This window comes from Kitasatospora sp. NPDC058170, from assembly GCF_042883905.1.
GTDB lineage: Bacteria > Actinomycetota > Actinomycetes > Streptomycetales > Streptomycetaceae > Kitasatospora.
Genome location: NZ_JBHVUV010000038.1, coordinates 43730 through 97887 on the forward strand (window position 1 = coordinate 43730; position 54158 = coordinate 97887).

48 protein-coding genes are annotated in these 54158 nt (G+C 74.2%); 24 read left to right on the forward strand and 24 right to left on the reverse strand.

The window, feature by feature from the left end; all coding sequences use genetic code 11:
* Positions 1–306 precede the first annotated feature (306 nt).
* From ACFVVX_RS32810 to ACFVVX_RS32820, 3 genes are all read right to left on the reverse strand, one after another.
* The gene (locus tag ACFVVX_RS32810; protein WP_387951016.1) at positions 307–753 is read right to left on the reverse strand and encodes a hypothetical protein; all 447 of its coding nucleotides are present in this window, start codon (positions 751–753) and stop codon (positions 307–309) included.
* Entirely contained in the window at positions 750–1184 is a 435-nt protein-coding gene (locus ACFVVX_RS32815) for a MarR family winged helix-turn-helix transcriptional regulator (RefSeq protein ID WP_387951018.1), read from the reverse strand. Before ACFVVX_RS32815 ends, ACFVVX_RS32810 begins: the two co-directional genes overlap by 4 nt.
* Positions 1185–1431: 247 nt before the next feature.
* Positions 1432–2298: a polysaccharide deacetylase family protein gene (locus ACFVVX_RS32820; RefSeq protein WP_387951019.1), complete on the reverse strand. Its 867-nt coding sequence runs from the start codon at positions 2296–2298 to the stop codon at positions 1432–1434.
* A gap of 987 nt (positions 2299–3285) precedes the next feature.
* On the opposite strand from ACFVVX_RS32820, the gene ACFVVX_RS32825 reads away from it, so the two are divergent.
* The 4 genes from ACFVVX_RS32825 (at position 3286) to ACFVVX_RS32840 (ending at position 6186) form a co-directional block, all read left to right on the forward strand.
* Complete coding sequence (locus ACFVVX_RS32825; protein ID WP_387951021.1) at positions 3286–3558, forward strand: hypothetical protein; 273 nt, start codon at positions 3286–3288, stop codon at positions 3556–3558.
* A 298-nt stretch (positions 3559–3856) separates the two neighbouring features.
* Positions 3857–5182 (forward strand): glycosyltransferase, encoded by a 1326-nt coding sequence (locus ACFVVX_RS32830; RefSeq protein ID WP_387951023.1) that lies wholly within the window; start codon positions 3857–3859, stop codon positions 5180–5182.
* Positions 5183–5403: 221 nt separating this feature from the next.
* The gene (locus tag ACFVVX_RS32835; protein ID WP_387951024.1) at positions 5404–5688 is read left to right on the forward strand and encodes a hypothetical protein; all 285 of its coding nucleotides are present in this window, start codon (positions 5404–5406) and stop codon (positions 5686–5688) included.
* Positions 5689–5697: 9 nt separating this feature from the next.
* Positions 5698–6186 carry an NUDIX domain-containing protein gene (locus ACFVVX_RS32840; RefSeq protein WP_387951026.1) on the forward strand — a complete coding sequence of 163 codons (489 nt, stop codon included), beginning with the start codon at positions 5698–5700 and terminating at the stop codon, positions 6184–6186.
* Between the two features lie 370 nt (positions 6187–6556).
* Here the strand turns inward: ACFVVX_RS32840 and ACFVVX_RS32845 are convergent, their stop codons facing one another.
* Positions 6557–6877 (reverse strand): NAD-dependent epimerase/dehydratase family protein, encoded by a 321-nt coding sequence (locus ACFVVX_RS32845; protein ID WP_387951028.1) that lies wholly within the window; start codon positions 6875–6877, stop codon positions 6557–6559.
* Positions 6878–7108: 231 nt separating this feature from the next.
* Positions 7109–7648, reverse strand: a complete 540-nt coding sequence (locus ACFVVX_RS32850; protein ID WP_387951029.1) for a PTS-dependent dihydroxyacetone kinase phosphotransferase subunit DhaM — start codon at positions 7646–7648, stop codon at positions 7109–7111.
* Positions 7649–7916: 268 nt separating this feature from the next.
* Here ACFVVX_RS32850 and ACFVVX_RS32855 point away from each other — a divergent pair, with 268 nt between their 5' ends.
* From ACFVVX_RS32855 to ACFVVX_RS32865, 3 genes are all read left to right on the forward strand, one after another.
* Positions 7917–8156, forward strand: coding sequence for a DUF397 domain-containing protein (locus tag ACFVVX_RS32855; protein ID WP_387951096.1), 240 nt, complete (start codon positions 7917–7919; stop codon positions 8154–8156).
* Between the two features lie 946 nt (positions 8157–9102).
* Positions 9103–9597, forward strand: a complete 495-nt coding sequence (locus ACFVVX_RS32860; protein WP_387951031.1) for a hypothetical protein — start codon at positions 9103–9105, stop codon at positions 9595–9597.
* Positions 9598–9940: 343 nt separating this feature from the next.
* Entirely contained in the window at positions 9941–11161 is a 1221-nt protein-coding gene (locus ACFVVX_RS32865) for an acyl-CoA dehydrogenase family protein (protein WP_387951033.1), read from the forward strand.
* 131 nt (positions 11162–11292) lie between these two features.
* On the opposite strand, the gene ACFVVX_RS32870 is transcribed toward ACFVVX_RS32865, so the two are convergent.
* Entirely contained in the window at positions 11293–12504 is a 1212-nt protein-coding gene (locus ACFVVX_RS32870; protein WP_387951035.1) for a phosphotransferase, read from the reverse strand.
* Positions 12505–12974: 470 nt separating this feature from the next.
* Here ACFVVX_RS32870 and ACFVVX_RS32875 point away from each other — a divergent pair, with 470 nt between their 5' ends.
* Entirely contained in the window at positions 12975–14456 is a 1482-nt protein-coding gene (locus tag ACFVVX_RS32875) for a hypothetical protein (RefSeq protein WP_387951037.1), read from the forward strand.
* 199 nt (positions 14457–14655) lie between these two features.
* On the opposite strand, the gene ACFVVX_RS32880 is transcribed toward ACFVVX_RS32875, so the two are convergent.
* Positions 14656–15141 (reverse strand): hypothetical protein, encoded by a 486-nt coding sequence (locus ACFVVX_RS32880; protein ID WP_387951039.1) that lies wholly within the window; start codon positions 15139–15141, stop codon positions 14656–14658.
* Positions 15142–15412: 271 nt separating this feature from the next.
* Here ACFVVX_RS32880 and ACFVVX_RS32885 point away from each other — a divergent pair, with 271 nt between their 5' ends.
* Complete coding sequence (locus ACFVVX_RS32885; protein ID WP_387951040.1) at positions 15413–16924, forward strand: HEAT repeat domain-containing protein; 1512 nt, start codon at positions 15413–15415, stop codon at positions 16922–16924.
* A 228-nt stretch (positions 16925–17152) separates the two neighbouring features.
* Here the strand turns inward: ACFVVX_RS32885 and ACFVVX_RS32890 are convergent, their stop codons facing one another.
* A complete protein-coding gene (locus ACFVVX_RS32890; RefSeq protein ID WP_387951098.1) occupies positions 17153–17995 on the reverse strand; it encodes an undecaprenyl-diphosphate phosphatase in 843 nt (280 codons plus the stop codon).
* A 278-nt stretch (positions 17996–18273) separates the two neighbouring features.
* Positions 18274–18966, reverse strand: a complete 693-nt coding sequence (locus tag ACFVVX_RS32895; protein ID WP_387951041.1) for a class I SAM-dependent methyltransferase — start codon at positions 18964–18966, stop codon at positions 18274–18276.
* A 205-nt stretch (positions 18967–19171) separates the two neighbouring features.
* On the opposite strand from ACFVVX_RS32895, the gene ACFVVX_RS32900 reads away from it, so the two are divergent.
* Positions 19172–19756, forward strand: coding sequence for a DUF4396 domain-containing protein (locus ACFVVX_RS32900; protein ID WP_387951043.1), 585 nt, complete (start codon positions 19172–19174; stop codon positions 19754–19756).
* A 109-nt stretch (positions 19757–19865) separates the two neighbouring features.
* Here the strand turns inward: ACFVVX_RS32900 and ACFVVX_RS32905 are convergent, their stop codons facing one another.
* Positions 19866–20399 (reverse strand): PadR family transcriptional regulator, encoded by a 534-nt coding sequence (locus ACFVVX_RS32905; protein ID WP_387951045.1) that lies wholly within the window; start codon positions 20397–20399, stop codon positions 19866–19868.
* A 153-nt stretch (positions 20400–20552) separates the two neighbouring features.
* Here ACFVVX_RS32905 and ACFVVX_RS32910 point away from each other — a divergent pair, with 153 nt between their 5' ends.
* The 3 genes from ACFVVX_RS32910 (at position 20553) to ACFVVX_RS32920 (ending at position 23104) form a co-directional block, all read left to right on the forward strand.
* Positions 20553–21320, forward strand: coding sequence for an alpha/beta fold hydrolase (locus tag ACFVVX_RS32910; protein WP_387951047.1), 768 nt, complete (start codon positions 20553–20555; stop codon positions 21318–21320).
* Positions 21321–21661: 341 nt separating this feature from the next.
* A complete protein-coding gene (locus ACFVVX_RS32915; protein ID WP_387951049.1) occupies positions 21662–22615 on the forward strand; it encodes an aminoglycoside phosphotransferase family protein in 954 nt (317 codons plus the stop codon).
* A 159-nt stretch (positions 22616–22774) separates the two neighbouring features.
* Positions 22775–23104, forward strand: a complete 330-nt coding sequence (locus tag ACFVVX_RS32920) for a hypothetical protein (RefSeq protein ID WP_387951050.1) — start codon at positions 22775–22777, stop codon at positions 23102–23104.
* Between the two features lie 59 nt (positions 23105–23163).
* Here the strand turns inward: ACFVVX_RS32920 and ACFVVX_RS32925 are convergent, their stop codons facing one another.
* From ACFVVX_RS32925 to ACFVVX_RS32940, 4 genes are all read right to left on the reverse strand, one after another.
* Positions 23164–24099 carry a biotin-dependent carboxyltransferase family protein gene (locus ACFVVX_RS32925; RefSeq protein WP_387951052.1) on the reverse strand — a complete coding sequence of 312 codons (936 nt, stop codon included), beginning with the start codon at positions 24097–24099 and terminating at the stop codon, positions 23164–23166.
* A gap of 31 nt (positions 24100–24130) precedes the next feature.
* A complete protein-coding gene (locus ACFVVX_RS32930; RefSeq protein ID WP_387951100.1) occupies positions 24131–24835 on the reverse strand; it encodes an allophanate hydrolase subunit 1 in 705 nt (234 codons plus the stop codon).
* Positions 24836–24978: 143 nt separating this feature from the next.
* Positions 24979–25755, reverse strand: a complete 777-nt coding sequence (locus tag ACFVVX_RS32935; protein ID WP_387951054.1) for a LamB/YcsF family protein — start codon at positions 25753–25755, stop codon at positions 24979–24981.
* Positions 25756–26155: 400 nt separating this feature from the next.
* Positions 26156–27274 (reverse strand): IPT/TIG domain-containing protein, encoded by a 1119-nt coding sequence (locus ACFVVX_RS32940; RefSeq protein WP_387951056.1) that lies wholly within the window; start codon positions 27272–27274, stop codon positions 26156–26158.
* Between the two features lie 189 nt (positions 27275–27463).
* Here ACFVVX_RS32940 and ACFVVX_RS32945 point away from each other — a divergent pair, with 189 nt between their 5' ends.
* The 5 genes from ACFVVX_RS32945 to ACFVVX_RS32965 all read left to right on the forward strand — a co-directional run bounded on the left by ACFVVX_RS32945 (position 27464) and on the right by ACFVVX_RS32965 (position 35571).
* A complete protein-coding gene (locus ACFVVX_RS32945) occupies positions 27464–28999 on the forward strand; it encodes a hypothetical protein (protein ID WP_387951101.1) in 1536 nt (511 codons plus the stop codon).
* Positions 28996–29184, forward strand: a complete 189-nt coding sequence (locus ACFVVX_RS32950; RefSeq protein WP_387951058.1) for a hypothetical protein — start codon at positions 28996–28998, stop codon at positions 29182–29184. The genes ACFVVX_RS32945 and ACFVVX_RS32950 overlap by 4 nt, the downstream gene beginning before the upstream one ends.
* Positions 29181–30056: a hypothetical protein gene (locus ACFVVX_RS32955; protein WP_387951060.1), complete on the forward strand. Its 876-nt coding sequence runs from the start codon at positions 29181–29183 to the stop codon at positions 30054–30056. The genes ACFVVX_RS32950 and ACFVVX_RS32955 overlap by 4 nt, the downstream gene beginning before the upstream one ends.
* Before the next feature lie 115 nt (positions 30057–30171).
* Positions 30172–34737, forward strand: coding sequence for a hypothetical protein (locus ACFVVX_RS32960; RefSeq protein WP_387951062.1), 4566 nt, complete (start codon positions 30172–30174; stop codon positions 34735–34737).
* A gap of 75 nt (positions 34738–34812) precedes the next feature.
* Positions 34813–35571, forward strand: coding sequence for a metallophosphoesterase (locus tag ACFVVX_RS32965; protein WP_387951064.1), 759 nt, complete (start codon positions 34813–34815; stop codon positions 35569–35571).
* Here the strand turns inward: ACFVVX_RS32965 and ACFVVX_RS32970 are convergent.
* Positions 35568–35924, reverse strand: a complete 357-nt coding sequence (locus tag ACFVVX_RS32970; RefSeq protein WP_387951066.1) for an ArsR/SmtB family transcription factor — start codon at positions 35922–35924, stop codon at positions 35568–35570. The two genes, ACFVVX_RS32965 and ACFVVX_RS32970, sit on opposite strands and share 4 nt — an antisense overlap.
* 149 nt (positions 35925–36073) lie before the next feature.
* Here ACFVVX_RS32970 and ACFVVX_RS32975 point away from each other — a divergent pair, with 149 nt between their 5' ends.
* On the forward strand, positions 36074–37162 hold the full coding sequence (locus ACFVVX_RS32975) for an NADH:flavin oxidoreductase/NADH oxidase (protein ID WP_387951068.1): 1089 nt from the start codon (positions 36074–36076) through the stop codon (positions 37160–37162).
* On the opposite strand, the gene ACFVVX_RS32980 is transcribed toward ACFVVX_RS32975, so the two are convergent.
* Entirely contained in the window at positions 37138–37497 is a 360-nt protein-coding gene (locus tag ACFVVX_RS32980; RefSeq protein ID WP_387951069.1) for a hypothetical protein, read from the reverse strand. The two genes, ACFVVX_RS32975 and ACFVVX_RS32980, sit on opposite strands and share 25 nt — an antisense overlap.
* Before the next feature lie 193 nt (positions 37498–37690).
* Positions 37691–38386, reverse strand: a complete 696-nt coding sequence (locus tag ACFVVX_RS32985) for a FadR/GntR family transcriptional regulator (RefSeq protein ID WP_387951071.1) — start codon at positions 38384–38386, stop codon at positions 37691–37693.
* A 143-nt stretch (positions 38387–38529) separates the two neighbouring features.
* Between ACFVVX_RS32985 and ACFVVX_RS32990 the strand changes: the two genes are divergently transcribed.
* Together ACFVVX_RS32990 and ACFVVX_RS32995 are read left to right on the forward strand one after the other, a co-directional pair.
* Entirely contained in the window at positions 38530–39084 is a 555-nt protein-coding gene (locus tag ACFVVX_RS32990; RefSeq protein WP_387951073.1) for a gluconokinase, read from the forward strand.
* Positions 39081–40472 (forward strand): GntP family permease, encoded by a 1392-nt coding sequence (locus ACFVVX_RS32995; RefSeq protein ID WP_387951075.1) that lies wholly within the window; start codon positions 39081–39083, stop codon positions 40470–40472. The genes ACFVVX_RS32990 and ACFVVX_RS32995 overlap by 4 nt, the downstream gene beginning before the upstream one ends.
* Positions 40473–40962: 490 nt before the next feature.
* Here ACFVVX_RS32995 and ACFVVX_RS33000 read toward each other — a convergent pair whose 3' ends face one another.
* From ACFVVX_RS33000 to mmuM, 5 genes are all read right to left on the reverse strand, one after another.
* A complete protein-coding gene (locus tag ACFVVX_RS33000) occupies positions 40963–42558 on the reverse strand; it encodes an FAD-dependent oxidoreductase (RefSeq protein WP_387951077.1) in 1596 nt (531 codons plus the stop codon).
* A 151-nt stretch (positions 42559–42709) separates the two neighbouring features.
* On the reverse strand, positions 42710–44236 hold the full coding sequence (gene glpK / locus ACFVVX_RS33005) for a glycerol kinase GlpK (RefSeq protein WP_387951079.1): 1527 nt from the start codon (positions 44234–44236) through the stop codon (positions 42710–42712).
* Positions 44237–44330: 94 nt separating this feature from the next.
* Positions 44331–45068 (reverse strand): MIP/aquaporin family protein, encoded by a 738-nt coding sequence (locus ACFVVX_RS33010; protein ID WP_387951080.1) that lies wholly within the window; start codon positions 45066–45068, stop codon positions 44331–44333.
* A gap of 337 nt (positions 45069–45405) precedes the next feature.
* Positions 45406–46170 carry an IclR family transcriptional regulator gene (locus tag ACFVVX_RS33015; RefSeq protein WP_387951082.1) on the reverse strand — a complete coding sequence of 255 codons (765 nt, stop codon included), beginning with the start codon at positions 46168–46170 and terminating at the stop codon, positions 45406–45408.
* A 103-nt stretch (positions 46171–46273) separates the two neighbouring features.
* Positions 46274–47257 carry a homocysteine S-methyltransferase gene (mmuM, locus tag ACFVVX_RS33020; protein WP_387951083.1) on the reverse strand — a complete coding sequence of 328 codons (984 nt, stop codon included), beginning with the start codon at positions 47255–47257 and terminating at the stop codon, positions 46274–46276.
* 297 nt (positions 47258–47554) lie between these two features.
* On the opposite strand from mmuM, the gene ACFVVX_RS33025 reads away from it, so the two are divergent.
* From ACFVVX_RS33025 to ACFVVX_RS33035, 3 genes are all read left to right on the forward strand, one after another.
* Positions 47555–48454, forward strand: a complete 900-nt coding sequence (locus ACFVVX_RS33025) for an NUDIX domain-containing protein (RefSeq protein ID WP_387951085.1) — start codon at positions 47555–47557, stop codon at positions 48452–48454.
* A gap of 41 nt (positions 48455–48495) precedes the next feature.
* A complete protein-coding gene (locus tag ACFVVX_RS33030; RefSeq protein ID WP_387951087.1) occupies positions 48496–49044 on the forward strand; it encodes an NUDIX domain-containing protein in 549 nt (182 codons plus the stop codon).
* Between the two features lie 97 nt (positions 49045–49141).
* Positions 49142–51226, forward strand: a complete 2085-nt coding sequence (locus tag ACFVVX_RS33035; RefSeq protein WP_387951103.1) for an acetoacetate--CoA ligase — start codon at positions 49142–49144, stop codon at positions 51224–51226.
* Between the two features lie 118 nt (positions 51227–51344).
* Here ACFVVX_RS33035 and ptsP read toward each other — a convergent pair whose 3' ends face one another.
* Positions 51345–53015: a phosphoenolpyruvate--protein phosphotransferase gene (ptsP, locus tag ACFVVX_RS33040; RefSeq protein ID WP_387951089.1), complete on the reverse strand. Its 1671-nt coding sequence runs from the start codon at positions 53013–53015 to the stop codon at positions 51345–51347.
* A gap of 180 nt (positions 53016–53195) precedes the next feature.
* A complete protein-coding gene (locus tag ACFVVX_RS33045; RefSeq protein WP_387951091.1) occupies positions 53196–53645 on the reverse strand; it encodes a PTS glucose transporter subunit IIA in 450 nt (149 codons plus the stop codon).
* Positions 53646–54158: the final 513 nt, after the last annotated feature.

Sequence of the window (54158 nt, forward strand, 5' to 3'; positions counted from 1 at the left end):
GTCGCGGGGTCGCGGGGTCGCGGGGTCGCGGGGTCGCGGGGTCGCGGGGTCGCGGGGTCGCGGGGTCGCGGGGTCGCGGGGTCGCGGGGTCGCGGGGTCGCGGTGGTGCAGGAAGTCGGATCGGCCGACTTCCTGCGCGGCCGCATGCTTGAGGGTCAACTATGTAGACCGGTCTACTGATTCTTGCTGGGGCGAATCCCCGGGCAAAGCCGAGTATGTAGACCGGTCTACATACTCGGCCTGAGTTCAACGTCCAGGCTCACAGCCGCACGGGCACCCCGTTGGCCGGTGCGGCCGGGTGCCCGGCTACGGTCGCTCGGCCACTTCGCCAGGGGCTTGCCGCCGACCGCCGTCCTGCCAGGGGAAGGGGGCGAGGTCAGGCTCGACCCAGGCGGCCTTCGCCGTCTCGCCGGCCAGGGTCTCCGCACGGTAGAAGCGGGTCGGCAGGTCCTTGTCGAGCAGGGCGGGGTTGCGGTCGGCGAACTCGGTGAACTCCTCGCCCCCGTCCTCGGCGGCGTGGTGGCCGATCAGTTCGACCCAGGCCCGGCTGAGGGTCGCGTGGTACTTCTCGGGCTTCCCCGCATTGCGGGCGGTGCGCTGGATGCCCTCGCTGACCAGGTCGATCGCCGCCGGAACGCCGAACCGCCGCACCGCCAGCCACGTCAGCCGGACGTGTTCCCGGTGGCCGAACCTTCCCGCGGCCGCGGTCACTTCGGTGATCAGGGCATCGAAGTCGGTGGGGTGGGAGGTCATGAGGACACCTCGGTCAGGGCCTGCAGGGCGGCGCGGAGGTGGGCGAGCGCCTCGGCCGGCAGGCCGTCGAGTGCGCGGCGCTCCAGGTCGGTGACGGTCTGGTGGATCGTGGTGGCTGCCACGCGGCCGGAGGCGGTGAGTTCGATGAGTACGGCGCGACGGTCTCCGGGGCGGGTTCCGCGGGTGATGTGGCCGCGTCGTTCCAGGCGGTCCAGGACGCTGGTCAGCGTGGTGGGGCGGGTGCCGACGGCTGCGCCGAGTTCGGAGACGGTCCGGCCCCGGCCGTCGGCGAGGTTGGCGAGCGCGTTGATCTCGGAGGGGGTCAGGTCCAGGTCGACGAGTTCCGCGGCGAGTACTTGCAGGGTGGCGTGGGTGGCCCGCTGCAGTGCTAGCAGGGCCGACCACTCGGATGGCACGGATTCGGATGTCATGGTTTCGGACTATACGATTTCGTAGGGTCTCTCGCAAAACCGAACACCGACGGATCCCGACCGCCCTCGACGCCCCGGAGCTCCCGGCCCCGCCCGCGCAACCAGTAGACCGGTCTATATATTTTCGACTGGAGAGCAAGGGCGAGGCGGTACCCCCGCCAGGAGTAGGAAGCGGGAGTAGGAAGTCGGACGCGCCGACTTCCTACTCCCGCGGGTGAAGCAGCACGGAGCCGCCCCCGCGCACGGCTCAGGCGACGGCCTGGCCGCGCCAGCGGCGGTAGGCGGGTTCCAGGCCGGACAGGATGGTGTCGAAGCGGCGGGAGCTGGTCGTCGAGTCGACCTGGAGGCGGCTGATCTGGAGCGGGTGGTCGGGCAGCCGGGGGCCGAGGCGGTGGTCGGAGAGGAAGCCCAGCCGGTAGCCCAGCTCCTGCAGGACGGTTTCCGCACGCGGGTCGTGGCCGCCGTCGGGGTACGCGAACGCCATCGGCGGCTCGCCCAGCCAGCGGGTGAGGGCCTCGTGCGCGCCGGTGATCTCCGCGCGGACGGTGGCATCGTCGCACCGGCCGAGGCACGGGTGCCCCTGGGTGTGGTTGCCGATGGCGACCCCGCCCTCGCGCAGGGCGAGCAGGTCGGCGGGGGTGAGCTGGTCCTGCCGGGGCGGGCGACGGTCGGCGCTGACCCGCAGCTCCTGCAGACTGCGGCGCCGGTCGGGGTCGGGCATGGCCTTCAGCCGGGGCAGCAGCTGCGACGGGTGCCCGCAGTCCAGCGAGCGGGCCCGCCCGCCGTGCCGGGCGAGGAAGTCCGCCTCGTGCCACCAGAACGGTTTCTCCGTCCCGATCAGTTCGGAGATCACGAACGCGGCGGCCGGGATGCCCCGGTCGTTGAGTGCGGGCAGGGCGTGGGTGAGGACGCTGCGGTCGGCATCGTCGAAGGTGATCAGCACGCTGCGCGCCGGCAGCGGGCGTCGTTCCGCGACGGCCTGCTCGACGGCAGCCAGCGAGACGGGGGTGGCGAGTCTTCGAAGCCGGTCCAACTGGGCGCCGAAGGAGCTCGGGTCGGTCACACCGTGGTAGGCGAGCACGGCCAGCCGCTGCGCCGCGCGGGCCCGGAACAACGGCTGGACGGGGGCGAAGCGCAGCCAGTTGCCCCGCCCGTCGGAGCGACAGGAGGGGGGTTGCGCGGCGTGCCGCCCGGCGGCGCGCTGGTCAAAGGGGGTCGGCTGGTCGAAGGCGGTGGGCTGGTCGACCGCGCCCGGCCGGGGCGCCAGGGCGGACGGGCCGGATTGGGTGGATGGGGCCGTCGGGTTCGGCGGGGCGACCAGGGCCGTCGGCCCGGTCGGAGCCGTCGGGGCCTGTTGCGGCGCCGCCCGGGTCGACTGGCCTGGCCGAGTCGGCTGGGACTGGGTCGGCTGCGGCTGGGGCGAATGGGGCTGGGGCGAATGGGGCTGGGGCAAATGGGGCTGGGGCAAATGGGGCTGGGGCAAATGGGGCTGGGGCGAATGCGGCTGGGACGGATAGGACGGATACGTCGGCTGGCGCACCGCGGACAGGCCGCCTCCGGCGGCAGTGCCCACGGTGCCGCCGGGGATGGCGGGCATGGCGCTGGCGGCCGAACCCCTGGCGCTGGCCTTGCCGGCCCTGGCCGGGGTGGTGCCGGCCAGGGCGGCCGTGAAGGTCGACGTCGTGGACTGGGACTGCGGCACGGTTCCCCCTCGGTCGCCGATGCGGCGTGGCGGTACCGTCGGAGGACGGAGCCCGGCCTCCGACACCAGGGGGCGGCGGCTCCGCCCCCTGGGCTCTCCGGTCTGCGGCGGGGACTCCCAACCCGCGCCACGGACGGCTCCTGGATCGCTCAATGTAGTGGAGACCCACACGCCGCGTAGATGGTTGTACCGGACCGTCGAGGATTTTTCGCGAACCTGGAACCGACCTTAATCGGCCCGGGATTGGGCGGTATTCGGGCGCCCCGGGATGCTCCGCGTGTGCGCCCGGTGTGCGAACGAACGTCCCGGTATCCCACCGCCCCGGTTGCTCAGCGTGACCACCTGTTTCCCGTTCCGGGCGGGCTGCCTCCGGAGCTCTCCGGGGGTACCTTGGGTCTCATGGCAGACGCGGAACGTGATCATCTCCACCCGCACGGTGCGACCCGGATGGCGCGCGTGTGGAGTGGCGGCGCGCTGGTCACCCACCAGCTCCCGCTGGCAGCAGTAGGCCTGGCCTGTCTCGCGGTGGGCATCGTGGTCGCCGTGGAGGTGCCGGACAGTGACGGCCCGGCCTGGGCGATGGCGGTCGCCGGCTGCCTCGCGGCGGGCGTGCTGCTGCTCGGTCGGATCGCGTTCGCGCTGCTGCGCTACCGGCGCGGCGCCACGCTCTGACCTTCGGCGGTGCGGGACCGGCAGCCCTGCGGCTTGGGTGCAAGCCGTGCGCGGGGGAGAGCCCGCCGCGGTGGTGAAGAGCGACGCGCCACCTGAACAGTCGGTCGAGCTCAACCGGTCAGATCTGCCGGTTTTCGGTCCAGCTGTTTAATCCTTCTCGCTTCTTTCACAATTCCGGGCCATCAACCCCACAGTTCCCCTTACTGTGAATTCCGTTCGCCGCGCCAACTATTGCGGACAAATGGCCACTTGACGGCACCGGGGAGGGCGCCGCAGAGGCAGACGCAGAGGGGGATCGATGACCGGCACCGCCGTGCCCGCGTCAGCCGACACCAGCGGTGGCACCGGCAACACCGGCGTCACCCGAACCGCCGAGGCAGGCGGCGGAATCCGCGCCCAGGTCAAACGCCGGCCGCCGGCAGAACCCCGCACACCGCCGCTGCGGCTGCGCGGACCCGACGGCCGCCCGCTGCGCGTCGCCCACCTCACCACGGTCGACACGAGCCTGCACTTCCTCCTCGCGACCGAGCTCAAGGTCGACCTGGAGGCCGGCTTCGACACCTACGGCATCAGCGCACCCGGCCCCTACGTCGACCAGCTCACCGCCATCGGCGTCCGCCACGAACCGCTGCACCACCTCACCCGCGCCTGGCAGCCGCGGGCCGACGCCGCAGCCGCCCGCGAACTGCTGGCCGTACTCGACCGGCTGCGCCCCGACGTCCTGCACACCCACGACCCCAAGACCGGGGTGCTCGGCCGCGTGCTCGGCCGCCTCGCCCACGTGCCGGTCGTCGTCAACACCTGCCACGGCCTCCGGACGCAGGCTCACGACGGGTTCGCCAAGAGGGCGTTCGTCCTCGGCGCCGAGGCCTTCGCGGCCCGTTTCTCGCACGCCGAGCTGTACCAGAACGCCGAAGACCGGCGGACCCTCGCCCGCGCCGTTCCGGCCCGCCGCTCACGGGTCGTCGGCAACGGCGTCGACCTCACCCGCTTCGCCACCGACCCCGGCGACCGCGCCCGCACCCGCGCCCGGCTGCGCGCCGAGCTCGGCGTCGGCCCGGAGGAGCTGCTGGTCGGCGGCGTCGGACGGCGGGTCGCCGAGAAGGGCATCGGCGGGTACGCCGAGGCGGCCCGTTCCCTGGCCGGCAAGGCCCGGTTCGTCTGGATCGGCCCGGACGACCCCGACAAGCCCGACAAACCTGGCGCGCACGGCGCCGAGTCCGGCGTCGAATCCGGCATCGAGTTCCTCGGCGCCCGGTCCGACATGCCCGCCGTGTACGCGGCCCTCGACGTCTTCGTCCTCCCCTCCTACCGGGAGCGGTTCTCCCGCTCCGGCATGGAGGCCGCGGCCGGCGGCCTCCCGATGGTGCTCAGCGACATCCGGGGCTGCCGGGAGATCGGCACCCACGACGAGCACCTCCTCCTGACCCCGCCCGGTGACGCCCGGGCCCTCACCAGCGCGCTGGACCGGCTCCTCACCGAGCCCGGCCTGCGCGAACGGCTCGGCGCCGCAGCCCGGCACCGTGCCAGGGCGCACTTCGACCAGCGCGCCGTGGCACGGGTCTCGCTGGAGACCTACGCGGCCGTCGCCCGCGCCAAGGGACTGCCCTGGACGGTGGACTGAGCCGGCCCGCACCCACCCACCGTCTTCAGGGGGAAGGGCCGTCATGAAGCGAGGGGGGACCTCGCGGTCACCGCCCTGACCGGGATCGTCGCGATTCCGCTGGGGTTGCTGGTCGCTCTCACCGTCAAGGTGCTGCTGCGCCCCGGCGGTGCCACCGCCGCCGGCGGGGCGCAACCCCGGCTTCCCGGAACCCACCGAGTCGGCTGGACGGCCTCGGGGCGGTGCCGGCCACCCTGGTCCACCCCCGGGCGATCGTCGGGCCCGAGACGGTGCTCGGCCCCGGCTGCCTGGTGATGGGCGGCGCCTACGTGTCCGGCGGCGTGCGGCTCGGCGCGGTCCTGCTCGGCGACGGTGCCACCGCCGACAGCAACGCCGTCGTGCTCCAGGGCCGCAGGATCGGCGCGAACGCCTTCGTCGGCGCCGCCGTGGTGATCAGGGACGTGCCGCCGGGCGAGGTGGTCGTCGGATCGCCGGCCGGGCCGCTGCGCAAGGGGCCACCTGGATAGGCTCGGGGCATGGCAATCCCCCCGTTCCTCGCTGAACTCCGGTCCCTCGTCGGCACCCGACCGCTCTGGCTGAGCTCCGTCGTCGCCGCCGTCTTCGACGACGAGGGCCGGGTCCTGCTCGCCCAACGCACCGACGACGGCCGCTGGGCGCTGCCCGGGGGCATCCTCGACCCCGCGGAGCAGCCCGCCGACGGCGCGGTCCGCGAGTGCCTGGAGGAGACCGGCGTCATCGCCGTTCCGGAACTGCTCGCCTCCGTCGACGTCTCGCCCGAGGTGGTCTACCGCAACGGCGACGTGACGCAGTACCTGAACCTCACCTTCCGCTGCCGTGCGGTGGGTGGCGAGGCCAAGGTCAACGACGACGAGTCGCTCGCGGTCGGCTGGTACGCCCTGGACGCGCTGCCGCCGATGACCGAGTCCGAGCACCAGCGCCTGCGGCAGGCCCTGGAGTGCCGTGGCCCGGCCGCCTTCGAGTGGGAGGGCAAGGAACGGCCGTGACCGGCGCCCGCCGGGAGGGAGGCCGCTGAACGCGCCCCGCGGGCGGTCGGAGCGTGCCGAACCACTCCGCGGTCCGCTCCAACCCCTCGCGCAGCGGCACCGGCCTGACGTCCGGAAACAGCGCGCGCAGGCGGGAGTTGTCGGCTTGGGAGTCCCGGACGTCGCTGGGCCGGGCGCCGGCGTCGGTGTGGGCCACCTCGACCGGGTGGCCGAGCACCGACTCCAGCTCGCCGGCCGGCTCCAGGAGTGTGGTGCGGGTCCCGAAGGCCAGGTTCGCCGGGTCGGCGTGCACCACCCGGCGCAGCACCGCCTCGGCGAGGATCTGTGTGACGGCACCGACGTAGGTGAAGTCCCGGCTCCCCGTGCACGGTCAGCGGGCGGCCTCCAGCACCTCCAGTGGGCCGGTGGCGTTGGCGTGGTTACTGACCGGCGGATCGGCCACCGATCGCGGGACGGAGGGCAGTGCGGCCGGGTGGACCACCGCGTCGGCACCCCTGAACGCCTCGTCCAGCAGGGCGGGTTCGAGGCTGCCGCCCTCGTACAGCACGGCGTCGGTACCGGCCGGATCGGCCTTGCTGCCGGTCGACAGGTTGTCCACGACCCGGACCTGGGCCACCTCGGGACGGGCCGGCAGGGTCCGGACCAGGTTGGCTCCGATGAATCCGGCTCTGCCGGTGACGACCACGCGCATGGCTGAGGCTCCCCTCCGACCACCCGGCCCGCTCGACCGGCCCTGCGCTGATGGTAGCCGGACGGTCACCCCCCGTGGGGTGGAACGGTGATACCGGGACGCTCGGCCGCACAGGTCCAGGTCGGCAGTGCCAGGCCGGCAGGTCCAGGCCGGCAGCGCCGGGCCGGGAGGCGGGTGCGGGGTGGCACCGGGCCTCGGGAACAGGGTGTCGGGGCCGGGCCCGGTGCCCGGTCAGTCCTTGCGCTGCCGGTAGGCCTCCTCGGCGGCGTCCAGCACCGCCGCGAGGTCGCCGCCGGCCGTCGCGGTTGCGACCGCGGCCACCGCGCCCTCCACGAACGGGGCGTCGGCGAACCGGACCGGGAACGGCAGGCCGTGCTCGTCCGCGGCGGCGAGCAGGGCGCGCACGGTGCCCACGGCGCCGCCCAGGTCCGCCAGCACCACCACCCCGTGGCCCTGGTCGACCCGGCGGGTGGCGGCGGCGACCAGTACCGCGCTGATGCCGGGCCCGGACACCAGGTCGCCGCCGGTTCCGACGACGGGGGCGGGGGAGTCGGAGCCGGCCAGCGCGAGGGCCAGGGCCCGGACGGCGGCGGCGAGTTCCCTGCTGTGCGAGACCAGGACGATCCCGACCCGTCCGTGCGCGGGCGGCCGTCCCGGCGCGGGCCGGGGCAGCGGGGTGCGGGCGGGCGGGGTGCGGGGCGCCGGAGGGTGGGCCGAGGGGGCCTCGGAGATGGGGATGACATCGGCGCGAGTGCCGTCCCGGCGGCTCATCGGCTGCTCCTGGGGGCGATGGGTGGGGGCCTTCCACACTCTGGCAGCTGTCCGCCGCCCCACGGCGCGGGACACGACCGGCCCGGCGCTTTGGGGCCGGACAGGACCTGGCACAGCCGGACGGCCTGCGGGGGCGGGTGGCGGGGACCGGTCCCCGGTCGGAGGAGTCCTCGGCAACCCGCTGAACTCGGCGACGGGGGTGGCTAGGCTGGCCTCCGACAAGCCGTCGGGAGGAGACCGGATAGTGGCAGCCAACATCGGGACTGACGTGGAGACGGCCGGCGCGGCGCAGGAACTCGCGCCGAGCGGGAAGCCGAGGGTGGACTTCACCGGAGCGACCTGGCTGTGCAGCAGCCAGGGTATCGGGGATGTCCAGATCGCCTTCGTGGACGGCTACATCGGGATGCGGGACGGCCGCCAGGAGGACGGTCCGGTCCTGGTGTTCACGCCCGGCGAGTGGCGGGCCTTCGTGCTCGGCGCGCGGGACGGCGAGTTCGACCTCACCTGAGTCGGGATTCGAGCGGGCCCCTTCGCCGGGGCCCGCTTCCGTACGACCCGCCCCGCCCGAGCCATTTGCCCGATTCGCACAGTCTGCTTCGCACAGTCTGCCCGACCCGTGCCGGCGTTCCCGATCCGTAGGGATCCCCTCCGGGCGGGTTTGACGATGCCGGGCGGACTCGCGAAAGGGTGCTCCGGTCAGCGCCTTGGGGCAGCGCAGCGGCTTCAGTCCTGCCCATTGGTGCAGACCTGACGGGCCGCCGAACCCCCGTCAAACCCCCGGACACCACCCCGCAGGTCACGTTTCCCTACCCGCCAGGTCACAGATCATCGCTTGAGCGTGCCCCGTCATAATTTCTGTTGACTGTTAGACAAACGCAGCTCAGAGTATGAGCACAGGCAGACGCCGTGCCCACCGCCCCCACGCGGCCAGACACGGCGCCTGCTGTGTGGCCCGGCAGCGCTAGCCAGGCCTGCCTCCCAGTCATCCCCTGCGCACCGGGGTGCGTCGGCCGGTCCCGGCCCACAAGGGGCCGGCAGTCGCCGGGAGGCTGGCACCGACGCCGAGAGCGACTCGACGGCGGAACCGGGTGCTCGGGACCCGCACGCCCCCACGCGGCGGCGTCCCGAGCAGATCCGCGGGAGCGACGGGCCGGGGCCCCGCGGACCTTGCTTGTGTGACATGGAAATGTTGGCTTGTGTGCTGTGCTGTGTGCGACGACGAAGCTGGGTGCTCGGCGGATCGGCACGACAATGTGCACAGTGAGGGATACGCGTGTAGGGCCGCGTTGCGACATGCCGTCCCCCCGGAGGGTGAAACCCAGAACGGCTGTCGTGCTGAACCGAACGTAGCCCGGACGGTTGCTCAGAGTCAACATTGGTCTCTGAGCGTGGATCTCCGTCCGGCGCCCCACCCACCCCGCGAAGGCGGTGTGCCGGGCACGTACGATGTTCCCATGTCTTTTCTCCGCCGTCGCTCCGGACAGCCCGCCGGCCCGGACTTCGACGTGCTCGCGATGGACCCGGGCGACTGGCCCGGCGACTTCGGTGCGGCCATGATGACCGGCCCGGACGGCTCCTGCCAGGGTATTTTCCTGCGCTACGACCTGTTCGGGGGCAGAGGCCCGGCGATGTTCATCGGCAACCTCCCCGAGGGCTCGCCCGCCAGGGAGACCGGGGACGAGGTGCCCTTCGAGGTCCGGCAGCTGCTCGCGGCGCTGGAGAACGAAGAACCGGTCGAGTTCGTCTCGGTCGAGGACTTCCCCGTGATGCTCGGCGACGACCTGCTGATCGTGAAGAAGGTCAAGGTCAGCGAGGGTCGGGTGTTCTGCTCCCAGTTCGGGCGCAGCGACGGCGTCCAGGTCACCATCGCCTCCTGGGACCGGCCGATTTCGGACGACCTCTACCAGTTGCTCAAGCCGCTCCCGGCGGACATGTTCCAGCAGGGCTGAACCCGGCGGGACGGGTGCGTCGGCCCGGTCGGGCCGGGGCCCGCTCCCCGGGCGCTGCTTGACGGTTTCGATCACCGCTTCGTACAGTCGCGAACATGTCGTGCCGTCTCCCGCTGCTGACCCGCCGCAGCTATCTGGACCTGCGGCGCACCGCCAGCGCGGCGTGTCCGGGCCACTGAGGGGGATTCGTCCCCGAGGCGGCGGGTGGTCGGCCGAGCGGCCGGCGCCGATCCGGGGGCGGGTATTGCGCTGACCCCCGGGGCCGCCAACCGGTATTGCGCGCCCGTCCGGCGTGCCGCCCGCAGTTGCCGAGCCCACGCTGCCGCCCGGAGGCACCAGCACCATGATCAGCACCGCGACCACCAGCACCGGCGACCAGTCGCCGCTCGCCGCAGCCCTCGCCGGACTGCCCCGGGTCGTCGACCTGCTCGCCGCCCGCGCGGAGGAGCACGACCGGGACGCGACCTTCCCGTACCAGGGCATCGAGGCGGTGCACGAGGCCGGACTGCTCACCCTGACGGTCGCCCAGCGGTATGGCGGACCGGGCGGCACGCTCGCCGACGTCGTGCGGGTCCTCGCCCAACTCGGGCGCGGGGACGCCTCGGTGGCCGTGGTCACGGCGTTCACCCTGCTCCAGCACGCCGAGCAGGCCCGGACCGCCACCTGGCCGACGGCCGGCTACCGGCGGCTGCTCACCGAGTCCCGGCGCGGCCCGGCGCTGGTCAACACCCTGCGCGCGGAGCCCGGCGGCCAGGGCGGCGGCGCCCACGGCGCCGGTGGACCGCCGGCCACGGTGGCCCGGTGGGAGGGCGACGGCTGGCTGCTCAGCGGCCGCAAGACGTACTGTGCCGGCGCCGAGGCGCTGGCCTGGATGGCCGTCACCGCGCGGACCGACGAGCCGGTACCGCGGATCGGCACCTTCCTGGTGCGCGGCGAGAGTGAGGGCATCGAGGTCGACCCGACCTGGGACCAGCTCGGCCTGCGGGCCAGCGCCAGCCACGACGTGGTGCTGGACGCTGTCCGGGTACCGGCCGACCTCGCGCTCGGCCTGACCGCGCCGAAGGCCTCCGCGGCACCCGGCCCCGGCCGGGCCGCCACCGCCGAACTCACCCGCGCCTGGCACGATCTGGCGCTCTCCGCCGTCGCCCTCGGGGTCGCCCGCTCCGCCCAGGACTGGCTGGTCCGCTTCCTCAACCAGCGCACTCCGGCCAATCTGACCGAGCCGCTCGGCAGCCTGCCCCGCTACCGCGGCGCCCTGGGCGAGATCGAGGCCCAGTTGATCGGCGCCGAGGAACTGGTCAACGGCCTGGCCCCCCGGGTCGACCTGGCCGAGCCGGACGCCGTGGCCCGGACCGGCCCCGCCCACCTGCTGGCCACCCGCGCCGCGATAGCGGCCGTGCAGCAGGCGGTTTCGCTGACCGGCAACCCGGGGCTGAGCCGGCGTCACCCGCTGGAGCGCTACCTGCGCGACGTGCTCAGCAGCCGGGTGCACCTCGCCCCGGACGAGGCCGTCCTGGACGCCGCCGGGCGGGCCGCCCTGGAGCGCGGCGGCCCGCGGCCGTAGCCCCGACCCGGGCAGGGCGCCGAGCGGCCGCCCTGAGCGCCCGACTTCAGGGTCCTGTCCTCAGGTTCAGAGCCTCAGGGCCTGTCCTCAGGCCCTGAGGCTCTGAACCAACCTGACGTCAGGCCCCGACCTCAGCGGGTGCCGACCGCGGCCCGGACGGCCCGGCGGGCCAGCGCGGCGTCGTCGTACAGCCGGCGGATCATGATCCGCTGCTCCTCGCCGGCGCCCGGCACGTCGTACAGCCGGATCTCCCGCATCAGCACCAGCACCAGGTTGACCAGGAACGCGTCCCGGGCCAGCGTGCCGCCGCTCTGGGCGAGTTGGCTGATCTGGCGGCGGGCCGCGGTGTCCCCGGAGAGCACGCTCCAGAGCACCGCGAGGTCGTAGCCCGGCAGGTACCAGCCGGCCTGCTCCCAGTCCACCAGCACCGGCCCGGAGGGCGCCAGCAGCATGTTGCTGAGCAGCGCGTCGCCGTGGCAGAGCTGGAGCGGGGTGTGGGTCAGGCCGTGCAGCAGGCCGCGCAGGTCGCCGGCGTCCCGGTCGGTGAGCTGGCCCACCGAGTGGTACCGGGCCACCTCCAACTGGTAGTCCAGCCGTGGCTGGAAGACGTCGGTCGGCGGCCGCCACAGGTTGAGCGTGCGGACGGCGGTGAGCAGCGCCCTGACCTCGCCGGGGGTGGGCGAGTTGACGGGGTGGCGCTCGCGGGCGGCCGGCCGGCCGGGCACGCGCTCCATGACGAGCACGCAGCGGTCGTGGTCGGCCGCGACCAGCCGGGGCAGCCGCACCGGCGGGCGGTGCCGGACGAAGGCGCGGTAGACCGCGACCTCGTGGTGGAAGTCCGCCACCAGCTGCTCGAAGTGCTCACCGCGCACCGCCTGCGGGGAAAGGCACTTGGCGACCACCGGGGCACGTCCGATGGTGCCCGCCACCAGGATGTGGCGGCTCCCCTCGCGCAGCACCTGGCGCGGGGTGAACGCGGGGCATATCCGCGCGACGCCCGCGAGGGCGGCCCGCACCGTCGGCGTCTGCAGGGCGGCCGGGTCGATCCGCTCGGGACCGCCGGGCTGGCCCGGGCGGTGCGGCGGGCGCAGTGCCCGGCCGTCGCCGGGACGCGCGAAGGGGGGCCGGGGGGCGGTGGCCGGGGAGGCCTCGGGGGTGCGCAGTCCCAGCGCCGCACGGCCGGCCTGGCCCCGCGCGTCCGTGGACCGGCCGTCGGCACCGCGCGGGGCCGCGGGGCGGCTCGGCGGCACCTGCTTCGGGCCGGGACGGCCGGTGGCTGCGGTGGGGGGGCGCAGCGCGGTGCGGGTCGCGGTCGGCGTGGGGGTGGTCGCTGAGGAGTACATGGGGTGAGGGAGGTCCCTTCCTGTCCGTCGGCGGGTGGGCCCCGCGGTGCGGGGAGGCCGGTGCCGTGTGCTTCCTGGCGTGACGGCGGCCCTTTCCCGGTGCGATGGGTGGAGCGCGGGCGCCGGGCACGGACGCGGGGCCGAAGCCCCTGCGGCAGTGGGCCGGCCGCCCGCACCCTGGGGAATGCGGTCGACCGGTGCTGCCGTGGCCGTGCCCGGCGCCCCCGCGCCACCCGGCCGCGCCACCCCCTCGGGTGAGGACCGGGGACGCCCTGTGACACGGACGGGGGAGGACCCCGGACCCGGCGTTGGGCGCCTCCGACCCGAGGGGCGAGGTGGCGCACCTCTACATGACACCCGGACGGCACTGGTTAGTAATGTGGCGGACCCTGGCGAAGCCTGGCGAATGCTCGCCTGGCACATGACGGAGCCTCTAGCCTCGAACCAGCCGAGGAACCTGGGGGCTTCACGTGAGCAGGGGACCCAACACCCGACTCGCCGACCTGTTCGTCCTGACCGGATGGTCGAAGGGCGAGCTCGCGCGGCTGGTCAACCGCCGGGGTGCCGCGATGGGACAGCAGCAGTTGTCCACCGACACCTCGAGGGTACGGCGCTGGATCGAGCAGGGGGAGATCCCGCGCGATCCGGTGCCGAGGGTGTTGGCAGCCGTGTTCACGGAGCGGCTCGGCCGTGTCGTCACCACTGAGGACCTCGGTCTGGAACGACACCGGCCCACCAGGTCCGGAGCGGCGCAGTCCGCAGCAGTGCCATGGGAGCCGGATCGAACGGCCGCGGTCCTCACCGAGTTCACGGGAATGGACCTCATGCTCAACCGACGTGGATTGGTGGGCGCGGGCGCCGCGCTCACGGCCGGGGCGGTCATCGCCGACTCCCTGAAGGGCTGGCTGGGCGGGGACGCGGTCGCGTACGCGGCCTCGGCCCCCGGCCCCCGGCAGGTCGTCACCCAGGGCGGTGCGCGGCCGGTGGTGGATGTGTACGACGCGGGCCCGGTCGGGCTCGAGGAGGTGGAGGCGCTGGAGCGCTCGGTCCAGGTCTTCCGGGCCTGGGACGCGGCGCGCGGCGGCGGCCTGCAGCGCAAGGCGGTCGTCGGCCAGCTCAACGAGGTGGGCGGACTGCTGACGCACCGCCACAACCAGGTGGTGGAGCAGCGGCTGTGGCTGGTCGCCGCCAACCTGGCGGTGCTGGCCGGGTGGATGTCGCACGACGTGGGCCTGGAGCCGACGGCGCAGAAGTACTTCATGATCGCCGCGGAGTCGGCCAAGGAGGCCGGCGACCGGCCGCGGGCCGGCGAGGCGATCTCCCGGGCCGCCCGGCAGATGGTCCACCTCGGCCGGGCCGACGACGCGCTCGACCTGATGTCGGCGGCCAGGGCGAGCGGCGGCCAGGTGCTGCCCAGAACGCGGGCGATGCTGAACACCGTGGAGGCCTGGGCGCACGCCTCGATCGGGCACTCGCAGGACACCTGGAGGCTGCTCGGCGAGGCCGAGGAGCTGTTCGCCGAGGACATGCCCGAGCCGCCGCCGTCCTGGATGCAGGTGTTCGACGAGGCCGAGCTGCGCGGGATGCAGGCGCTGGTGCTGCGCACGCTCTCCGAGCACGACCAGTCGGCCGCCCCGCAGGCCCGTCGGCACGCCGAGCGGGTGATCAAGCTGCGCGAGGGCACCGGGCAGTTGCGCTCGGCGCTGTTCGACCGGCTCACGCTGGCCTCGGTCCACTGGATCACCGGCGAGCCGGACGCGGCCGAGTTCCAGGCCAAGATGGTGATGAACCTGATCGGCCAGAACTCCTCGCACCGGACCTGGGACCGGCTGCGGGAGATGTACCGGCTGACCGCCCGCTACCGGGGCCTGCCGGTGGTGGACGAGCTCCGGGCCGAGCTGGGCCGGGAGCTGCGGACGGCGGACGCCAAGAACCGGCCGAAGCTGGCCTGATCCCCGGCCGGGCTTCGGGCCGGGCTTCGGGCCCGGGGCGTGGGCGGAGCGTCGACCCGGGTGCGGCCGGGCAGGGCGCGACCGGGGCAGGGCGATTCCGGACGGGAGCACGCTCGGGCTTCGGGCGGGCCGGCTTCGGGTGGACGGGCGTCGGGTGGAGCGGCGTCGTGCGGGCCGGCGTCGGCCGGAGCGGGTCCGGTCAGGCCGGGCGAAGCATCATCCGCAGCGCGGTGACGGTGCCGTCCAGGCCGACCACCGGCTCGCCCGCGCACTCGACGGCGCCGTGTCCGCCGCCGGGCCGCCGGACCAGGACGGTGCCGACCGCGCAGCGTCCGTGCACCAGGGCGTCGGTCATCATCCGGCGCAGCAGCGGCCGGTCGGCCTCGTCGAGCCGGTCGGGCAGTCGGTCGAGGCTGAGCGGGGCCTGCCCGGGGTCGCACCCGAGCAGCCGGAACGCCTCCGCCGACCACCGGATGTCGTCGGTCAGCAGGTCCCACTCGGCCGAGCCGACGCCGGGACCGGGCGGCGTCTGTGCGGTGCCGTCCGTCGTGCTGCCCACGCTGCCGTCCGTCGCGTCGTCCACCGGGCCGGTCGCCGTGGCGGCCGGTTCGCCTGCCGGTTCGTCCGTCGGGCCGCCTACCGTGGCGGCGCCCGGCGGACGGGCGGCGGGGCTGGGAGGGCTCATAGCATATCCATCGGGCCGGGGGCGGGGCGGGGTGGTGGAACGACTGTCGCACAGCCGCGTCCCCCCGGTGGGGGATTCGCCGAGATCCCGGCAAAATTCCTCCGGCATATGCCAGTGCGGTACGGGGGTCCATTGCCCTGTGTGCGGCGGGGCGTCCCAGGCGGTAACCTTCGGTGATTCCGGCGCCCGGGCGCCCACCGCAGTACCGACCAGAGACCCCGGCGACGGAAATCCCGTTGCCACTACGACCGCCGCAACGGATGCTGACCTCATGTTCGAGCCAGTGATAGCACCTAGTGCCAGCCTCCTAGGCCTCCTTCAGCGAGGCCGCGGTGACGGGCAGCTCCATGCGCTGGCCGCCGACCGCACCGAAGCCATTGCCGCGCTGCAGGAGTGCGTCACCAGGGATCCGCGAGCCGACTGGCAGGTCGAGAACCGCTCCCTCTACTACGCGCGCCTCTACATGGAGTTGGAGGCGCCGCTCGGCGGCATCGAGGACCACCTGCACGACCCGGAGGACCTCCTCGACGACGACGAGGGCCGGACGGGCCTCGCGCTGTCCGTCCTGGGCCACCTCGCCGCGTACGGCCGGCGCGACGCGCTGCTGATGCTGCGCGAGTACGCCGCCACCGGTACCAACTGGGCCTGGGCCCTGGACGAGCTGGCGCTGCGCGACGACGACCGCGGCCTGCTGCTGCTCGGCACCGCGGTGCTGGACCGGTTCGCACCCGGCCCCGAGGGCGACGCCGAGCTGCGCGAGGTCATCCGCGGCGCGTACGAGCCCAGGCCCTGGCGGCTCTGGGCCGCGTACCACCCGAGGGTCGCGGCCGCGAGCGAGCAGTCCCCCTTCGACGTCTGGCAGCGCCAGCTGAACCGCAGCGGCGCCACCCCTGGCTGGTCCACCGCCGACGTGCTGGTCTGGGCCGACCAGGGCGACCTCGGCGGACTGACCGCCGGCGCCTTCACCCGGCAGCCCGACCGCCCCGAGTCGACCCGTGGGTCCGACGGTGATCCCGCCGGCCCCGATGCCGGCGACCGCCGGGCGGCCGCGGCCGCCCGCTGCCTGGCCGCCGTGGTCCGCCCCGAGGACCGTCCCGCCGTGCTGGAGGCCGCCGGCGGCGGTCTGCCCGGCGCGCGGCGGGCCGCCCTGCGCTACCTGGTCGACCAGCAGGACCCGGCTGCCGCCGCGCTGATCGAGGCCGCCGCCGCCGATGTCGACGACCGGATCGTGCGCACCGCCCTGGAACTGCTCGGCCGGATGCGCGGCCCCGAGGCCCTCGCCCACGCCCGCCGCTGGGCCGACCCGGCCACCGGCGGCGCCGACAGCGCCCTGGGGGAGGCCGCCGTCCAGTTGCTGGCCGATGCCGGCGAGGCCTGCGACGCGCCCCTGGTGGTCGACGGACTGCGCCGCTGGGTCTCGGTGCGCGGGGTCTCCGGCACCGGGCTCGGGTCGCTGGTCGACGGCGCGGGGCGGCTGGCCGCCGCCGGAGCCGTCCCCGTCCTGCGCCACATCTACGGCGAGGCCGCCTCGTCCGAGCTGCGCGGCCGTGCGGCCCGCGCGCTCGCCGCGACCGACGTGCACTTCCCCGAGGGCCCGGCCGTCGAGTGCCTCTGGGACTGCGAGGAGGCCACCCGGGAGCTCGCCGCCCGGCATGTCGCCACCACCGGCGACGCCCGCGTGCTGGAGCGCCTGCGCCGCCTCGCCGCCGACCCGGCCGAGGAGGCCGAGGTCCACGCCGCCGTCCGCGGCCGCCTGACCGCCGCCCGCGAGCGCGGACGCTAGGCGGCAGGCCGTCGGCTCGATACGACGAACGGCCCGGGCGCTTCTGCGCCCGGGCCGTTCTCCTGCCGCGCCGGATCGTGCCAGTGTCAGTGCCGCTGTCAGTGCCGTTGCCGCTGCTGCTGGGTCGGCTTCGCTGTGCCGGTCCGGTTTCGGTGTGCCGGTCCGGTTTCGGTGTCGTCGTCCTGCGGACCGGGCCCGGCGTTCTGCAATGCCGTTCCAGTTCTCGCGCTACTTGACCACGCCGGCGTCGGGGCTGAGCGTGCCGACGCTCACCAGGACGATGATCAGGATGCCGAGCAGCACGCGGTAGACCACGAACGGCATGAAGCTGTTGTTCGAGATGTACTTCAGGAACCAGGCGATCGCGGCGTAACCGACCACGAAGGCGATCAGGGTGGCCAGGACGGTCGGGCCCCAGGCGGGCGCCGGGCCCTCGCCGATCTTGAAGAGTTCCAGCAGGCCCGAGGCCAGCACCGCCGGGATGGCGAGCAGGAACGAGTAGCGGGCCGCCGCCTCGCGGCTGTAGCCGAGCAGCAGGCCCGCGCTGATGGTGCCGCCGGAGCGTGACACGCCCGGGATGAGCGCCAGCGCCTGGGCGAGGCCGTATCCGGCCGCGTGCGGCAGGGTCAGGTCGGTGATCGGCTTGGCGTGCCGGACCGCCCGGGTGCGGTCGGCCACCGCGAGGATCAGGCCGAAGACGATCAGCGTGGTGCCGATGATCCGCAGGTCGCGGAGGTTGGTCTCGATGGAGTCCTGGAACAGCTTGCCCAGGATGCCGATCGGCAGGGTGCCCATGATCACGAACCAGCCCATCCGGGCGTCCTGGTGCGAGCGCAGCGCCGGACGGAACAGCGAGAGCGTCCAGGTCTTCACGATCGAGGCGATGTCACGGCGGAAGTAGATCAGCACCGCGGACTCGGTGCCGAGCTGGGTCACGGCGGTGAACGCCGCACCAGGGTCGTCCCAGCCCAGCAGGGCCGAGAAGACCCGCAGGTGGGCGCTGGAGGAGATCGGCAGGAACTCGGTGAGACCCTGGATCAGGCCGAGGACGGCCCCGTGGAACCATTCGATCACCGGACACCCGCCCGGGGTATCCGTCGCTCGGTGCGCATCAGTGGTCCTTGCTGGTCGGTGCGGGAGCATGCCGACGGCATGCCCGGGGCACATGCCGATGGCATGCGAACCGCCGGTCCCGCCCGGCGCACAGGCCGCGCGCAGGCCCGGCGCGCGCGCCATGGTACGCGGTGAAGGTGACGACTCTCCGCGCCGCCCCCACCGCCCCGGCGTCGCCGCCCCCACGGCCCCCGCATTGCGGCGCCCGTCGCCCCCCGCGTCGCGGCCCCGGGCGGTCAGCCCGTCGCGAGCGCGCGGACCCAGGTGCGGTCCTCCGTCAGATACGCGTCCACGGCCAGCCCGGCGTCCGCAAGGGCCTGCTCGAACTGGGCCGTGTCGAGCGGCCGGGAGCGGAAGGTGTGGGTCCAGCGCGCGTCCGGGAACTCGAACTCGATCAGGACGGCGTGCACGCCCGGTTCCACCGGGGTGTCCGACACCACGCGGGACATGCCGTCCCGGCCGATCCGGCGCTCGCGGGGCACGTTGTCGTGGTAGTCCGCGCCCTCGCGCTGGATCAGCACGCAGCCGCCGTCGGCGACGTGGCGGCGGCAGGTGTCCAGGAGGCCCCGGCGGACGGCCAGGTCGCCCGCGTGCACCAGGAAGGACCCGAGCAGGACGACGTCGAAGCGCTCGCCGAGGTCCAGCTGCTCGATCGGGCTGCGGACCGTCCGGGTGCCGCGGACCCGGGCCAGCATCTCGGGTGACTCGTCCACCGCCGTGACCTGGAACCCGCGTTCCGTCAAGGGATGTGTCACCCGGCCCACCCCGCAGCCGAGTTCGAGGATGCGGGCGCCGGCGGGTGCGGCCCGGGCGATCACGTCCGGTTCGTCGCCCACCGGTAGTCGTTCCCAGAGCTCGACGGCGCAGCCGTCCGGGGTGATCGCCCCCGGTCCCGTTCCGTCGTAGCCCTTGCGTCGCTCAAGGCTCATGCCGTCCATCGGAACACGGGCGGGCGCCTTCGGGAAGGGGGCCTTCGGCGGGAGGCCGGGCGAGGGGGAGGGTGAGGGGGAAGGCGGGAGGGAGGGTGCGGCGGGATTCGGGGGGAGTCGAAGCTGGCCTGGATACCCCCAGGGGGTATATGTTGAGCATCGAAGCGCCGAGGGAACCGGCGCCGGAGAGCACGCGGAGGACGACATGGCACAGCCTGCGCACCACGAGCACCACAAGCACCACGAGCACGAGAACCGCCCGGGAGGGCAGGCCGCACACGGTGGGCACGAGGTCCAGGGCGGGCGCGACGCGCACGCCGGGCACGGCGCCCACCAGGGGGTCGCGGCCGGGTCGGGCTGGCGGACCGCCGCGCAGGCCACCCTGCACTGCCTCACCGGCTGCGCCATCGGCGAGATCCTCGGGATGGTCCTCGGTACCGCCTTCGGCCTGCACAACGGTGCGACCGTGGCGCTCTCGGTCCTGCTGGCCTTCGTCTTCGGCTACGCGCTGACCATGCGCGGCGTCCTGCGGGCCGGCCTGGACGTCCGCGCGGCGGTCAAGGTGGCGCTGGCCGCGGACACCGTCTCGATCCTGGTCATGGAGCTGATCGACAACACCGTGATGGTCACCGTCCCGGGTGCGATGGACGCCGGCCTCGGTGACGTGCTGTTCTGGTTCGCCCTGGCGGGTTCGCTGGCCCTCGCCTTCCTCCTGACCGTCCCGGTCAACCGGTGGATGATCGCCCGCGGTCGCGGCCATGCGGTCGTCCACGCCCACCACCAGCACTGAGTGCCCTGCGCCGGGTGCGCCTCGCAGTCGCGGCCCGTGCCGACCGTTCGCCAGGTCGGTACGGGCCGCGGTCGTGTGCGGGCGGGGTGGGCTGCCGGGTGGCCGCGGCCTACTGCCGCGCGTCCTCCAGGTCTGCCAGGGTCTCGCGCAGCCAGGCCAGTTCGGTGTCGGTGGTCGCTCGGGCGATCAGCAGCATGCCGCGTCGGAACGGGTCCGCGAACTCCTCCGCGCCGACCGGCCGGTCGCCGTCGTAGAAGAAGCTGGCCGGCTCGCCGAGGAACGCGAGCCGGCGCCGGAGGACGACGGCCTGCTCGGCGGGGTCGGCCAGGTGGCGCAGGAAGCTGAGCACGGTGAACCAGCGGTTCTCGTCGCTGATGTCCAGGGGCTCCGGCGCGCGCAGGCGGTCGAGGAGTGCTGCCCGGCCTGCCTCGGTGAGGTGGAGGGTGTGCCGCGGCGCCGCCGCCGTCCCCGGCTCGGTCTCGCGCACCAGCAGGCCTGCGGCCTCCAGCCGCTTGATCGCCGGGTAGAGCGTGCCGTCGCTGATCGGTCGGACGTGGCCGGTGAGTGCGGCGAGGTGTCTCCGCAGCTCGTAGCCGTGCAGCGGCCGGTCGTGGAGGAACCCGAGGATCGCGAGTTTCAGCATGGGACCACTCTCTCAGACGCGCTGAGATATATCGATACCGCTATACCTCGATGCCGAGGTATGGTCACACCGAGCGTCCCGGGGTTCGCCGTCGGGCGTTCGTCGTCGAGTGTTTCCGAACCGCGTTCCCGCGTCCGAGCAAGGAGCAATGCCATGCGAGAAGCCCCCGTCACCCCGAACGGCGACCGGATCCGCTGGGTGGAGATCCCCGGTGCCGGGCCGGTCCGGCTGTACCTGCACGGTCTCGGCGCCAGCTCGCCCGTCTACTTCGCCGCCGCCGCCGTCCACCCGCTGCTCGCCGGGCATCGCTCGCTCCTGCTCGACCTGCTGGGCTTCGGCATCAGCGACCGGCCCGCCGACTTCTCGTACACCCTGGAGGCCCACGCCGATGCGGTGGCGACCGCCCTGGACGCCGCCGGTGTGACGGATGTCGAGGTCGTCGCGCACAGCATGGGCGGCGCGGTCGCGATCGTGCTGGCCCACCGGCACCCGCACCTGGTCTCCCGGCTCGTCCTGGTGGACTCCAACCTCGACCCGATCACCCCCACCCGCAGCCCGGGCAGCAGCGGGATCGCCACCTTCACCGAGGAGGAGTTCCTGGGCGGGGGCATGCAGGAGGTGGGGCAATGGGTCGGGCCGTTCTGGTGGTCCACCATGCGGCTGGCCGGTCCCGAGGCGCTCTACCGCACCGCCGTCCACGGGACCCGCGGCACCGTCCCGACGCTGCGCGAGATGCTGATCGGCCTGGACCTCCCGCGTGCGTTCCTCTACCCCGAGGTCGACGGTGAGTTCCCGGGCGGGGACCGCCTGCGGGAGGCGGGCGTGGTCGTGACGGCGATTCCGGACGCCGGTCACAACGTGATGTTCGACAACCCGGACGCCTTTGCAAAGGCTTCCGCCGAGGCGCTGGGCAGCCGCTGACGCAATGTGCCGGGGTGGCATGTCGTGCCGGTCCGGCGCAATGTGCCACCCCGCGCGTCCGGGTGCAGTGCCGTGCCGGTCCGGCACGTCATGCCAGGGCGGCACGGCGGGCGCGGCCGGCACGTTGTGCAGGTGACTGCCGCCCGGGTGGCAGTTCGTGCCGCTCTGGCGCGTTGCGCCGTACCGGCATGGTGTGCCACATCGTCGCGGCCCGGCTGACGGCACGTCGTGCCACCCCGGCACGACGTGCCGCATCAGCGGACCGGGTCGTACCCGCACGTCGTGCCACCCCGCCCGAGGGCACCCGTCGAAGCCCGACCCGCCAGTAGGAGCCGCCGCCCATGACGAACGTCGCCTCCGCGCCGCCGCCCGAGCCGCCCCTGGTCCCGGAAGCCCTGGCGGCGTCGCTGGCCGACTCCCTCGGTGAGGTCGGCCGGGCCTGGGCGGCCGGCCTCCCGCTGCTCACCGAGGAGCTGATGGACCGCTGGGCGCTGCGTCCGGACGGTTCGCCCGCCCACGGCATGGTCGCGCTGGTGCTCCCCGTGCTGCGGGCGGACGGCACACCCGCTGTCCTCAAGCTCCAGCCGGTGGACGAGGAGACGGCGGGCGAGCCCACCGCCCTGCGCACCTGGGACGGCCGGAGCGCCGTCCGGCTGCTCGACCAGGACCAGGTGTCCGGTGCGATGCTGCTCGAACGCCTGGACCCGGACCGTTCACTGCTCGCCGTACCGGACGGCACCGCCGCGCTGCGCATCCTCGCCGAGCTGCTGGCTGACCTGACGGCCCACCCGGCGCCGCCCGGTCTGCGCCGGCTGTCCGACCTCGCCGACGAACTGCTGGGCGATACCCCGGAGGGGCTTGCCGAGCTCGCCGACCCGGCCGACCGCCGCCTGCTCGCCGACTGCGCGGCCGCCCTCCGGGAGGTGCGGGGCGAGCCCGGCGACCGCCTCCTGCACTGGGACCTGCACTACGGCAACGTGCTCGCCCCGCCCGGCCCCGACCCCCGCGCGCCCTGGCTCGCCATCGACCCGAAGCCGCTCGCCGGGGATCCGGCCTTCGAACTCCTCCCGGCCCTTCGCAACCGCTGGAGCGACCTCGCCGCCACCGGCGACGTCCCGCGGGCGCTGCGCCACCGCTTCGACCTGATGACCGACACCCTCGTCCTCGACCGTTCCCGCGCCACCGCGTGGACCCTGGCCCGGGTCCTGCAGAACGCCCTGTGGGACATCGAGGACGGCACACCCGCCATCGACCCGGCCCAACGCGTCCTCGCCGAGGCCCTGTTGGCCCGGTGAGCCGGCCACTCCCGGGGCCCGACACGAATCCGCCCGCCCTGTGACCCCCCACCCTGCGATCCGCCTGCCCCGCCATCTGCGAGCCCCGGTATCTGCCCGTGATGGCATCCGCCCGCCGTAGGATCCGCCCCATCGGGTGTCGAGACGAAGGAGCGGGGAATGGCTGCCGAGCGGTGCGAGCGCTGCGACATGCTCTGGTGCGACTGTCCGGCCGACGGTTCCGTTCCCCGCGCCGATCACCGCCGGAACACCCTCGGCGCGGCCTGGGCGGGCTGGCCGGAGGGCGCGGCGGTCATCGTCTCGAACACGGGCTACGCCCACCGCCGGGGCTGCTCGCACCTCACGGAGAGCACGTTGACGGCGCCTCAGTTCGGCTGGGTGACCGTGCCGGTCTCCGGCCACCACATCACGGAGGAGCAGCCGCTGCGCGCCACCGCGGGCAACACCGCCCGGGTGGCGACCAGGCCCTGTCCGACCTGCTTCGAGTAGCGGCGGGGCCCGGGTGCCGCACAGCGGCCCGGGGCGACTCCTACGGCTCGGCGTGACTCCTACCGGCTCGGAAGACCCGGCCGTCCCGGAAGACCCGGCCGTTCCGGAGGGCCGGGCCGTTCCGGAGGGCCGGGCCTCCCCGGGAGCAGGACGAAGCGGACCGGGGTGCCCGGGCGGGCCTGGGCGGCGCCGGCCAGGTCGGCCGGGGGGACGACGCCGACGACGGGGTAGCCGCCGGTGGTGGGGTGGTCGGCGAGGAACACGACCGGCCGACCGTCCGGTGGGATCTGGACCGCGCCCAGCACCATGCCCTCGCTGGGGAGTTCGCCGCCCCGGGCCCGGGTGACGGACGGGCCCTCGGTCCTGAGCGCGATCCGGTTGCTGGCCGGGGCGACCCGGTAGTGCTCGCGGGCCAGCCAGGCCACCGACTGCGGTTCGAACCAGTCCGCGCGCGGGCCGAGGCACAGGCGCAGCACCAGCTCGGCCGGGTGCGCGGGCAGCGGCACCTGGTCGGGCAGCGGCCGGTACGAGGGGGGCGGTCCGACCGGCAGTCGGTCGCCGGCGGCCAGCGGGGCGGGGCCGAGGCCGGACAGCAGGTCGGCCGAGCGGCTGCCGAGCACCGGTGGGACGGCGATCCCGCCCGCCACCGCCAGGTAGCCGCGCACCCCGTGGGTGGCGGCGCCGACCTCGACCACCGCGCCGGCCGGGACGGCGACGGCCGTACCCCAGGCCGCGGCCCGCCCGTCCACCAGGACCGGGGCCGCCGCGCCGGTGACGGCGACGAGGACCGGGCCGAGTGCGCGAAGGGCGACCCCGCCGAGGGTGGTCTCCAGCCCGGCCGCGTCCGGGTCGTTGCCCACCAGCCGGTTGGCGGCGCGCAGGGCGGGCTCGTCCAGCGCGCCCGCCCGGGGTACCCCGAGGTGGGCGACGCCCCGCCGCCCGAGGTCCTGAACGGTCGTCAACGGGCCCGGCCGGACGACCTCCAGCTCCGTCACGCCCTTCACCGGGCGCCCTCGCCGTGCCTGGTCAACGTGTCCCCTCCCCGCCGCCGGCCGCGCCCTGGGCTCGGCCACGGCCGCCGTGCACGGCCGTGACACGTGCGGCGGTGACACGTGCCGCGGTGTCGCGCTCGGCCGTGAACCGTACCCGCACGCCCGGCGCCAGCAGCGCGGCCGGGTCGCGACCGGAGTCCCAGAGCGCCAGCGACGTCCGCCCGAGCAGCTGCCAGCCGCCGGGCGAGGAACGCGGGTACACCCCGGTGTACGGGCCGGCCAGGGCGACCGAGCCGGTCGGGACGGAGCTGCGCGGAGTGTCGCGACGCGGCACCCAGTACCGCTCGGGCAGACCGGTGAGGTAGCCGAAACCGGGGGCGAAGCCGCAGAACGCGACCTCGTACTCGGCCTCGGTGTGGATCCGGACCGCCGCCTCCGCGGAGACGCCCCATCGGGCCGCCACCTCGGCGAGGTCGGCGCCGTCGTAGACGGTGGGGACGTCGAGCAGCGGGCCGGGGGCGCCGGTCGACGCGGTGGGCCGGGGGCCGCGCACCAGGGCGGCCAGCGCGGGGAGGTCGGCGACGCCGTCCAGCAGCACGGTCCGCGCCGCGGGGACGATCTCCTCGACCTCGGGCAGCGCGCCCGCCGCCTGCTGCTCGCGCAGCCAGCCGTACAGGGCGCTCACCTCGGCCGTACCGCCGACCTCGACCAGCAGGGCCCGGTCGCCGACGTGCCGGATCTCCGGGGGGTCCGGCTGCCCCGAGGCGCCCGGCGCGCCGTCCGGTGCCCCGCCACGGCCGCCGACGGCCCCGGCCCCGCCCGGCGAGCCCTGTGCCGTTCCGTCCGCCACCGACCCGCCCTGCGCCGCCTTCTCCGGTACCGTCACGTGAAGGCCTCCACCCGCACCCCCGCCGAGGCGAGGGCGCCGCGCACCCGCCAGGCGAGCTGGGCGGCGCCGGGGGTGTCGCCGTGCACGCACAGGGAGCGCGCCTCGACGGCGATCGACTCGCCGCCGACGGCCTCCACGACGCCGTCCCGGGCGATGCCGACCGCGCGGGTGATCACCGCTTCCGGGTCGTGCACCACCGCGTCCGGGTCGCGGCGGGGTACCAGGGTGCCGGCCCAGGTGTAGGCGCGGTCGGCGAAGGCCTCGGCGACCACCGGCAGCCCGACGCCGTCGGCGACGGCCAGCAGGCGGGAGCCGGGCAGGCCGAGCACCGGCAGCGGGCCGTCGCAGACCGCCCCGGCCCGCAGCACGCCCGCGACCACCGCCTCGGCCTGGTCGGAGTCGGCCACCACGCGGTTGTAGAGGGCGCCGTGCGGCTTGACGTAGGAGACGCGGGAGCCGGCCGCGCGGGCGAAGACCTGGAGGGCGCCGATCTGGTAGGCGATCTCGTCGGCCAGTTCCTCCGGGGGGACGTCCATCGCGCGCCGGCCGAAGCCGGCCAGGTCGCGGTAGGAGACCTGGGCGCCGATCCGGACCCCGCGCTCGGCGGCGAGTGCGCAGACCCGGCGCATCGTCGAAGGGTCCCCGGCGTGGAAGCCGCAGGCGACGTTGGCGCTGGTCACCACGGAGAGCAGGGCCTCGTCGTCGGTCAGCGTCCACCGCCCGAACCCCTCACCGAGGTCCGCATTGAGATCGATCACCGCATCGGCCACGCCCGTCCGCCTCCCAGCAGCTGTTGAGCCAGATGGTAGGGCCTGCGTGTTACGGCCGGTGCCCGTGACCCGGGCCCGGGGCACCCCGGCGCTGGTGGGGGTCGCGCGCGCTCCCTCGCTCGGCCCAGTCGCCGCTGCCGCCACCCGTCCCTGTTGTACCCGGCCTGCCCCACCCTGACCCCGGCCCGCCCCGGCCTGCCCCGCGCCGACCCCGCTCCGGCCTGCCCTGCCCCGCCTCGCCCCTGCCCCGCCTCGCCCCGGCCCCGACAGCCTGGGCCGCGTCGGCTGGCCACCGGGTCTCGGACTCAGGGCGCCGCGGGTGCGACGGGAAGCAGCGGTGGCCGGACACGAGACGTGTCCGGCCACCGCCGTTCCGTGGTGCGGGCCTGGCGGCCGCCCGCTACGAGGTGTACGTGTACCGGTCGGCCGTGCCCGTCGCGCTGGTCCCGCCGGCCGTGGTCACCGTCACGTCGACCACGCCCGTGCCCGCCGGGGCGGTCGCCGAGCAGAGCGACGCCCCGCAGGAGAAGCGGGTGGCGGGGACCCCGCCGAAGCGCACCGTTCCGTAGGCCAGGTTGCTGCCCTGCACGTAGATCTGGGTGCCGCCCGCGGCCGGGCCGGTGCTGGTGGTCAGGCCGGTGACCGCCGGGGCGGGCGGCGCCGGGGGAGCCGCACCGGTGTAGTCGAACGGGGTGGACGCCGTCGCGGAACCGCCCGGCGTGACCACGGTGACCGGCGTGCTGCCCGCACCGCCGGGGGTGGTCACGGTGCAGGTGGTGGCGGTGCAGCCGCCGACCGCGACCGAGTCGCCGAACAGCACGAAGCCGTTGTCCAGGTTGGTGCCGGTCACGGTGACGGCGGTACCGCCGGTGCCCGCGCCGGACGTGGTGCCGATGCCGGTCACCACGGGGGCGGGCTGGGTGGCCGGAGCCTGCGGGCCGCTGCCGAGCAGATAGGTCGACACGTTGTCGGACGGGTCCGCGTCGTTCCGGTTCGCGGCCGTCACCCTGATCGTCCCGGCCGGCCGGGTGCCGTGGGAGGCGACGAAGACCTTCATGAACTCGCTGCGCCCCGGGGCGCGGTTGCCGGTGAAGAAGGCGTCCAGCCGGCGGCCGTCGGGCGAGATCGTCTGGGTGAAGGTGTAGTCCTGGAAGGAGGTGATCATGGCGCCGCTGGTGGTCAGGCCGGGCGGCAGCTCGACGGTGAGGTGGGTGACCCCGGTCAGGTCGGCGGTGCCCGAGGACTTCCAGGTCACCGAGAAGTTGGTGGAGTCGACCGGGAAGATCGGGTAGTTCCCGGCCTGTGTGACGGCCACGTTCTGGCCGGTGACGGCCGCCGTGGCGACGGCCTTCGCGGCGGTCTTGGCGGCGGCGGCCCTGGCGGCCCCGGAGGCGGCGCCGGACGTGGCCCCAGAGGCAGCTCCGGAGGTGGTCGCGGCAGTGGAGACGGTGGCGCCGGCGGCGAGCGCGGCCACGGCGAGGGCGGCGGCGAGGCCACCGCGTACCAGTCGGATGATCATATGAAGAATCATGGCGGTGACGGCCGGATCGCGGGGGCCTTTTCTCGAAAGCCAGTTCTATCCGGCGCGGCTCGACGCCCCACCGTCCGGCCCGAGCTCCTGTCCGCCCGGCTCCCGCTCCCGCCCGCGCATAAGGTCCGTTTCGGTCGTTGTCGGTGCGTACCTCTAATCTTGTCCACCGTGACCGCCATCGCTGACCCGCCCATCGAGCACGGGCCCCGCCCGCCCGCCGGGCCCACCGCAGCCGCCGCGCGGCCCGCGCCCGGCCCCGCCGCCGACGAGGGCCTCGCCCGCCGGCTCAAGGCGCTGGCCTGCACCGCCCCGCTGCACGACCTGGACAGCCGCAAGGTGATGCTGGCCGGCGAGTACGGCGGCTACGCGATGGCCGAGGTCGGCCTCGCCGCGATCGACCTGGTCACCCTGCACATGGACTTCGACACCGGGGCCGACCGCGACATAGTGCTGGCCCGGATGCTGCCGCGGGTCGCCGCCCAGGCCGCCACCAGGCCCACCGCCGAGCACGAGCGGGTCGCGCGCTGGGTGCTGGAGTCGCTGATCAACGTCGGCAGCGTCGACCGCGGCTTCCGCGCCGTCTACGGCACCTTCGGCCCGGACGGCGCGTACGTCCGCCGTGACTACGACTTCAAGCTGATCGAGGAGGTGCCGGGCCCCGACGGCGGCGTCTACCTGCGCACCACCGACGAGGCCGTCAACGTCCTGGTCGGCGCGCTCGACACCGACGTCACCTCCGCCCAGATCGCCGCCGAGGTCAAGCTGGAGGTGCTGATCCGCCGCGGCCGCCTCGCCGACGCCCAGCTCGCCGCCGAGCAGGCCCGCTACCGCACCGTCCAGTACGCCGAGACGCTGCGCCGCGCCCTCGACGCGACCAGGCGCAACGTGCGCGCCGTCGACTGGATGCAGGCCATCCCCGATCTGATCGACGAGGCCCTCGACCACATCGCCGACCGCTACCGGCACGAGAACGCGATTCTCACCAACATCCGCAAGGCCCGCGACGAGGCCGAGGAGCCCGAGCACAAGCGCCGCGCCGCCGAGCTGGTCGACATCGTCAAGGACTGCATCCGCCGCCACACCCAGCTGCAGACCCGACTGCTGGAGGCCGGCCCGCTGTTCCGCGCCGAGCAGGACCGGCAGGCCTTCGCCGCCCCCGCCGCCCGCAGCGGCATCGACCTCTACGGGCAGCTCCTCGCGCCGGCCCTGCGGCTGCCGGTGGAGCAGGCCGTCCGGCCCACCGGGGCGTTCTTCGCCCGCGGCGCCGGCCTGCGCACACCGGTCTCCGTCCGGGTCGCCGACCTGGTCGACCTGCTGCTCACCCCGCCGGTCGAGCGCGAGCACCTGGGCGCCGAGCTGCCCGACCCGGACCTCGTCGCCACCCCGGACGACAGCCGCTTCTCCGAGGACCAGCTGGAGGCGGCCCTGCTCCTGCTCGACCTGCCCCCCGACGCCCCGCGCCGGCTCTCCGGACTGCTCGCCGAGGCACGCGCCCAGGACGGGGACCTGCCCTACCTGGTCGCCCTGCTGGCCGTGCACGCGGCCAGCCCGCCGGTCGGCACCGCCTACCGGCAGGGCGAGGAGCGGCTGCTCTTCGCCGTCGACGACGGCACCCCGCTGCAGGACCCAGAGTTCGGCGGCGCCGACCTCATCGTCGGCAGCGCCCTGCTCGACGCGGCCGGTATGGCGGCCGACCGCAAGGACGCCAGTTGACGCCCCGCCACCCGCACCTGGCCCGCCACCCGCACCCGGCCCGCCACCCGCACCCGGCCCGCGAGCAGCGCCGGCCGCATCCACGCGGCCCCCACGACGGCAGCACCGGCACCACCCGGACCACCAGCACCGCCGCATGCACCACCAGCACCGCCCGCATCAACCCCGAGGAGCACCGCCCGTGACGACCCACCACGACACGTCCTGGGCGCCCGAGACCGAGCCCGCGGCCCCCGCCGCGCTCACCCCGGCCGACGTCGCCGACGCCGCACGGCTGGTCTCCTTCGGCCTCCAGGCCAAGCTGCTCCCCGCCCGCGACGCCGAGTACGCCGAACTCGTCCGCCGCCACCGCGAGGACCCGGCCTTCGCCCGCCTCGCCGACGCCGTCGCCACCGGCATGGGCCTGATCGTCCTGGAGGTCTCGCCGCGCGCCGGCATGGCCGTCGCCGCCGCCGAGGACTCCGTCTTCGCCGTCCGGATGGGCGACTACTCCCGCCGCGCCGCCTCCGAGTCCACCGACCGCTTCCTCCACGGCCTGGCCCACCTCGCCGTCGCCGCGATGGCCTTCCCCCGCCCCGAGGACCTCGCCGACGACGGCTACCTCGGCCGGATCACCGTCAACGGCGTCGACGCCTTCGTCCGCCAGGCCTGCCGCCGCCTGGAGGAACAGGCCGACGCCGAGGGCGCCAACACCGACCCGCAGAGCGACGCCCCCGGCCTGGAGGCCGCCTGGCGGGTCTGGGCCCGGCGCACCGCCACCGGAGCCACCAAGGACGCCCGCCGTCTCTCCGGCTCCACCATCGGCATCGTGGCCAAGGCCGTGATGTTCCTGGTCGACTCCGGGTTCCTGCAGAAGACCTCGGACGACGCCGGCGGCACCTACCGCACCACCGCCCGCTACCAGCTCCAGGTCCGCGACCTGGCCGGCAGCGCCGCCATGGCCGAACTGCTCGACCTCGGCGTCGTCCCGGTCTCCGACGGCACCGCCAGCCTGCTGCCCCCGGACACCGGGGACGAGCTGGTCGCCGACGCGGGCCTGCCGTTCCACTCGCTCTGAGCCCCCGCACCACCCGGAGCAGATCCAGCCCCAGCCCAGCAGCCCCCACCGAAGCCCCAGCCCCAGACCCCAACCCCACCCCCAGACCCCTGCACATCCTGGAGAACCGCCGCACATGTACGAGCTCAACCGGGTCCGCCTCTACTCGATCGGACCGGCCGGCGCGCGCTACGCCGACACGGTGCTCGACCTGCGCGGCGTCGGCGAGCCCGTCTCCGACCCGGCCCCCCAGCAGATCGGCCTCTTCGGCGAGGACCTCGACGGACCGGTCCGCCGCCCGGCACCGGCCGGCGTGCTCTTCCTGGAGAACGGCGGCGGCAAGTCCGTCCTGCTCAAGCTGATCTTCTCGGTGATGCTCCCCGGCCACCGCAACACCCTCGGCGGCGCCAGCTCCGGCGTACTGCGCAAGTTCCTGCTCGCCGACGACTGCGGCCACGTCGCCCTGGAGTGGCAGCACACCGTCACCGGCGAGCTGATCGTGGTCGGCAAGGTCAGCGAGTGGCGCGGCCGCCAGGTCTCCTCCGACCCCCGCAAGTTCGCCGAGACCTGGTACTCCTTCCGCCCCGGCGCCGGCCTCACCCTCGACTCGCTGCCCGTCGCCGAGCGGGTCAGCCTGGCCGGCGACCAGAAGGCCCGCGGCCGCCGCCGCACCATGAAGGGCTTCCGCGACGCCCTCACCGAGGCCGGCAAGGCCCACTCCCACCTCGACCTGGTCTTCGAGGACGGCCACGACCGCTGGACGGAGCACCTCGGCGAGCTCGGCCTCGACCCCGAACTCTTCCGCTACCAGCGCGAGATGAACGCCGACGAGGGCGAGGCCGCCGGCCTCTTCGCGGTCAAGCACGACAGCGACTTCACCGACCTCCTGCTGCGCGCCGTCACCGACACCCGGGACACCGACGGCCTCGCCGACCTGGTCCACGGCTTCGCCGCCAAACTCGGCCGCCGCGCCGAGCTCACCGCCGAACGGGACTTCACCGCCGGCTCGCTCGACCTGCTGGAGCGCATCGCCGAGTCCACCGCCGCCCGCGAGGGCGTCCGCGAGGCCCACCGCACCGCCGAGCGCCGGACCCGCCGCCTCGCCCACGCCCTCACCTCCCGCGCCGCCGCCGAGCGCGACCGCGCCCAGGACCTCGCCATCGAGGTCGCCGCTGCCGCGAGCGCCGTCACCGCCGCCGAGGCCGACCGCACCCGGCACACCCTGATCACCGCCGAGCTCACCCACCGCCACGCCACCCTGGGCCTGGCCGCCGCGACCACCGAGGCCGCCGCGCTGCGCCGCGAGCTCATCGAGGCCCGCACCCTGCACTCCGCCTGGCAGGCCGCCGAGACCGTGCTGCGCCAGCGTGCCGCCGCCGACCGCGTCACCCGGGTCGCCGCCGCGATCCGCGAGGCCGAGCTCGACGCCGCCCCCGCCCTGGCCGCCCGCGCCCGCGCCGCCACCGCCCTCGCCCGCGCCCTGGAGAGCGCCGCCGCGGCCGCCGAGAGCCGCGCCGACACCGAGGAGGAACGCGCCGGCGAGCTCCAGTCCGACGGCGCCAAGGCCCAGTCGGACGCCACCGAGGCCGCCACCGCCGCCCAGAAGGCCCGCAGCGAGGCCGACCACCTGCGCCAGCGCCTCGCCGAGGTCGAACAGGAGACCGCCGCCGCCGTCGAGTCCGGCTGGATCGACGCCGGCTCCGACGAACCGGACCCGGCCCGCGCCGCCCTGCACGCCGCCGACGTCGAGAAGGCCGCCAGCGCCGCGCTCGCCCGGGCCCGCACCGCCGCCGAGACCGCCGCCGCCCGGCTGCGCGAGGCCGCCGCCGCCGGCAGCCGCGCCGAACTCGCGGCCGCCCGCGCCCACGACGCCCGCAAGTCCGCCGCCCAGGCCCTCGCCGCCGAACAGCGCACCGCCGCCCTGCTCGCCACCGAGCCGCGCCTGTCCGACCTGCTCTCCCTGACGCCCTACCAGGAGGGAGCCGACGAGGACGCCGGCTTCCTCACCCCCGCCGTCCTGGACCGCTCCGCCGAGGCGCTGCGCGAGCTGCTCGACGAGGCCATCGCCACCGCCGAGCGCACCCTGTTCGACCTGCGCACCGCCGCCGCCGACGACTCCCGCATCCTTGCCGCGCTCGGCGACGGCGGCCTGCTCCCGCCCGGCCCCGACGTGCTCGCCACCGTCGAGTACCTCGCCGAGCACGGCATCCCCGCCCTGCCCGGCTGGCGCTACCTCGCCCAGTCCGTCGACCCGACCGACCACGAGGCGATCCTCGCCGCCCGCCCCGAACTGGTCGACGGCGTGGTGATCACCGACCCCAACTCGCTCGACCGGGCCCGCGAGGCACTGCAGTCCGCCGCCCTGCTGCCCCGCTCCACCGTCGCCGTCGGCGCCGCCGCCGCGCTGATCGCCCCGATCACCGACGAGCCCGCCTTCTTCCTCGTCCCGCCGAACCCGGCCATGCACGACGAGAGCGCCGCCGACGGCGAGCGCCGCGAACTGCGCGCCCGCGCCACCGCCCGCGAGGAGCACATCCGCGAACTGGCCGCCCGCCTCGGCGGCGACCGGGCGCTCGCCGCCCGCCTCGCCTCCTGGCACGCCAGCTGCCCGCCCGGCACCCTCGCCGAGCTGGCCGCCGCCGCCGAGACCGCCCGCGAACACGCCGAGCAGGCCGCCGCCGGCCTCAGCACCCTGCGCGCCGACCACGACGAGGCCGAGGCCGACCACGCCACCGCGGCCGCGGCCCACGAGGAGCACCGCGAGGCCGCCCAGCAGGCCCGCCGCCGCGCCGACGCCCTCTCCGGCCTCGCCTTCCGCCTGCGCGAGCGCGCCGGCTGGGCACGCTCCCTGCGCGAACTCGCCGAGGACGCCGTCGAGTGCGACCGCCGCCAGGCCCAGTGCGCCGAACGCGCCCGCACCTGCGACGAGGACCGCCGCGCCGCCCAGCGCGCCGCCGACGACGCCCGCCGCACCGCGCGCACCCTGCGCGCCGAACGCGCCGAGATCCCCGCCGCCGAGCAGACCGACGACCCGGCCGACACCGCCCCCGCCGCGCTGCCCGCCCTGCGCGAGGCCTACCGCGCCGCCTCCCAGCTCTACGAGAAGGTCGGCGTCGGCGCCGACCTGCGCGCCGAACAGGCCCGTGCCGAGGGCGACGAGGCCGCCGCCGCGACCGAACTCGACCGCCTCACCAACAAGGTCCGCACCCGCGCCGAGGAACTCCTCGGCAGCCCCGACGGCGCCGACGGTCCCGCCCGCCAGGCCGCCGCCGCCCGCGCCGAGGAACTGGTCGCCACCATCGAGGCCCGCTCCGCCGTCGCCAGCGAGCAGCTCGGCCGCCTGCGCGGCGAAGCCGAACGCTCCGCCCCCGCCGACGGCGAGGCCCACACCGAGCTGCCCGAGGACCTCGTCCCCACCGACCCCGAGCACGCCCAGGTACTGCTGCGCACCGCCACCACCCGGCTCGCCGAGCGCCGCGAGAGCGTCGACGCCGCCCGTACCGCCCACGCCGACCTGCAGCGCACCTTCGACGCCGCCCAGGCCGCCGCCGCCGACTTCGACGAGCACGCCGGGCAGCTGCGCGACGGCCTGCGCGAGCACCAGGACGAGGACGGCCACCCGGTCGAGCCCTACCTCGGCTCGCTCGCCGACGCCCGCGCGACCGCGGCCGACGCCCGACGCGCCCTGCGCACCGCCGCCGGCGAGCTGTCCTCCGCCGAACTCGCCGTCCGGGACGCCTCCGACGCGCTCGTCCGGCACGCCAACGCGGCCCGCTACGAGGCCGTCCGCACCCCCGCCCGCCAGCAGATCCGCGAACTGCCCGCCGCCGCGCTGCCCGACCACGCGGCCGCCTGGGCCACCGCCTTCGCACCCCGGCTGCGCGTGCTCACCGACGAACTCGCCCAGCTGGAACGCAACCGCGGCTCGATCGTCGACCGGCTGCGCGGCCTGGTCGAGTCCTCGCTCACCACCCTGCGCGCCGCCCAGCGCCTCTCCCGCCTCCCCGAGGGCCTGGGGGAGTGGTCCGGCCAGGAGTTCCTGCGGATCCGCTTCGAGGACCCGGACCACACCACCCTCGTCGAGCGCCTCGGCGAGGTCATCGACGAGGCCACCCGCGCCGCCGTCAGGAAGAACAGCGACCTGCGCCGCGACGGCATGTCCCTGCTGCTGCGCGGCGTCGCCGCCGCGATCGGCCCGCGCGGCGTCAGCGTCGAGATCCTCAAGCCGGACGCCGTGCTGCGCGCCGAGCGGGTCGGCGTCGGCCAGATGTCCGACGTCTTCTCCGGCGGCCAGCTGCTCACCGCGGCCATCGCGCTCTACTGCACGATGGCCGCCCTGCGCGCCAACGACCGCGGCCAGTCCCAACTGCGGCACGCCGGCACGCTCTTCCTGGACAACCCGATCGGCCGCGCCAACGCCACCTACCTGCTGGAGCTGCAGCGGGCCGTCGCCGACGCGCTCGGCGTCCAGCTGATCTACACCACCGGCCTGTTCGACACCACCGCGCTCGCCGAGTTCCCCCTCGTCATCCGGCTGCGCAACGACGCCGACCTGCGGGCCGGCCTCAAGTACATCTCGGTGGAGGAGCACCTGCGCCCCGGCCTGCCCGCCGCGCAGGACCCGGACGGCCCGGCCGTCCACGGCGAGATCACCGCCACCCGGATGTTCAAGCGGCCGGCGGAGGTACCGGCCGCACCATGACCGGGCTAGCGCCGCGTCAGGCAACTTCTGTGCGACGGGGCGAAGGTTGCCTGACGCGGCACTAGCGTGGCGGCCATGCTGACGATCGCCCACTTCAGTGACATCCACCTCGGCCAGGACCACCGCGGGGACGGCGGCGCCCGGGCGTACCGGCGGGCCGGGCAGGTGATGGCGTACCTCAACGCCCTGCCCGGCCCGCTGGACGCCGTCCTGGTGACGGGGGACATCGCCGACCACGGCCTGCCCGCCGAGTACGAGCAGGCCGCCGAGGTACTGACCTCCCGCCACCCGCTGTTCGGCTGTCCCGGCAACCACGACCGGCGCGCGCCCTACCGCGAGGGCCTGCTCGGCGAGGCACCGGCCGACGGCCCGGTCAACCGCCTGCACCGGCTGCCCGGCGCCGACCTGCTGATGCTCGACTCGTCGATACCGGGCCGCGACGACGGCCTGCTGGACGAGGAGACCCTCGGCTGGCTGGACGCCCGTCTCGCCGACGGCCGCCCGGACACCCCGGCACTGGTGGCCTTCCACCACCCGCCGGTGGAGCTCCACCTGCCGACCGTCGACCCGATCCGGCAGTTCGGCGAGCAGCGCCTCGCCGAGGTGCTGGCCCGCCACCCCCGGGTGGCCGGGCTGCTCTGCGGCCACTCCCACACCGGCGCCGCCACCACCTTCGCCGGGCTGCCGGTCCTGGTGGCGCCCGGTGTGGTCTCCACCGTCACGCTGCCCTGCGAGGGCGCGCCCGACATCAGCTTCGACCAGCCGCCGATGCTCGTCCTCCACGTCCTGGACGACCAGCGGCGGCTGACCACCCACTTCCGCGCGGTTGTCTAGCGGTTGACGGTCGGTCCGTCCGCCGGGTCCTCCCGACGGGCGCCGGCCAGCACGGCGTCGAGCAGCCCGGGGAAGAGCTCCGCCAGATCGGCGTGGCGCAGCGTGCTCATCCGCGCGGTGCCGCGCCGGTGCTGGTGGATCAACCCGGCCTCGCGCAGCACCCGGAAGTGGTGCGTGGTGGTGGACTTGGTGACCGGCAGGTCGAAGGAGGTGCAGGACATCTCGACGTGACAGTCGTGGAGGTCGCGCACGATCCGCAACCGGATCGGGTCGGCCAGGGCGTGCAGCACCTGCTCCAGCCGGATCTCCGCGAGGGAGGGCTCGGGCAGCAGGGCGAAGCTCTCGGTAGTCATGCGGGCTCCGTGGGTCGTCGGGCGGCAGGGGCGGTACATGCCCATAGTACGAGAGGTGTCGAAGTTCGAGAGTTCTCGTAGTACGGTATTCGACGTACCAGCGCCGCGCTGTCGTACGCCGCTCCGCCACACCCCACCGAGGAGTCGCCGTGACCGCCCTGTTCGAGTCGATCACCCTTCGCTCGCTGACCGTCCGCAACCGCGTCTGGCTCTCGCCGATGTGCACCTACTCGGCGCTCCCGGACGGCGACGGCGCGGGCGTGGCCACGGACTTCCACCTCGCCCACTACGGCTCCCGGGCCGCCGGGGGCGCCGGCCTGGTGATGGTGGAGGCCACCGCCGTTCGCCCCGAGGGCCGGATATCCCCGTACGACCTCGGCCTGTGGAACGACGCCCAGGCCGATCGGCTCGCCCGTATCGCCGCGCTGGTCGAGGCCCACGGCGCCGTCCCCGCGATCCAGCTCGCCCATGCCGGCCGCAAGGCCGCCACCGACCGGCCCTGGAAGGGCGGCGGCCGGGTGTCCGAGGAGCTCGCCTGGGGCAGCGTCGGCCCCTCCGTCGTGCCGTTCGGTGAGCTGCCCGCCCCGCACGAGCTGACGGTCGAGCAGATCGAGCACGTGGTAAGGGACTTCGCCGCCGCCGCCCGTCGTGCGCTGGGCGCGGGCTTCCGTGCCGTCGAGATCCACGGCGCCCACGGCTACCTGATCCACTCCTTCCTCTCCCCGGCGTCCAACCACCGCACCGACGGCTACGGCGGCACCTTCGAGGGCCGCAGCCGCCTCGCCCGGGAGGTTGCCACCGCGGTCCGCGAGGTCTGGCCCGAGGAACTGCCGCTGCTCTTCCGTGTCTCCGCCACCGACTGGCTGGACGACGAGCCCTCCTGGACCGCCGACGAGACCGTGCTGCTGGCCAAGGAGCTCCGCGAGATCGGCGTCGACCTGCTCGACGTCTCCAGTGGCGGCATGTCCCCGGTGGCCAGGATCCCGGTCGGCCCCGGCTTCCAGGTCCCCTTCGCCGCCGAGGTCCGCACCGCCTCCGGGCTGGCCACCGGCGCCGTCGGCCTGATCACCGAGCCCGCGCAGGCCGAGCGGATCGTCGCGGACGGGCAGGCGGACGTCGTGCTGCTCGGCCGGGAGCTGCTCCGCGACCCGTACTGGCCGCTGCACGCCGCCCGCGAGCTCGGCGCCGAGCGGGCCTGGCCCGAGCAGTACGGCTACGCGGTCGGCACCCGCGGCTGACGCGGCGCCGGGCCGGCCGGCGGCGGAGCCGGCTGGGGGAACGGCCGGGGCCGGGCCGGCTCCCGGCTGCCCGCCATCGGCGTCGCCTGGCCCGGCCCGCGCATCCGCTGGGCGGCGACCTGGCGCGAGATCATGATCTCCAACAGGCACCACATGGTGCCGAACACCCCGAGACCCATCGCCATCAGGGCCGGCGTCATCAACCAGCTGTCCGCGTACGAGGCCAGCGTCGCGAGCAGCAGGCCGACCAGCGTGAAGGCCAGGCAGAGCACCGCCCGGACGACGGCGGCCCGCACCTCGTCGGGCAGACGGCGGCGACGGCGTGCGGATGACATCGGGCGACCCCCAGGCGCGGTCACGGTGGTGGGACGGGCGCACCCGAGCGCGCCCCTGCGCAACACTCTGCCCTGTCGTACCCGGACTATGCGTCCGAATCCGCTGAACTGCCGTCAAATCGTGTGATCTGCCCAGGAAAGCGCCGCAAACCCCCGCGCCGCCGGGCTCGGTCGCGAGGCCGGCCGGGCCCGCTCACCCCAGCTGCTGGTCGAGCTCCTCCAGCGCGCCCGTCACGATCGTCCGCATCGCCTGCTCCGCCTGCCCGGCGTCCCCCGCGCAGATCGCCTCCGCGACCTCGCGGTGCAACCGGATCGCGTACGGCTCCGGCTGATGGGGCATCAGATGGTACTCGGTGCGGCCGGTCAGCACCGCCCCGACGGTGTCCCCGAGGTGGGCGAACATCTCGTTCCCGGAGGCCTTCAGGACGGTGGCGTGGAAGGCGATGTCGTGCCGGAGGAAGGTCTCCAGGTCGGCGGCCCGCGCGGTCATCGTCAACTCGACCGCCAGCGAGCTCAGTTCGCGACGCTCATCGTCGCTGGCGTGCCGCGCGGCGAGCGCGGCCGCGGCCGGCTCCACCGCCACCCGCAGCGAGCCGAGCGAGCGCAGCTGCGCCGGGCGGTCGGCGCCGGCCAGCCGCCAGCGGATCACCAGCGGGTCGAAGACGTCCCAGGCGGACTTCGGCTGCACGGTGCTGCCGACCCGCCGCCGGGAGGCGACCAGGCCCATCCCCTCCAGGATGCGGACCGCCTCGCGGACCACCGTCCGCGACACCCCGTACCGCTGCTCCAGCTCCTCGGCGCGCAGCACCGCCCCCTCGGGGACCTCCCCGGAGGCGATGGCCGGTCCGAGGTCGGCAAGCAGTCGGCCGGGCAGCCCCTGGATCTCCATCCGCCCAGCCTAGGCGGTGCCGACCGCCCGCTCTCCGGCCGGTCCCCGCGAACCGTAAAAGTATGACGATTTGGTTTCCGCTACTTGAATACGTCATATCTTTGGAGCGATAGTGGCGGCCTGGCAACGAAGGAGCACCACCCATGGCTCTCAGCGTCGAGATCCACGACATCCCCGCGCCGCCCCTCACCCTCGTGGTGATGGGCGTCTCCGGTGTCGGCAAGACCACCCTGGCCCGCCTCCTGGCCGACCGCCTCGACCTCCCCTACGCCGAGGCGGACGACTTCCACCCGCCCGCCAACATCGCCAAGATGTCGGCCGGCACCCCGCTGGACGACGCGGACCGCGCCCCCTGGCTGCGGGCCCTCGGCGGCTGGCTGGGGGAGCGGGCCGAGGCCGGCACCGGCGGCGTGGTCACCTGCTCGGCGCTGAAGCACCGCTACCGCGACACCCTGCGCGCGGCCTGCCCGGGTGCCTTCTTCCTGCACCTCAGCGGTGGCCACGAGCTGGTCGAGGACCGACTCGCCCACCGCACCGGCCACTTCATGCCGCCGTCGCTGCTCGACTCGCAGTACGCCGCCCTGGAACCCCTGGCGGCGGACGAGCGCGGCGCCGTCCTGGACGTCGGACCCTCCCCCGAAGAACTCGTCGAGATGGCCGTATCCCTGCTGCGGCCCGTCAATGGAGACCTCGCGTGATCCCCACCCTGCTCGCGGCGGCCGCCCCACCGGCCCTGCCGCACACCGACAGCGACGCCCGGCTGCTGTTCGCGGTGCTGCTCAGCATCGGCGCCATCGTGGTGCTGATCACCCGGCTGAAGCTGCACCCCTTCCTCGCCCTCACCCTCGGGTCGGGCCTGCTGGCCGCCGTCGCGGGCGCCCCCTTCGACAAGCTGCTGGGCAGCTTCTCCACGGGTTTCGGCGCGACCGTCGCGGGCGTCGGCCTGCTGATCGGGCTCGGCGCGATGCTCGGCAAACTGCTCGCCGACTCCGGCGGGGCGAACATCATCGCGGACACCGTGCTGTCGCGTTCCGGGCCCAGGGCCCTTCCCTGGGCGATGGCGCTGATCGCGGCCGTCCTCGGCCTGCCGCTGTTCTTCGAGGTCGGGGTCGTCCTGCTGATCCCGATCGTGCTGCTGGTGGCCCGCCGCGGCAACGTCCCGCTGATGCGGATCGGCATCCCCGCGCTGGCCGGGCTCTCCGTGCTGCACGGCCTCGTCCCTCCGCATCCGGGCCCGCTGGTGGCCGTGGACGCGCTGAAGGCGGACCTCGGCATCACCCTGGCGCTCGGTCTGCTGATCGCCGTGCCGACGCTGGTCATCGCCGGTCCGCTGTTCGCCCGGCTGGCCGAGCGCTGGGTCGGCCCGCTGGAGATCCCGCAGGCCACCGCGCCCGTGGAGACGGACAAGCCCGAGCACACCCCGGGCTTCGGCGCGGTCCTCGCCACCATCCTGCTGCCCGTCGTGCTGATGCTCGGCAAGGCGCTGGCCGACGTCGTCATCGACGACCCCAAGGCACTGCCGCAGCGGGTGTTCGACTTCATCGGCTCCCCGCTGATCGCCCTGCTGGCCGCGACCCTGCTCGGCATGCTGACCCTCGGTCGGGCGGCCGGATTCACCAAGGAGCGGATCTCCGACACCGTCGGCCGCTCCCTCGGCCCGATCGCGGGCATCGTCTTCATCGTCGGCGCGGGCGGCGGCTTCAAGCAGACGCTGATCGACGTCGGCGTGGGCAACGCCGTCAGTGAGTGGTCGAGCCGGTGGCACATCTCCGCGCTGCTGCTCGGCTGGCTGATCGCCGTGCTCATCCGGCTGGCCACCGGCTCCGCCACGGTCGCCACCATCACCGCCGCCGGCATCGTCGCCCCGCTGGCCGCCGACATGTCCTCGACGCACGCGGCCCTGCTGGTGCTGGCCATCGGCGCGGGCTCGCTGTTCTTCTCGCACGTCAACGACGCCGGCTTCTGGCTGGTGAAGGAGTACTTCGGGATGAGCGTCGGTCAGACCATCAAGTCCTGGTCGGTGATGGAGACGGTGATCTCGGTGGTCGCGATCGCCCTGATCATGCCGCTCAGCCTGGTCCTCTAGGACCTGCCCGGCACCTCCTGCCCGGGCACGGCCTGCCCGGCACCTTCTGCCCGGGTCGACCGGTCAGGTCCCAGCAGCACCGAAACGCCGAACGGGCGGGCGCTCCTTCCGGAGCGCCCGCCCGTTCGGCGTTCACCATGAGCCCGGTCCCACCGACCCGTCGGAGGTGGCCGGCGCCCGCGAGCTCGTACCGTGAGCCGTCGGCCGGCCGCCACACCACCCGTGCCGCGCCGCATGCGCACGACCGCGGCATCCTCGTCCGGACATACCGAAGGGCGGGCGCCCCCAGCCCTGGGGTGCCCGCCCTCCGGAGTCCGCTACGGAGCCGCTGACCCGGCTCCGCGCGTTGCAAAGCCGCGTCCACCTGGTCCCACACTTTGCAAAGCCGCGCCTACGTGGTCAGGTCCCGCACTTTGCAAAGCCGTGCCCAACTCGCTCGCACGCTTCACGCAGCCCCGCCTACCCGGCTCCGTACTTTGCAAAGTCGCGCCTACTTGGTCCCGCGCTTCGCGAGGAAGGCCTCGACCTCGGCCCGGATCTCCGGCGTGTCCAGCCCGCGCACGGTCATCGTGGTGCGGCGGCGCAGCACGTCGTCCGCGGTGTACGCCCACTCGCTGTCGGCGGCGTACGCGACCTGCGCCCACACGTCCGGCCCGTCGGCGTGGATCGGCGCGCCGAGCTCGGGGTTCTCGTCGATCATGCGGGCGATCTCGAAGGAGAGCGTGCCGTAGTGGCTGGCCAGGTGCTTGGCGACCAGCGGCTCCATCCGGGAGCCGGGCTCACGGTCGATCAGCAGGCGGTGCGCAACGGCGTTCGGCGCACCGACGCCCGGCAGCGGAACGGTCCGGGCGATCGTGGACATGTCCTCGCCGAGGCTGGTGCCGGGCACGTGGGCGAGCTTCTCCAGCACGGTGCGGCCGATGTGCCGGTAGGTGGTCCACTTGCCGCCGGCGACCGACAGCATGCCGCCCTTGCCCTCGGTGACGACCGTCTCGCGCTTGGCGGCGGCGGTGTCGCCGGGGCCGCCGGGCAGCACCCGCAGGCCGGCGAAGGCGTAGGTGATCAGGTCGCGGTCGAGGTGCTCGTCGCGGATCGCGTGGCCGGCCTCGCCCATGATCTGGTCGATGTCGGCGTCGGTGGCCCGGACGTCCTTCGGGTCGCCGGTGTACTCCTCGTCCGTGGTGCCGAGCAGGACGTGGTCCTCCCACGGGATGGCGAAGGACACGCGGTACTTGTCGATCGGGATGGTCAGGGCCGCACGCCACGGGGCGCGGCGCTTGACGACGACGTGCGCGCCCTTGGAGAGGCGGATCGACGGCGCGGCGCCGGCGTCCTCCATCGCGCGCAGGTGGTCGACCCAGGGGCCGGTGGCGTTGAGCACCAGGCGGGCGTTGACGCCGAACTCGGTGCCGTCCAGACGGTCCTTGAGCTCGGCGCCGGTGACCCGGCTGCCGGTGAAGCGCAGGCCGGTGACCTCGGCGTGGTTGAGCACCACGGCGCCGGCCTCGACGGCGGCGCGCACCGTCATCACGGCGACGCGCGAGTCGTTCATCTGGTGGTCGCCGTACACGGCCACCGAGCGCAGGCCCTCGGTGCGCAGCGCGGGCACCTGCTGGGCGGCGTGCGCGGCGGTGGAGACCCGGCCCATGCCGTCACGGAAGGCGGAGAGCGCCGAGTAGAGGAAGACGCCGGCGCCGAGCTTGGGGGCGCTGTGCGGGCCGCCCTTGTAGACCGGCACGAAGAAGGTCAGGGGGTTGACCAGGTGCGGGGCGACGTCGGTGGCGAGCGCGCGGCGCTCCTTGTGGTTCTCGGCGACCAGCTTGACCGCGCCGGTCTGCAGGTAGCGCAGACCGCCGTGGACGAGCTTGGAGGAGGCGCTGGAGGTGGCACCGGCGAAGTCGCCGCCGTCGACCATCGCGACCTTGAGGCCGGCCTGGGAGGCGGTCCAGGCGACGGCCGTGCCGAGGATGCCGCCCCCGATCACCAGCAGGTCGTAGGTGGCCTTGCCCAGCAGCTCGCGGGTCTCGGCGCGGGAGGCGGTGTGGCCGGCGGTGCGCTCGGCGCCCAGGGTCGGGATGGTTGCCATGGTGTGTGTACGGCGACGCGGGTCGGGCGGCGCCGTTACTCCTCTCGGTGTGCGGTGCGGCCCCTGCTGAGAGGCCGGTCGGCCCGGTGCGGCGGGCCGGTGAAACGGGAGCGGGCCGGTCGGGGCCGTGTGGCCCCGACCGGCTCCGCGGTCAGATCTGCTCGTCCTCCTCCACCCAGCCCATGGTGCGCTCCACGGCCTTGAGCCACTTCTTGTACTCGCGCTCCCGGGTGGCCTCGTCCATGCGCGGGGTCCACTCGGCGGCGCGGTGCCAGTTGGCCCGCAGGGTGTCGAGGTCGTTCCAGAAGCCCACCGCCAGGCCCGCCGCGTAGGCGGCGCCGAGCGCGGTGGTCTCGGCGACGTACGGGCGCTCGACCGGGGCGTCCAGCACGTCGGCGATGTTCTGCATGAGCAGGTTGTTGCTGGTCATGCCGCCGTCGACCTTGAGGGCGGTCAGCTTGACCTTGGAGTCCTTCTCCATGGCGTCGACGACCTCGCGGGTCTGCCAGGCGGTGGCCTCCAGGACGGCGCGGGCCAGGTGGCCCTTGGTGACGTACCGGGTGAGGCCGGCGATCACACCGCGGGCGTCGGAGCGCCAGTACGGGGCGAACAGGCCGGAGAAGGCCGGGACGAAGTAGGCGCCGCCGTTGTCCTCGACGGTGTTGGCGAGGGTCTCGATCTCGGCGGCGGTGGAGATGATGCCGAGCTGGTCGCGCAGCCACTGCACCAGCGAGCCGGTGACGGCGATCGAGCCTTCCAGGGCGTACACCGGGGCCTGGTCGCCGATCCGGTAGCCGACGGTGGTCAGCAGGCCGTGGTACGAGTTGACGATGTCCTCGCCGGTGTTCAGCAGCAGGAACGTGCCGGTGCCGTACGTCGACTTGGCCTCGCCCTTGTTGAAGCAGGTCTGGCCGAACAGCGCGGCCTGCTGGTCGCCGAGCGCGGAGGCGACGGGCACGCCCTCCAGGTCGCCCACGGCGTGGCCGTAGACCTCGGCGGAGGAGCGGATCTCCGGCAGGACGGTCAGCGGCACGCCCATCGACTCGGCGATCTTGTCGTCCCAGGCGAGGGTCTGCAGGTTCATCAGCATGGTGCGGCTGGCGTTGGTGACGTCCGTGACGTGCTTGCCGCCGTTGACACCGCCGGTGAGGTTCCAGATGACCCAGGTGTCCATGGTGCCGAAGAGGATGTCGCCGGCCAGGGCGCGCTCACGCAGGCCCTCGACGTTGTCCAGCAGCCAGCGGATCTTCGGGCCGGCGAAGTAGCTGGCCAGCGGGAGGCCGGTCTCGCGGCGGAAGCGGTCCTGGCCGACGTTGCGGCCCAGCTCGCGGCAGAGCGCCTCGGTGCGGGTGTCCTGCCAGACCAGCGCGTTGTGCACGGGCTCGCCGGTGTTCTTGTCCCACAGGACGGTGGTCTCGCGCTGGTTGGTGATACCGATCGCGCGGATGTCGTCCTTGGTCAGTCCGGCCTTCTCCAGCGCACCGCGGACGACCGACTGCACCCGGGTCCAGATCTCGGCGGCGTCGTGCTCGACGTAGCCCGGCTGGGGGAAGATCTGCCGGTGCTCCTGCTGGTCGACGGCGACGATCCGGCCGTCCGCTCCGAAGATGATGCAGCGGCTGGACGTGGTGCCCTGGTCGATCGCGGCGATGTAGTTGCCAGTGCCAGTGGAGGTCATGAGGGTCCTCGGCTCAAGATGGGGGTACGGGGTGGGTGGGTCCGACTCGTCTGGTCAGTCCCCGTGCTCGGGTGGGCGGGAAACCCGGGGGCCGTCAGAAGGCGACGTGGTACAGGCCGCCGGCGAGCAGGCCGCCGATGACCGGACCGGCCACCGGGATCCAGGCGTAGGACCAGTCCGAGCCGCCCTTGTTCGGGATCGGCAGCAGCGCGTGCACTATGCGCGGGCCCAGGTCGCGGACCGGGTTGATGGCGTACCCGGTCGGGCCGCCGAGCGAGAGGCCGATGCCGACGACGGTGAAGGCGACGATCAGGATGCCCATGCCGGAGAGGCCGAGACCCTTGTTGAGGCCCTGGGTGAGGATGCCCAGGCAGAGCACCATGGTGCCGATGATCTCGGTGAGCAGGTTCTGGATCGGGTTCCGGATCTCGGGACCGGTCGAGAAGATGCCCAGGGTCGGCTCCTCGTTGGCCTGGAACTGGCCGAGGTAGGTGACCCAGACGAGGACGGCGCCGATCATCGCGCCGAGCAGCTGGGAGCCGAGGTAGACGGGGACCTTGCTCCAGTCGCCGCTGTCGACGGCGAGGGCGAGGGTGACGGCGGGGTTCAGGTGCGCGCCCGACTTGGGGGCCGACATGTAGGCGGCGATCATCACCGCGAAGCCCCAGCCGAAGGTGATCGCCAGCCAGCCGGCGTTGATGGCCTTCGACTTCTTGAGCGTCACGGCGGCGCAGACGCCGCCGCCGAGAAGTATCAGGGCTGCGGTGCCGAGGGTTTCGCCGACGAAGATGTCGCCGTTGGAGAACGCGGACACAAAGACTCCCTTGTCCATATGGCCCGGAGGTGCGGGTGGGGGCAGGCGGCCGAGCGATCGCTGTGCGGGTGAGCGCATTGTGGGAGTGATCTGCTCGGCCATCGTTCGACAATGTCGACCGTCATGCGGAAGCTTCCTCCCCAGGCCGCCTTCACGTCAAGGCCGGGTTACGCAGCTGTGACCCTTCACTCGAAGTTACCAATCGGATAACCCTAAATACGGACAAAACGCTAAGGCGCGGACAGGCATCCCGCCTGTCCGCGCCTCAGCGTGAACGTCAGATGTTCGGATGTCCGGAGCCGGCCGGCACCGGGGCCGTGCCCGGTCCGGGGTCCCCGCGCGTGCCGGAAGAGCCCTAGAAGCGCCCGGCACCCAGGTCCCGGGAGATCGCCCGTGCCGCGCTGCGCACCGAGGCGACCAGCGAGGGCCGGACGAAGCCGTCCTCGCAGACCCGTTCCACCGGGCCGCTGACGCAGACCGCGCCGACCGGGTTGCGGCGCCGGTCCTGGATCAGCGCGCCGATCGAGGCCACGCCCTCCCAGGTCTCCTCGATCGAGTCGGCCCAGCCGCGCTCGCGGGTCAGCGCCGCCTCCGCGTCGACGTCGGCGAGATCGGTCAGCGTCCGCCCGGTGTACGCCTCCAGCGGCCCCTCGCCCAGCTCGCCGCGCGCCACCGGGTCGTACGCCACCAGCACCTTGCCCAGGGCGGTGCTGTGCAGCGGCTGCATCGAGCCCACCTCCAGCACCTGCCGGGTGTCGTCCGGGCGGAAGACGTGATGCACGATCAGCACCCCCTGCTGGTGCAGCACCCCCAGGTAGACGGTCTCGCCGGCCGCCCGGGCCAGGTCGTCCGCCCAGACCAGGGCGCGCGCCCGCAACTCGTGCACGTCCAGATAGCTCTGGCCCAGCCGCAGCAGCTCGGCGCCCAGCTGGTACTTGCCGCTCTCCGGGTCCTGCTCCACGAATCCCTCCTGCTGGAGGGTGCGCAGGATGCCGTGCGCGGTGCCCTTGGCGAGGCCGAGCGCCGTCGCGACCTCGGACAGGCCCAGGCGGCGCTCGCCGCCGGCCAAGAGGCGCATGATCGCGGCGGCCCGGGAAAGCGACTGGATCGGGCCGGGCATTCAGTACCTCCGCGCTGACAGGCGGTCGACATTGTCGACCGCAGTGGTGACGGGACGAGTCTGCCAGGCCGCACCCGCTCCGTGCACCTTCCCCCTCGGTAACTCAGCGCCGGGCCCGCGCCACCTCGGCGGCCAGCGCCGCGATCTCGCGCGGCCCCACCCGGCAGCAGCCGCCCACTAGCCGGGCGCCGTCGCGCAGCCAGCCGCCCGCCCGCCCCGGCCCCCCGGCCGCCGCACCGCCCGCCGCACCGGTCACCGGGCCGCCCACCGCACCGAACGTCGACCCGCCGGACCAGTCGCGCGCTGCGGCGTCCCACTCCTCACCGCTGTTGGGATACACCACCACCGGCTTGCCCGTCACCCGTGCCGCCAGCGCCACCGCCCGGTCCGCGTCCGCCGGGGTACAGCAGTTCACCCCCACCGCCACCACCTCCGGCGCCCGCGCCGCGAGCGCGAACGCCTCCGCCAACGGCTGCCCCGCCCTGGTCCGGTCGCCCTCGACGCTGTACGACAGCCAGGCGGGCACCCCCAACCCGCGCACCGCCCGCAGCAGCGCCCGCGCCTCGTCCGCGTCCGGCACCGTCTCCAGGGCCAGGACGTCCGGCCCGGCCGCCGCCAGCACCTCCAGCCGGGGCCGGTGGAAGGCCTCCAGCTCGGCCACGCTCAGCCCGTACCGCCCCCGGTACTCCGAGCCGTCCGCCAGCACCGCCCCGTACGGGCCCACCGACGCGGCCACCCAGAGCGGGCGGTCCGCCCCGGCCTCCCGTGCGGCGCGCCGCGCCAGCTCCACACTGCGCGCCAGCAGCCGGGCGGCCTCCGCCCGGTCCAGCCCCTGCCGGGCGAACCCCTCGAAGCTCGCCTGGTAGCTCGCGGTGATCGCGACGTCCGCCCCGGCGTCGAAGTACGCCCGGTGCGCGGCCACCACCGCCCCGGGATCGTCCGCGAGCAGCCGCGCCGACCAGAGCGCGTCCGACAGGTCGTGCCCGGCCGCCGCCAGCTGGTTGGACATCCCGCCGTCCAGCACCAGCGGCCCGGCCGCCAACGCGGCGACGAAGTCCGGCCGACCGGACGGGGGAGTGACGGACATGGCGGCCTCCTGAGGCAGAGCTCCTGCTCACACCCTAGGAGGGCGAGAGCCCCGCAATCACCGGGAAAACCATTTGCCGCACAGTCAAACGATCGCTACGTTGTGCTCATTCCGAGAACGACGAGACGGGCGCCGACGAGACCGGCACCGACGGGACCGACAACGACAAGACCGACAACGACAACGACAACGGCGACACCGGGACCGAACGAAACGCGGGACGGACGCAGGACACGAGACCGACGCGGGACCGGACAGGACCGGGACCGCCACGACCGAGGCCGAGAGGAGCGCGCCATGACAGGGGAGCAGCCCGACGACGGCACCGCCGCCGAGCGCGCCTGGCTCGCCTCCTACGACCCGCGCGCCTACACCCCGGTCGCCGTCACCGTCGACGTCGTCGCCCTGACGCTGCGCCACGGCGACCTGTACGTCCTGCTCGTCGAGCGAGCCGCCCCGCCCTACCAGGGCTCCTGGGCGCTGCCCGGCGGCTTCCTGCGGGCCGGCGAGGAGGGCCTCGCCGAGGCCGCCGCCCGCGAGCTCGCCGAGGAGACCGGCCTGCAGGCCGCCGACGCCGAGGCCGCCCTCAGCCGCATCCACCTCGAACAGCTCGGCACCTACGGCGCACCCGACCGGGACCCGCGCATGCACGTGGTCTCCGTCGCCTACCTGGCCTTCGCCCCCGACCTGCCCGACCCACAGGCAGGCTCGGACGCGGCGTCCGCCGCCTGGCACCCCGTCACCGGCCTCGACCTCCGGCCGCCCACCGGCCGCCCCCAAGCCGCCGGTGTGCCCGTCGACACCCACGGGGGTGGCGTCGACGGGCACACCGGCCCCCGGCCCGACGGGGCCGCACCGACAACGCTCGCCTTCGACCACGCCCGCATCCTCGCGGACGGCCTCGACCGCGCCCGCGCCAAGATCGAGTACAGCCCGCTGGCCACCGCCTTCCTGCAGCACGACTTCACCATCCCCGAGCTGCGCGCCGTCTACGAGGCCGTCTGGGCGGAGAAGCTCCACCCGGGCAACTTCCACCGCAAGGTGCTCTCCGTCCCCGGCTTCGTCGAGAGCACCGGCACCACCACCGAGCGCGGCGGCGCCCGTGGCGGCCCGCGCGCCCGCAACTACTGCGCGGGCGACGCCCAGCTCCTCCACCCCGCGCTGCTCCGCCCCACCCGCGAGGACGAGATCCACTGACCCGCTCCCCGGGCCCCACCCGCCCCAACTACCATCCGCCCATGACCACACACGAGGCGCGCCCGGCGGCCCACCGGCCCAATTCCCACTGCCACTTCTGCGGCACCCCCTACCCGCCCGGCACCTCGGCCTGGCCCCGCACCTGCCCCGGCTGCGCCGAGATCAGCTACCGCAACCCGCTGCCCGTCGTGGTCACCCTCCTCCCGGTCACCGACGCCGGCGCCGAGCCGCGACTCGTCGTCATCCGCCGCACCATCGAGCCGGGCTACGGCGAGCTCGCCCTCCCCGGCGGCTACGTCGACTACGGCGAGAGCTGGCAGCAGGCCTGTGTCCGCGAACTGCGCGAGGAGACCGGCATCCTGGCCGACTCCACCGACGTCACCCTGGTCGCCACCGACACCGACACCGGGGGCGGCTTCCTCTGCCTCTTCGGCCTCCTCCCCGCCCGCCCCCTCGTGGACCTGCCGCCCTCCCGGCCCACCGACGAGACCGAGGGCTGGCAGCTCGGCACCCTCCACACCCCGCTCGCCTTCCCCTTCCACACCCGTGTCTCCCGCTCCTGGTTCAACGGCGAGTACGCCCCGCGCTGAGCGGCCGCTGACCAGGCCCGCACCCCCGGGAGCAGACCCTGGCGCACCGGGCGATCACATGGCAGGGTCTGCACCGACAGCCCCAACCGGACGGGCCCTGCCACAAGCAACCCCGTCCCATTCCACCGGCCGGGAGACCACCACCGTGAGCACCCCACCCCAGGACCAGCCGCTCTGGCGCCCCACCCCCGCTCGCGCCGCCGCCGCCGGCCTCGTGGCCTTCCAGGCCTGGGCCGCCGAACACCACGGCGCACCGGCCGCACCCCTCGCCCCCGTGGACGGCGACGAGCAGGCCGCGGAGCGCTACGCCGCCCTGCACGCCTGGTCCACCGAGGACCTCGACCGCTTCTGGACCGCCGTCACCCAGTGGTTCGACGTCCGGTTCACCCAGCAGCCCGAGGCCGTCCTGGCCGACCCGGCCATGCCCGGCGCCCGCTGGTTCCCCGGGGCCCGCCTCAACTACGCCGAGCACGCCCTGCGCCACGGCGAGCCCGGCCCCGACGGAACGCCGTCGCCCAACGCGGACAAGCCGGCCGTCCTCCACCTGGACGAGACCACCGAGCAGCCGACCACCCTCACCTGGGCCGAACTCCGCCGCCAGGTCGGCTCCCTCGCCGCCGCCCTCAGGGCCCGCGGCATCGGCCCCGGCGACCGAGTCGGCGCCTACCTGCCGAACATCCCGCAGGCCGCCGTCGCCTTCCTCGCCAGCGCCGCGGTGGGCGCCGTCTGGACCAGCTGCGCCCCCGACTTCGGCGCCCGCAGCGTCCTCGACCGCCTCCAGCAGATCGAACCCGCCGTTCTCTTCGCCATCGACGGCTACCACTACGGCGGCAAGGACCACGACCGCACCGAGGTGGTCGCCGAGCTGCGCCGCGAACTGCCCACGGTGCGCACCGTCGTGCACGTCCCGCTGCTCGGCGCCCCCGCCCCCGAAGGCGCCCTGCACTGGGACGACCTGGTCGCCGACGACGTGGCGCCGGTCTTCGAACCGGTCCCCTTCGACCACCCGCTCTGGGTCCTCTACTCCTCCGGCACCACCGGCCTGCCGAAGGCCATCGTCCAGAGCCAGGGCGGCATCCTGCTCGAACACCTCAAGCAGGCCGGCCTCCACCTCGACCTCGGCCCCGAGGACCGCTTCCTCTGGTACACCTCCACCGGCTGGATGATGTGGAACTTCCTCCTCGCCGGCCTCCTCACCGGGTCCACGATCGTCACCTACGACGGCAGCCCCGGCCACCCCGACACCGGCGCTCTCTGGTCCGTCGCCGCCCGCACCCGCGCGACCGTCCTCGGCACCTCGGCCGCCTACGTCATCGCCAGCCGCAAGGCCGAGCTCCACCCCGGCCGCGACCTCGACCTCGGCGCCGTCCGCTGCATCGGCACCACCGGCTCCCCGCTCCCGCCCGACGGCTTCCGCTGGATCTACGACGAGGTCAAGGAGGACGTCTGGCTCGCCTCGGTCAGCGGCGGCACCGACGTCTGCTCCTGCTTCGTCGGCGGCGTCCCCACCCTCCCGGTCTACCTCGGTGAGATCCAGGCCCCCTGCCTCGGCGCCGCCGTCGAGTCGTGGGACGTCCAGGGCCGCCCGCACACCGACACCGTCGGCGAGCTCGTCGTCACCAAGCCGATCCCGTCGATGCCCACCGGCTTCTGGAACGACCCCGACGGCACCCGCTACCGCGACAGCTACTTCGAGATGTACCCGGGCACCTGGCGCCACGGCGACTGGATCACCGTCACCTCCCGCGGCACCGTCGTCATCCACGGCCGCTCCGACTCCACCCTCAACCGCCAGGGCGTCCGGATGGGCTCCTCCGACATCTACGAGGTCGTCGAGCGCCTGCCCGAGATCGCCGAATCCCTGGTCATCGGCCTGGAGGAGCCCGACGGCGGCTACTGGATGCCGCTGTTCGTCGTCCTCGCCCCCGGCGCAGTCCTGGACGACGGCCTGATCGGCCGCATCCGCACCTCGCTGCGCACCGAGCTCTCCCCGCGGCACGTGCCCGACGAGGTCATCGCGGTCCGCGGCCTGCCGCACACCCTGACCGGCAAGCGCATCGAGGTCCCGGTGAAGCGCCTGCTCTCCGGCACCCCGCTGGAGCAGGCCGTCAACCCCGGCTCGGTCGACAACCTCGACCACCTGCGCTTCTTCGAGCAGCTCCGCCTGGACCGCCAGGCCTGACCGCACAAGAGCCCGACCGCTCGAGAGCCTGACCGCACGCGAGAGGGGCCGCCTCCACCCACCGGTGGAAGCGGCCCCTCTCGCGTACCGTCCTACTGTCCTGCCCGTCCCGTCCGGGCTACTCGCCCGACAGCACCTGCTGCGCCGCGGCCCGCGCCTCGTCGGCACTGTCCGCGGCCCGGGCGGCCTCGGCGGCCCGGCGGCACTGGGCCAGGGTGTACTTGGCCAGCGCGGTCCGGACATAGGGGATGGACGCCGCGCCCATGGACAGGCTGGTCACCCCGAGACCGGTGAGCACGACGGCCAGCAGCGGGTCGGAGGCCGCCTCGCCGCACACGCCGCAGCTCTTTCCGGTGGCCTGCGCGGCCTCGGCCGCGAGCGCGACCAGGTCCAGCAGCGCCGGCTGCCACGGGTCCTGCAGCCGGGCCAGCGCGCCGACCTGGCGGTCGGCCGCGAAGGTGTACTGCGCGAGGTCGTTGGTCCCCAGCGAGAGGAACTCGACCTCCTGCAGGATCGAACGCGCCCGCAGCGCGGCCGACGGGATCTCCACCATCGCGCCGAACTTGGCCTGCAGCCCGGCCTGGCGACACGCGTCCGCGAAGTCCTTGGCGTCCTTGCGGTCGGCGACCATCGGCGCCATCACCTCAAGGTGCACCGGCAGGCCCTCGGCGGCCTTCGCCAGCGCGCGCAGCTGGGTCTGCATGACCTCGGGGTTCTCCAGCAGCGTGCGCAGACCCCGCACACCCAGCGCCGGGTTGGGCTCGTCCGCCGGCGTCAGGAAGTCCAGCGGCTTGTCCGCACCGGCGTCCAGGGCCCGGACCACGACCCGGCCCTCCGGGAACGCCTCCAGCACCTTGCGGTACGCCTCGATCTGCTTCTCCTCGCTCGGCGCCTTCGCCGAGTCGTCGAGGAAGAGGAACTCGGTGCGGAACAGGCCGACACCCTCCGCCCCGGCCTCCAGCGCGGCCGGCAGGTCCGCCGCGCCGCCCACATTGGCGAGCAGCGGCACCCGGTGCCCGTCCGAGGTCCGGCCCGGACCGGAGGACCCGGCCAGCGCGGCCTTCCGCTCGGCGGCGACGCGGCGCAGCTCGTCCTGCGTCTCCTGGGACGGCTCCACCAGCACGTCGCCGGAGCTGCCGTCGACCGCGACCACGGTGCCCTCGGCGACCTCGGCCGCACCGGGCAGGGCGACCACGGCCGGCACACCCATCGCGCGGGCCAGGATGGCGCTGTGGCTGGTCGGCCCGCCCTCCTCGGTCACGAAGCCGAGGACCAGGAGCGGGTCCAGCAGAGCCGTGTCGGCGGGTGCCAGGTCCCGCGCGAACAGGACGTACGGCTCGTCGCTGTCCGGCACACCCGGCATCGGCACGCCGAGCAGCCGTGCCACGATGCGGTTGCGGACGTCGTCCAGGTCGGCGACGCGCCCGGCCAGGTACTCCCCGGCGGAGGCGAGCAGCGCGCGGTAGGCGGCGAAGGCGTCGTACACGCCGCGCTCGGCGCTGCTGCCGACGGTGATCCGCCGGCTGACGTCGGCCATCAGCTCGGGGTCCTGCGCCATCAGGGCCTGCGCCTCGAGCACGGCCTGTGCCTCGCCGCCGGCCAGGTTGCCGCGGGCGATCAGGTCGGCGGCCACCGCCTCCACGGCCGCCTGGGCCCGGGCCTGCTCACGGGGGGCGTCCTCGGTGGGGATCTGGGTGGCCGGCGGCTCCAGCACCGCCGTCCCCATGTGCCGCACCTGGCCGATCGCGACCCCGTGGCTCACACCCACGCCGCGCAGCGTCTTCTTCATGTCACCTGTCTCCGCTGAGGTCAGCGGCCCCGCCGGGAACCGCTGTCTGCCGGGCCGCCCCGTCGAGTGCGGCGGGGCGGGTGTGTCGGCTCGGCTTTGGTTGTGGCGTGGACTCCGCCGATGCGCACCCGCGTCCCGGGCGCCGAGCAGCCCGGGGGAGAACAGAACAGAGAGGAGGGGTCAGCTCCAGCCGAAGAGGGCGTCGCCGACGGCGACCTCCCCGTCCTCCCGGACCTCGACGAGCGCGTCGGCGCCGGCCTCCAGCGCGACGATCGGCGAGATCGGCGACTTGCCGGCGGCCTCGACGGCGGCCGGGTCCCACTTGATGACGGCCTGGCCGCGGGTCACCGTGTCCCCCTTGTTGACGAGGAGCTCGAAGCCCTCGCCGTTCAGCTGCACGGTGTCGATGCCGAGGTGGGTCAGTACGCCGTGTCCGTCCGCATCCACCACGACGAACGCGTGGGGGTGCATGGAGACGACGACACCGTCCACCGGCGCAACGGCCTCCGTCGGCCGGCGCACCGGGTCGATCGCAGTGCCGGGGCCGACCATCGCGCCTGAGAAGACGGGGTCGGGCACGCCGGCGAGCCCGACGACACTGCCGGTCAGCGGCGACGTCACAGTGGTCATGGTTGAGCCTCCCAAGTGCGCAGTACAGCGAGCGGCCGCAAGCAGCGGCAGGACGATCGACTGAAGCCTAAATCATGTCAACTTCGGACATCTGCTGACATAGCCGGGCCCAGGGCCCTCAAAGTAACGACGGTTGCCAGGGCGCCGGGCCGACGGTTCGTCGGCTGAAGTGGTCTAGTCCTCTGGTCGATGCGCCGCACTCTACAGGCATCTTGCCGGACCGGAACCATTGCTGTATATGCTCGCGAGAGCAACAAATCATGCGGCCGACCGGGTGATGGTGGTGCGGCTCGATTCGCACTCGGGCCGGGGACCCGCTATGGTTGGGCGAGTCGCCACGAGTTGGCGGTTAACACCAGGTTTCAGATACGAAAAGCGCCGGTTAAGAACTGGCAAACGGATCTGCTAAGCTGGAAATACGAAAGAACGAAGCGCCCGGAGGGCCTGCTGGAAGGCAGACCGAAGGAAGTGTCCGTTCCTTGAGAACTCAACAGCGTGCCAAAAGTCAACGCC

What these genes read in the sequence shown, in the direction of transcription:
- ACFVVX_RS32810 (WP_387951016.1), bottom strand. Translation starts at nt 753, where the DNA reads ATGACCTCCCACCCCACCGACTTCGATGCCCTGATCACCGAAGTGACC.
- ACFVVX_RS32815 (WP_387951018.1), bottom strand. Translation starts at nt 1,184, where the DNA reads ATGACATCCGAATCCGTGCCATCCGAGTGGTCGGCCCTGCTAGCACTG.
- ACFVVX_RS32825 (WP_387951021.1), top strand. Translation starts at nt 3,286, where the DNA reads ATGGCAGACGCGGAACGTGATCATCTCCACCCGCACGGTGCGACCCGG.
- ACFVVX_RS32830 (WP_387951023.1), top strand. Translation starts at nt 3,857, where the DNA reads ATGACCGGCACCGCCGTGCCCGCGTCAGCCGACACCAGCGGTGGCACC.
- ACFVVX_RS32840 (WP_387951026.1), top strand. Translation starts at nt 5,698, where the DNA reads ATGGCAATCCCCCCGTTCCTCGCTGAACTCCGGTCCCTCGTCGGCACC.
- ACFVVX_RS32845 (WP_387951028.1), bottom strand. Translation starts at nt 6,877, where the DNA reads ATGCGCGTGGTCGTCACCGGCAGAGCCGGATTCATCGGAGCCAACCTG.
- ACFVVX_RS32850 (WP_387951029.1), bottom strand. Translation starts at nt 7,648, where the DNA reads ATGAGCCGCCGGGACGGCACTCGCGCCGATGTCATCCCCATCTCCGAG.
- ACFVVX_RS32860 (WP_387951031.1), top strand. Translation starts at nt 9,103, where the DNA reads ATGTCTTTTCTCCGCCGTCGCTCCGGACAGCCCGCCGGCCCGGACTTC.
- ACFVVX_RS32865 (WP_387951033.1), top strand. Translation starts at nt 9,941, where the DNA reads ATGATCAGCACCGCGACCACCAGCACCGGCGACCAGTCGCCGCTCGCC.
- ACFVVX_RS32870 (WP_387951035.1), bottom strand. Translation starts at nt 12,504, where the DNA reads ATGTACTCCTCAGCGACCACCCCCACGCCGACCGCGACCCGCACCGCG.
- ACFVVX_RS32880 (WP_387951039.1), bottom strand. Translation starts at nt 15,141, where the DNA reads ATGAGCCCTCCCAGCCCCGCCGCCCGTCCGCCGGGCGCCGCCACGGTA.
- ACFVVX_RS32885 (WP_387951040.1), top strand. Translation starts at nt 15,413, where the DNA reads ATGTTCGAGCCAGTGATAGCACCTAGTGCCAGCCTCCTAGGCCTCCTT.
- ACFVVX_RS32895 (WP_387951041.1), bottom strand. Translation starts at nt 18,966, where the DNA reads ATGAGCCTTGAGCGACGCAAGGGCTACGACGGAACGGGACCGGGGGCG.
- ACFVVX_RS32900 (WP_387951043.1), top strand. Translation starts at nt 19,172, where the DNA reads ATGGCACAGCCTGCGCACCACGAGCACCACAAGCACCACGAGCACGAG.
- ACFVVX_RS32905 (WP_387951045.1), bottom strand. Translation starts at nt 20,399, where the DNA reads ATGCTGAAACTCGCGATCCTCGGGTTCCTCCACGACCGGCCGCTGCAC.
- ACFVVX_RS32910 (WP_387951047.1), top strand. Translation starts at nt 20,553, where the DNA reads ATGCGAGAAGCCCCCGTCACCCCGAACGGCGACCGGATCCGCTGGGTG.
- ACFVVX_RS32915 (WP_387951049.1), top strand. Translation starts at nt 21,662, where the DNA reads ATGACGAACGTCGCCTCCGCGCCGCCGCCCGAGCCGCCCCTGGTCCCG.
- ACFVVX_RS32920 (WP_387951050.1), top strand. Translation starts at nt 22,775, where the DNA reads ATGGCTGCCGAGCGGTGCGAGCGCTGCGACATGCTCTGGTGCGACTGT.
- ACFVVX_RS32940 (WP_387951056.1), bottom strand. Translation starts at nt 27,274, where the DNA reads ATGATCATCCGACTGGTACGCGGTGGCCTCGCCGCCGCCCTCGCCGTG.
- ACFVVX_RS32960 (WP_387951062.1), top strand. Translation starts at nt 30,172, where the DNA reads ATGTACGAGCTCAACCGGGTCCGCCTCTACTCGATCGGACCGGCCGGC.
- ACFVVX_RS32965 (WP_387951064.1), top strand. Translation starts at nt 34,813, where the DNA reads ATGCTGACGATCGCCCACTTCAGTGACATCCACCTCGGCCAGGACCAC.
- ACFVVX_RS32970 (WP_387951066.1), bottom strand. Translation starts at nt 35,924, where the DNA reads ATGACTACCGAGAGCTTCGCCCTGCTGCCCGAGCCCTCCCTCGCGGAG.
- ACFVVX_RS32980 (WP_387951069.1), bottom strand. Translation starts at nt 37,497, where the DNA reads ATGTCATCCGCACGCCGTCGCCGCCGTCTGCCCGACGAGGTGCGGGCC.
- ACFVVX_RS32985 (WP_387951071.1), bottom strand. Translation starts at nt 38,386, where the DNA reads ATGGAGATCCAGGGGCTGCCCGGCCGACTGCTTGCCGACCTCGGACCG.
- ACFVVX_RS32990 (WP_387951073.1), top strand. Translation starts at nt 38,530, where the DNA reads ATGGCTCTCAGCGTCGAGATCCACGACATCCCCGCGCCGCCCCTCACC.
- ACFVVX_RS33000 (WP_387951077.1), bottom strand. Translation starts at nt 42,558, where the DNA reads ATGGCAACCATCCCGACCCTGGGCGCCGAGCGCACCGCCGGCCACACC.
- glpK (WP_387951079.1), bottom strand. Translation starts at nt 44,236, where the DNA reads ATGACCTCCACTGGCACTGGCAACTACATCGCCGCGATCGACCAGGGC.
- ACFVVX_RS33010 (WP_387951080.1), bottom strand. Translation starts at nt 45,068, where the DNA reads ATGGACAAGGGAGTCTTTGTGTCCGCGTTCTCCAACGGCGACATCTTC.
- ACFVVX_RS33015 (WP_387951082.1), bottom strand. Translation starts at nt 46,170, where the DNA reads ATGCCCGGCCCGATCCAGTCGCTTTCCCGGGCCGCCGCGATCATGCGC.
- mmuM (WP_387951083.1), bottom strand. Translation starts at nt 47,257, where the DNA reads ATGTCCGTCACTCCCCCGTCCGGTCGGCCGGACTTCGTCGCCGCGTTG.
- ACFVVX_RS33025 (WP_387951085.1), top strand. Translation starts at nt 47,555, where the DNA reads ATGACAGGGGAGCAGCCCGACGACGGCACCGCCGCCGAGCGCGCCTGG.
- ACFVVX_RS33030 (WP_387951087.1), top strand. Translation starts at nt 48,496, where the DNA reads ATGACCACACACGAGGCGCGCCCGGCGGCCCACCGGCCCAATTCCCAC.
- ptsP (WP_387951089.1), bottom strand. Translation starts at nt 53,015, where the DNA reads ATGAAGAAGACGCTGCGCGGCGTGGGTGTGAGCCACGGGGTCGCGATC.
- ACFVVX_RS33045 (WP_387951091.1), bottom strand. Translation starts at nt 53,645, where the DNA reads ATGACCACTGTGACGTCGCCGCTGACCGGCAGTGTCGTCGGGCTCGCC.